General features: G+C 37.6%; 48 protein-coding genes and 4 tRNA genes (1 of these 52 only partly in view). 24 read left to right on the top strand and 28 right to left on the bottom strand.

Features of this window, described 5'->3' with window-relative positions; translation table 11 throughout:
• Positions 1-19: 19 nt before the first annotated feature.
• The 4 genes from C0W29_RS10630 to C0W29_RS10615 all read left to right on the top strand — a co-directional run bounded on the left by C0W29_RS10630 (position 20) and on the right by C0W29_RS10615 (position 825).
• Positions 20-96, top strand: a tRNA-Val gene (locus C0W29_RS10630).
• Positions 97-140: 44 nt separating this feature from the next.
• Positions 141-217 (top strand) — tRNA-Val (locus tag C0W29_RS10625).
• A 44-nt stretch (positions 218-261) separates the two neighbouring features.
• Positions 262-338 (top strand) — tRNA-Val (locus C0W29_RS10620).
• A 142-nt stretch (positions 339-480) separates the two neighbouring features.
• Complete coding sequence (locus C0W29_RS10615) at positions 481-825, top strand: hypothetical protein (RefSeq protein ID WP_036795116.1); 345 nt, start codon at positions 481-483, stop codon at positions 823-825.
• Between the two features lie 66 nt (positions 826-891).
• On the opposite strand, the gene C0W29_RS10610 is transcribed toward C0W29_RS10615, so the two are convergent.
• The 4 genes from C0W29_RS10610 to C0W29_RS10595 form a co-directional block, all read right to left on the bottom strand.
• Complete coding sequence (locus C0W29_RS10610) at positions 892-3,981, bottom strand: efflux RND transporter permease subunit (protein ID WP_045044410.1); 3,090 nt, start codon at positions 3,979-3,981, stop codon at positions 892-894.
• Positions 3,968-5,131: an efflux RND transporter periplasmic adaptor subunit gene (locus C0W29_RS10605; RefSeq protein ID WP_045041500.1), complete on the bottom strand. Its 1,164-nt coding sequence runs from the start codon at positions 5,129-5,131 to the stop codon at positions 3,968-3,970. Before C0W29_RS10605 ends, C0W29_RS10610 begins: the two co-directional genes overlap by 14 nt.
• 207 nt (positions 5,132-5,338) lie before the next feature.
• Positions 5,339-8,596: a M66 family metalloprotease gene (locus C0W29_RS10600; protein ID WP_045044409.1), complete on the bottom strand. Its 3,258-nt coding sequence runs from the start codon at positions 8,594-8,596 to the stop codon at positions 5,339-5,341.
• Positions 8,597-8,762: 166 nt separating this feature from the next.
• On the bottom strand, positions 8,763-9,824 hold the full coding sequence (locus C0W29_RS10595) for an FAD:protein FMN transferase (RefSeq protein WP_045044408.1): 1,062 nt from the start codon (positions 9,822-9,824) through the stop codon (positions 8,763-8,765).
• A gap of 252 nt (positions 9,825-10,076) precedes the next feature.
• Here C0W29_RS10595 and C0W29_RS10590 point away from each other — a divergent pair, with 252 nt between their 5' ends.
• The gene (locus C0W29_RS10590; protein WP_045044407.1) at positions 10,077-11,654 is read left to right on the top strand and encodes an alkaline phosphatase; all 1,578 of its coding nucleotides are present in this window, start codon (positions 10,077-10,079) and stop codon (positions 11,652-11,654) included.
• Between the two features lie 190 nt (positions 11,655-11,844).
• The gene (locus C0W29_RS10585; protein WP_045044406.1) at positions 11,845-12,429 is read left to right on the top strand and encodes a hypothetical protein; all 585 of its coding nucleotides are present in this window, start codon (positions 11,845-11,847) and stop codon (positions 12,427-12,429) included.
• A gap of 64 nt (positions 12,430-12,493) precedes the next feature.
• Here C0W29_RS10585 and C0W29_RS10580 read toward each other — a convergent pair whose 3' ends face one another.
• The 4 genes from C0W29_RS10580 to C0W29_RS10565 are packed head-to-tail and all read right to left on the bottom strand — an operon-like array spanning position 12,494 to position 16,172.
• Positions 12,494-13,624 carry an ABC transporter permease gene (locus C0W29_RS10580; RefSeq protein WP_235869015.1) on the bottom strand — a complete coding sequence of 377 codons (1,131 nt, stop codon included), beginning with the start codon at positions 13,622-13,624 and terminating at the stop codon, positions 12,494-12,496.
• Positions 13,600-14,526: an ABC transporter ATP-binding protein gene (locus C0W29_RS10575; RefSeq protein ID WP_045041504.1), complete on the bottom strand. Its 927-nt coding sequence runs from the start codon at positions 14,524-14,526 to the stop codon at positions 13,600-13,602. The genes C0W29_RS10580 and C0W29_RS10575 overlap by 25 nt, the downstream gene beginning before the upstream one ends.
• The gene (locus tag C0W29_RS10570) at positions 14,516-15,481 is read right to left on the bottom strand and encodes an HlyD family secretion protein (RefSeq protein WP_235869014.1); all 966 of its coding nucleotides are present in this window, start codon (positions 15,479-15,481) and stop codon (positions 14,516-14,518) included. The genes C0W29_RS10575 and C0W29_RS10570 overlap by 11 nt, the downstream gene beginning before the upstream one ends.
• A gap of 46 nt (positions 15,482-15,527) precedes the next feature.
• Complete coding sequence (locus tag C0W29_RS10565; protein ID WP_045041747.1) at positions 15,528-16,172, bottom strand: TetR/AcrR family transcriptional regulator; 645 nt, start codon at positions 16,170-16,172, stop codon at positions 15,528-15,530.
• Between the two features lie 431 nt (positions 16,173-16,603).
• Here C0W29_RS10565 and C0W29_RS10560 point away from each other — a divergent pair, with 431 nt between their 5' ends.
• Positions 16,604-18,004, top strand: a complete 1,401-nt coding sequence (locus C0W29_RS10560; protein WP_045041506.1) for an APC family permease — start codon at positions 16,604-16,606, stop codon at positions 18,002-18,004.
• Between the two features lie 81 nt (positions 18,005-18,085).
• Here the strand turns inward: C0W29_RS10560 and C0W29_RS10555 are convergent, their stop codons facing one another.
• The 3 genes from C0W29_RS10555 to C0W29_RS10545 all read right to left on the bottom strand — a co-directional run bounded on the left by C0W29_RS10555 (position 18,086) and on the right by C0W29_RS10545 (position 20,572).
• Positions 18,086-18,751, bottom strand: coding sequence for a helix-turn-helix transcriptional regulator (locus tag C0W29_RS10555; RefSeq protein ID WP_045041507.1), 666 nt, complete (start codon positions 18,749-18,751; stop codon positions 18,086-18,088).
• A gap of 98 nt (positions 18,752-18,849) precedes the next feature.
• Positions 18,850-20,139: an L-cysteine desulfidase family protein gene (locus C0W29_RS10550; protein WP_045041508.1), complete on the bottom strand. Its 1,290-nt coding sequence runs from the start codon at positions 20,137-20,139 to the stop codon at positions 18,850-18,852.
• Positions 20,140-20,191: 52 nt separating this feature from the next.
• The gene (locus tag C0W29_RS10545) at positions 20,192-20,572 is read right to left on the bottom strand and encodes a Rid family detoxifying hydrolase (protein WP_045044404.1); all 381 of its coding nucleotides are present in this window, start codon (positions 20,570-20,572) and stop codon (positions 20,192-20,194) included.
• A gap of 326 nt (positions 20,573-20,898) precedes the next feature.
• Between C0W29_RS10545 and C0W29_RS10540 the strand changes: the two genes are divergently transcribed.
• Positions 20,899-21,687 carry an AzlC family ABC transporter permease gene (locus tag C0W29_RS10540; RefSeq protein WP_045041510.1) on the top strand — a complete coding sequence of 263 codons (789 nt, stop codon included), beginning with the start codon at positions 20,899-20,901 and terminating at the stop codon, positions 21,685-21,687.
• A gap of 14 nt (positions 21,688-21,701) precedes the next feature.
• Positions 21,702-22,082 (top strand): AzlD domain-containing protein, encoded by a 381-nt coding sequence (locus C0W29_RS10535; protein WP_036795142.1) that lies wholly within the window; start codon positions 21,702-21,704, stop codon positions 22,080-22,082.
• A 139-nt stretch (positions 22,083-22,221) separates the two neighbouring features.
• On the opposite strand, the gene C0W29_RS10530 is transcribed toward C0W29_RS10535, so the two are convergent.
• The 3 genes from C0W29_RS10530 to C0W29_RS21905 all read right to left on the bottom strand — a co-directional run bounded on the left by C0W29_RS10530 (position 22,222) and on the right by C0W29_RS21905 (position 23,698).
• A complete protein-coding gene (locus tag C0W29_RS10530; protein WP_045041512.1) occupies positions 22,222-22,617 on the bottom strand; it encodes a YgiW/YdeI family stress tolerance OB fold protein in 396 nt (131 codons plus the stop codon).
• 87 nt (positions 22,618-22,704) lie between these two features.
• Positions 22,705-23,346 (bottom strand): AcfA family outer membrane beta-barrel protein, encoded by a 642-nt coding sequence (locus C0W29_RS10525; protein ID WP_045041513.1) that lies wholly within the window; start codon positions 23,344-23,346, stop codon positions 22,705-22,707.
• Positions 23,347-23,506: 160 nt separating this feature from the next.
• Positions 23,507-23,698 (bottom strand): 4Fe-4S binding protein, encoded by a 192-nt coding sequence (locus tag C0W29_RS21905; RefSeq protein WP_258179258.1) that lies wholly within the window; start codon positions 23,696-23,698, stop codon positions 23,507-23,509.
• Between C0W29_RS21905 and C0W29_RS21990 the strand changes: the two genes are divergently transcribed.
• Positions 23,607-23,879: a DmsC/YnfH family molybdoenzyme membrane anchor subunit gene (locus C0W29_RS21990; RefSeq protein ID WP_107174158.1), complete on the top strand. Its 273-nt coding sequence runs from the start codon at positions 23,607-23,609 to the stop codon at positions 23,877-23,879. The two genes, C0W29_RS21905 and C0W29_RS21990, sit on opposite strands and share 92 nt — an antisense overlap.
• 91 nt (positions 23,880-23,970) lie before the next feature.
• On the opposite strand, the gene C0W29_RS10510 is transcribed toward C0W29_RS21990, so the two are convergent.
• Entirely contained in the window at positions 23,971-24,399 is a 429-nt protein-coding gene (locus C0W29_RS10510; protein WP_045041514.1) for a lysozyme inhibitor LprI family protein, read from the bottom strand.
• Between the two features lie 258 nt (positions 24,400-24,657).
• On the opposite strand from C0W29_RS10510, the gene C0W29_RS10505 reads away from it, so the two are divergent.
• Positions 24,658-25,965 (top strand): hemolysin family protein, encoded by a 1,308-nt coding sequence (locus C0W29_RS10505; protein WP_045041515.1) that lies wholly within the window; start codon positions 24,658-24,660, stop codon positions 25,963-25,965.
• Between the two features lie 43 nt (positions 25,966-26,008).
• Here the strand turns inward: C0W29_RS10505 and C0W29_RS10500 are convergent, their stop codons facing one another.
• Together C0W29_RS10500 and C0W29_RS10495 are read right to left on the bottom strand one after the other, a co-directional pair.
• Positions 26,009-26,482 (bottom strand): carbohydrate-binding protein, encoded by a 474-nt coding sequence (locus tag C0W29_RS10500; RefSeq protein WP_045041516.1) that lies wholly within the window; start codon positions 26,480-26,482, stop codon positions 26,009-26,011.
• A 119-nt stretch (positions 26,483-26,601) separates the two neighbouring features.
• Positions 26,602-26,883: a lipoprotein gene (locus C0W29_RS10495; protein WP_045041517.1), complete on the bottom strand. Its 282-nt coding sequence runs from the start codon at positions 26,881-26,883 to the stop codon at positions 26,602-26,604.
• 307 nt (positions 26,884-27,190) lie between these two features.
• On the opposite strand from C0W29_RS10495, the gene C0W29_RS10490 reads away from it, so the two are divergent.
• A complete protein-coding gene (locus tag C0W29_RS10490) occupies positions 27,191-27,562 on the top strand; it encodes a hypothetical protein (RefSeq protein ID WP_045041518.1) in 372 nt (123 codons plus the stop codon).
• Positions 27,563-27,738: 176 nt separating this feature from the next.
• Entirely contained in the window at positions 27,739-29,268 is a 1,530-nt protein-coding gene (locus tag C0W29_RS10485; RefSeq protein ID WP_045044403.1) for a methyl-accepting chemotaxis protein, read from the top strand.
• Positions 29,269-29,434: 166 nt separating this feature from the next.
• Here the strand turns inward: C0W29_RS10485 and C0W29_RS10480 are convergent.
• From C0W29_RS10480 to htpX, 6 genes are all read right to left on the bottom strand, one after another.
• Positions 29,435-29,525: transfer RNA gene (locus C0W29_RS10480), tRNA-Ser, on the bottom strand.
• Between the two features lie 80 nt (positions 29,526-29,605).
• Positions 29,606-30,400, bottom strand: coding sequence for an ATP adenylyltransferase family protein (locus C0W29_RS10475; protein WP_045044402.1), 795 nt, complete (start codon positions 30,398-30,400; stop codon positions 29,606-29,608).
• A 19-nt stretch (positions 30,401-30,419) separates the two neighbouring features.
• Complete coding sequence (locus tag C0W29_RS10470) at positions 30,420-30,809, bottom strand: hypothetical protein (RefSeq protein ID WP_045041520.1); 390 nt, start codon at positions 30,807-30,809, stop codon at positions 30,420-30,422.
• Between the two features lie 110 nt (positions 30,810-30,919).
• The gene (locus C0W29_RS10465) at positions 30,920-31,786 is read right to left on the bottom strand and encodes a tetratricopeptide repeat protein (RefSeq protein ID WP_045041521.1); all 867 of its coding nucleotides are present in this window, start codon (positions 31,784-31,786) and stop codon (positions 30,920-30,922) included.
• A gap of 489 nt (positions 31,787-32,275) precedes the next feature.
• Positions 32,276-33,424: a polysaccharide export protein gene (locus C0W29_RS10460; RefSeq protein WP_045041522.1), complete on the bottom strand. Its 1,149-nt coding sequence runs from the start codon at positions 33,422-33,424 to the stop codon at positions 32,276-32,278.
• A gap of 1,526 nt (positions 33,425-34,950) precedes the next feature.
• A complete protein-coding gene (htpX, locus tag C0W29_RS10455) occupies positions 34,951-35,835 on the bottom strand; it encodes a protease HtpX (protein ID WP_036795165.1) in 885 nt (294 codons plus the stop codon).
• 376 nt (positions 35,836-36,211) lie between these two features.
• Here htpX and C0W29_RS21750 point away from each other — a divergent pair, with 376 nt between their 5' ends.
• Positions 36,212-36,376: a hypothetical protein gene (locus C0W29_RS21750; RefSeq protein ID WP_045041523.1), complete on the top strand. Its 165-nt coding sequence runs from the start codon at positions 36,212-36,214 to the stop codon at positions 36,374-36,376.
• 50 nt (positions 36,377-36,426) lie between these two features.
• On the opposite strand, the gene bioD is transcribed toward C0W29_RS21750, so the two are convergent.
• From bioD to bioB, 4 genes are read right to left on the bottom strand one after another with little or no spacing between them, the layout of a single operon-like run.
• Positions 36,427-37,134 (bottom strand): dethiobiotin synthase, encoded by a 708-nt coding sequence (gene bioD, locus C0W29_RS10450; RefSeq protein ID WP_045044401.1) that lies wholly within the window; start codon positions 37,132-37,134, stop codon positions 36,427-36,429.
• A complete protein-coding gene (bioC, locus tag C0W29_RS10445) occupies positions 37,127-37,951 on the bottom strand; it encodes a malonyl-ACP O-methyltransferase BioC (protein ID WP_045044400.1) in 825 nt (274 codons plus the stop codon). The genes bioD and bioC overlap by 8 nt, the downstream gene beginning before the upstream one ends.
• Positions 37,941-39,080 carry an 8-amino-7-oxononanoate synthase gene (gene bioF / locus C0W29_RS10440; RefSeq protein ID WP_045044582.1) on the bottom strand — a complete coding sequence of 380 codons (1,140 nt, stop codon included), beginning with the start codon at positions 39,078-39,080 and terminating at the stop codon, positions 37,941-37,943. Before bioF ends, bioC begins: the two co-directional genes overlap by 11 nt.
• Positions 39,067-40,119 (bottom strand): biotin synthase BioB, encoded by a 1,053-nt coding sequence (bioB, locus tag C0W29_RS10435; protein WP_045041526.1) that lies wholly within the window; start codon positions 40,117-40,119, stop codon positions 39,067-39,069. Before bioB ends, bioF begins: the two co-directional genes overlap by 14 nt.
• A 192-nt stretch (positions 40,120-40,311) precedes the next feature.
• Between bioB and bioA the strand changes: the two genes are divergently transcribed.
• The 7 genes from bioA (at position 40,312) to C0W29_RS10400 (ending at position 48,550) form a co-directional block, all read left to right on the top strand.
• Positions 40,312-41,592 (top strand): adenosylmethionine--8-amino-7-oxononanoate transaminase, encoded by a 1,281-nt coding sequence (gene bioA / locus C0W29_RS10430; RefSeq protein ID WP_235869012.1) that lies wholly within the window; start codon positions 40,312-40,314, stop codon positions 41,590-41,592.
• Between the two features lie 165 nt (positions 41,593-41,757).
• Positions 41,758-42,321: an LON peptidase substrate-binding domain-containing protein gene (locus tag C0W29_RS10425; RefSeq protein ID WP_045041527.1), complete on the top strand. Its 564-nt coding sequence runs from the start codon at positions 41,758-41,760 to the stop codon at positions 42,319-42,321.
• A 612-nt stretch (positions 42,322-42,933) separates the two neighbouring features.
• Positions 42,934-44,514 carry an L-lactate permease gene (locus tag C0W29_RS10420; protein ID WP_045044399.1) on the top strand — a complete coding sequence of 527 codons (1,581 nt, stop codon included), beginning with the start codon at positions 42,934-42,936 and terminating at the stop codon, positions 44,512-44,514.
• 86 nt (positions 44,515-44,600) lie between these two features.
• Positions 44,601-45,320, top strand: a complete 720-nt coding sequence (locus C0W29_RS10415) for a (Fe-S)-binding protein (protein WP_036795177.1) — start codon at positions 44,601-44,603, stop codon at positions 45,318-45,320.
• Positions 45,321-45,332: 12 nt separating this feature from the next.
• Positions 45,333-46,748 carry a LutB/LldF family L-lactate oxidation iron-sulfur protein gene (locus tag C0W29_RS10410; RefSeq protein WP_045044398.1) on the top strand — a complete coding sequence of 472 codons (1,416 nt, stop codon included), beginning with the start codon at positions 45,333-45,335 and terminating at the stop codon, positions 46,746-46,748.
• A gap of 11 nt (positions 46,749-46,759) precedes the next feature.
• Positions 46,760-47,503, top strand: coding sequence for a LutC/YkgG family protein (locus C0W29_RS10405; protein WP_045041530.1), 744 nt, complete (start codon positions 46,760-46,762; stop codon positions 47,501-47,503).
• A 144-nt stretch (positions 47,504-47,647) separates the two neighbouring features.
• Positions 47,648-48,550, top strand: a complete 903-nt coding sequence (locus tag C0W29_RS10400) for a LysR family transcriptional regulator (RefSeq protein ID WP_045044397.1) — start codon at positions 47,648-47,650, stop codon at positions 48,548-48,550.
• Here C0W29_RS10400 and mlc read toward each other — a convergent pair.
• A complete protein-coding gene (gene mlc, locus C0W29_RS10395) occupies positions 48,547-49,761 on the bottom strand; it encodes a sugar metabolism global transcriptional regulator Mlc (protein WP_045044396.1) in 1,215 nt (404 codons plus the stop codon). The two genes, C0W29_RS10400 and mlc, sit on opposite strands and share 4 nt — an antisense overlap.
• Positions 49,762-50,044: 283 nt before the next feature.
• Between mlc and queE the strand changes: the two genes are divergently transcribed.
• From queE to C0W29_RS10380, 3 genes are all read left to right on the top strand, one after another.
• A complete protein-coding gene (gene queE, locus C0W29_RS10390) occupies positions 50,045-50,713 on the top strand; it encodes a 7-carboxy-7-deazaguanine synthase QueE (protein WP_045044395.1) in 669 nt (222 codons plus the stop codon).
• 261 nt (positions 50,714-50,974) lie between these two features.
• Positions 50,975-52,375, top strand: coding sequence for an asparagine--tRNA ligase (gene asnS, locus C0W29_RS10385; protein ID WP_036795185.1), 1,401 nt, complete (start codon positions 50,975-50,977; stop codon positions 52,373-52,375).
• Positions 52,376-52,562: 187 nt separating this feature from the next.
• Positions 52,563-53,391: the 5' portion of a GGDEF domain-containing protein gene (locus C0W29_RS10380; RefSeq protein WP_045041534.1), read on the top strand. It continues 476 nt past the right edge of the window; only the first 829 of its 1,305 coding nucleotides appear in the window; its start codon is at positions 52,563-52,565; the stop codon falls past the right edge of the window.

The raw sequence follows: 53,391 nt of genomic DNA, 5'->3' as shown, positions 1-53,391 counted from the left end.
GTTTATAGTAGTACAATTTGCTCGCTTAGCTCAGTTGGTTAGAGTACTTGCATGACATGCAAGGTGTCACTGGTTCGAGTCCAGTAGCGAGCACCATTTTCAAATAAACGGCTTAACAGCAGTTTATAGTAGTACAATTTGCTCGCTTAGCTCAGTTGGTTAGAGTACTTGCATGACATGCAAGGTGTCACTGGTTCGAGTCCAGTAGCGAGCACCATTTTCAAATAAACGGCTTAACAGCAGTTTATAGTAGTACAATTTGCTCGCTTAGCTCAGTTGGTTAGAGTACTTGCATGACATGCAAGGTGTCACTGGTTCGAGTCCAGTAGCGAGCACCATCTTTTAGATACGAAAAAGCCTGCTTTTAGCAGGCTTTTTCGTATCTGGATCATAACAATAGCAATCTATAACCCCGTTTAGCGACAACCTATCCATAATTGGGTAATATTCGAGTCTATTAGAATAATTGACGATATGACTATGAAAATTACTGTTGATGGTGGCTCATTTAAAGTATCAATTGATACTGAATTTGAAGGCTTACTAACTGAAGCTAATGCTGTTTTTAAAGAAACATTAGTGCAAGCTAAATCAAACGACAAAGCTATCTTACGTTTTCTACAAATTATCCTAGAACACCGCGACAGCGATGATGCAATTGGCTATGCCGTATTAGGTTTACTCGGCTGGTATGACTCAGCAATTACTCCAGTAACAGATAACGATATTGAATTAATTTTACCCAAAATCGTACCACACTTACTTAATCCCGCTGGGGATATTAATGCTACTAGCGATAATGACGCTGCAACATTCCAGCATTGATTTACGCTATTCCAGCATTAAAAAAGCCACTCATAAAGAGTGGCTTATAACATTATCAATAATGTATTAATCACTTTTCTTGGCTGATGTTAACTGTTGCCAGTATTCTCTAATACTCCAGCGCCTTACTTTTGCCATCACCACATAAGCAATTGGCACAACAAACAACGAAAATACAGTCCCGAATATCAATCCCCCCACCAGCACAAGACCGATATTAATTCGTCCAATTGATCCAGGTCCTACCGCAAATGCTAATGGTAACGAACCAATAATCATCGTGAATGATGTCATCAGTATTGGTCTTAAACGAGACTTAGCACTCGCAATAGCAGCATCATAAGCATTTAAGCCGTATTCTCGTTGCTGTTTATTTGCAAAATCAACCAATAGAATACCATGCTTAGTCACAAGCCCAACCAGCGTCAATAATCCGATTTTAGAGTAAATATTGAGACTCTGACCAAAAGCACTTAAGGTTAATAATGCCCCCACTAAGCACAGTGGTACAGTCAACATTATAATCAACGGTTCAATGAAGCTTTCAAACTGCACAGCTAAAATTAAGAATACAAAAATCAATGCCATAGCGAAAATTAACACCATACCATTCGAAGAATCTTGCAGATCTTTTACTACGCCATTAAATTGATATTGCTGCCCTTTTTGCAACAACTTAGGCAGATGCTGATTCACAAATTGCTGCACATCACTAGCATTATAACCAGGCATCAAATCTGCCGTAATCTCAGCACTATCAAGCCCCATAAACGTTTTAATATGAGACTCAGCAGTCACTTGCTTAATCGTTACAAACTGCGATAACGGTAGTGCTTGTCCTGTTTTAGACAAGACATATAATTTATTTAATACCTTAAAATCACCTAATGATTTTTTATTTACTTGCACTTGAATCGGGTAAGTATAGCCATCTGCCATTTTTAGATCCGCGGCTTTTACCGATCCTAAAAAAGTAGATACCGCACTAGTAACATCAGCATAATCAACATCTGATAACACCACTGCATTTTGATCTATTTTTAAATCAAATCGTAATACATCACGATGCATTGAATTACTGACATTGGATACTCCCGCATAATTCTCTAGTACTTTCTCAACTTTCGTCGCGGTACTACCTAATGCCAATGTATTTTTATTGAGCGTGGTCAATTCAAGTACTAGGCCTGATGGTAAATTCAAATTATCTGCTGAACGAACTGACATCGAAACACCATATTCCGACACCGTCGCTTTAGCTTTTGCCATTAAGCGACTAATAATTTGCTCAATATTTTGTTTCCGTTCATCCCATGGTTTTAACACCAAATGATTTTCAGGCGTCGATTCAATATAAGACATATTAGCTTCAATTGCGGGATCACCATTAAAGACACTATTCAACTGGGCATTATTTTGCAAATGATAAGCTCGCCCTACTCCTGACGGGGATTTAGTCGATACTGAAATAAAACCTGTATCTTCAATTGGTAATAACGTTTTAGGCATCCACCATACTGCAACTGTTGACGCGCCTATCAGTAATATAGCAATAGCAACTAACCACTTTTTCTTGGTAAAAACGAATCTTAGCAGTTGTAGGTATTTAGTTGTTAGCTGATTAACTTTAGCCTCGACCCACACAAACCAAGCCGGTGAATGAATAACTGGTTTTAATATATAAGCACTCATCATTGGGGATAATGTTAAAGCTATAACACCTGAAATTAATACTGCCGCAGCAAGCGTAAAAGCAAACTGGTGAAATAAATCAGCGGTTAACCCTGACATAAAACCTATCGGACAGTAAACCGTCGCCAAGGTTAAGGTCATTGCAATAACAGGAGCCACAATTTCTTTACTGCTTGCTATTGCAGCATCTAACGGTTTTTTACCTTGCTCAATATGCCGAAAACAGTTTTCAACCACCACGATGGCATCATCAACAACCAAACCAATGGCAAGAATAATTGCTAGGATCGTTAATACATTAATACTAAAACCCAAAGCAGCCATAACAGCAAACACACCGATGACACACACAGGAATCGTAATCAATGGAATAAGCGCAAATCGGATTGAGCCTAAAAATAGTACGACCACAGCAGCGACTAATACAATCGCTTCAATTAATGTTTTAAACCCTTCATCAATCGAGGCTTTAATAAAATCAGCTTGGTTATAAACCATTTTCATTTTAATGGAGCTAGGAATATTCATTGATGCCATCGCAGCTTTAACTCGCTGAGCGACAACAACTGGGTTCTCACTTTTAAGCGGTAATGTCTGAATCGACATCCCTAATTGACCATTAATATGCAATATTGAAGGTGTTAAACTTGCATCGTCTTTAACAACATTCGCAACATCATCAACACGTACAATATTACCATTATCGTAACGCACCACTAAATTGCGCACATCATCAACACTACTTACCGAGTTCACCGGATTAATTGAGAAGTCACGGACCTGACCTTGGATTGTTCCTGCTGTAAAAGTGGCGTTATATTTACTTAACGTGCTGACCACATCAGTAGCGGTAATGCCAAGTGACATCATTTTTTCTGGATCAAGCCAAACATGAATAGCTTGGCTACTCCCGCCGTATGGCCCCCACACACCACCGACTCCAGGTATATGACTAAACTGAGGAATAAGTTGCTGACTAATAAGATTATACATTTGTTGCTTGGTTATTTTTCCCTTTGCAACAAAGGTAATAATATTACTTGGCAGCGCATTTTCTGAAGAATCATCCGTTACCACTGGTTTATCAATCATACTTGGAGGAAAGTTATTAATCGCCTCCACTTTACTGCGCAAGTTATTCATTAAACTCGCGTATTTCACATCAGATACATTATCTTTAAAAAAGACTTTTAAGGTACACGTCCCTTCTTGGCAGTCAGTATTCATATTTTTAACTGACTCTAAACCAGTCGCGGCAGAAATAAGTTTATCCGCTACATTATCAGACATAAACTCCGCACTTGCGCCTGAAATATTCGCTGTAACCGTCGCATTCGGAGCACGATGATCTGGAAAATATTGCACTGGCAAACTTTGTAAGGCCACCACGCCTAACAACACAATCGCAATGCAGAGCACACACGAATAGATCGGATGTTTAATACAAACCTCAGGCAGCTTCATGCTTAGCTCCTTGATTTGAGCTATCGGTGATTTTTTGTATTGGTTTATTTGAAGGAGAGGATTGTTGCGTGGTTTTTTCTGCCGAGGATGACGGTAAAGCTGATGCTGTGGATGCTTGGAGCTTAACCACAGAATCTGGTTTTAAGTTTTGCTGCCCTGCAACGACAACTTTGTCATTTACATCAAGACCTTTTTTAATCACCACATAACCATCATTGGTGTTATCACCGAGAACAACAGGCTGTTGTTTGACTCTCTTACCATCATAAAGCCATACATAGCGCTTATCACCATCAACAATCACTGCTGTTTGAGATACGATTGGGTAAGTGACATTTTTAGCGGAATGTTGCGTCACTTTGGCAAACATACCCGGTATCAGTAATTTATCGGTATTTTTGATATTTGCTTGAACATCAATACGACCCGATTGTGGATCCACTTCAGGCGCAATGTAATTAACAACGCCAGTGAAATGTTTATCTTTATAAGCATCAACAGAAATAGTGACCTGCTGATTAGATGCCGCTTCAGCTAGCTCTTGTTGGCTAATAGAATAGGTAACTTGCACAGGATCGTTTTTGATTAACGACACCACGACATCATCAGAACTAATACGGCTACCAATAGAGTATTTGAAATTAGTCAAACGACCATTAAATGGCGCTATTAATTGGTAATTCAATAAAGCATCTTTTTTTTGTTGTACATCTACTTGTACTAAATGTGTTTGTAGTTGTTGATTCTCAATGTCTTGCTTTGATATCGCATCAGGCTGTTTTTGTATCAACGCTAACATACGATGTAATTTAGAGCGCTCAATCGCATCTTGTATTTCAGACTTTTGAAGTTCTGCTTTTGGCTGCGTACTATCAAGTTTCGCAATGACATCCCCTTTATGAACATAAGCACCATCAGGAAAGCATTTTGTTATTAATTTTTCGGAGGCACTAAAGGTTAATGCTGTAGAATCAACGGCAGTAATTTTACCTACTTCCTGAAAGTCTTGGTTAAACGTTCGATTTTTTATATTCTGAATTTTAATCGGAATTGATGACGTTTTAGCTGGCTCACTCGCCAACGAAGATAATGTTGTAAACAGCATAGGGAAAACCAATACACCAATTAAAATTCTGCTCTTATACTCCATAATAGTGCTCTACTTCATGTAAACCATGCCTGTAGGGTATCAATATACGCTCATTGTTCGTTAAAATACTGTCAATATATAAAAGCTACTTATGCCTTGCATAACAAATAGTTGCCTTGTGAATACATTTGCTTATCTTAAAAATGTCATAAAAAAAGCGGTGATTACTCACCGCTTTCGCTCATTTATTAAAAAACATTTAATCGGTTATAGCTGAACCCAAGCTTCTGACCAATAGTAACTATCGCCAGGTGCATAAGCTGAGTTATTACACCATCCTGTTGCTGGCCATGGCTTACATTGATAAATATTGCCATCAATTGCAGTTACTTTATCCCCTGCTTTATAATTTCCATTAGCTTGATAAGCTGGATACTCTCCCTCAACTGGCGGTGTGATCTCTGGTTTTGGAATAGAACAACCACTATCTGCAATTTGTTTCCAAACCCCCCATTCGCCAGTAGTACTTGGTTCTTCTGCTTGGGTCCACCAGCCAGCTTGCCATAATGCACCTTTATGCGATACCTGATCACCAGCAACATAAGTTGCCGTTGCTAACCATAGATTGTCACATGCGGGTTCACCTTCAACGGTTACCGTACGTGTCGCAGTTACAATATGACTCGCACTATCCACTATCTGGTAAGTCAATACATAACTACCAGTAATATCTGTATTTACGCTACCTGAAATTTGAATATTTGCCGTTAAATCACCATCTTCAGCATCCATAGCCTGCACACCGATACGCGGATCAAACATTTCACCTAAAGTAATCGTACTATCATTAATACCCGAGAAAGTCGGTTTTTCACTAAACACTTCAACCTGTCTAACCGTAACCGTTTCTGATGCTGCACTATCATAAGCTTTATAAGTTAATGAGTAGTAGCCTGCAGTAGTATTATCAACAGTACCCTCAACGACAATTGAGGCACTTACATCACCATCGTAATCATCAATAGCCGACACACCAGCCATTACATCAAAATACTGACCTTGCTGAATCACTACATCAGTTACACCATAAATAGTCGGCGCTTCCCCTGCTTCCGTCGTTGTAATCTGAGCCTTTAAAGTGACGCTAGCAGGCTCGATCGTTAAACTATCAAGTTGTTCATTACCACAACGTACTTCCGCTTGATAAGGTTGTAAGGCCGTTTCAATATTAATATGGAAACGATTCATCATTCCTGCTTGTAAACGGCGATTATGTAGATTAAAAGTTTTGGTACCACCATTACGAGTAAACACATCTAATTGACACGAAGAGTCTGTAAAACCATCAGCATATACAGAACCATAAGCACCATGTAAGGCAGGATAAATATAGCTTGGAAGCGTCTTATCAGGATCGTAATAACCGACCAGTGTTGTTACAGGAATGCCTTGCTTATAAGGTGTTAACTCAATTGATTTATTTAAAATATCGCTATCAACACTTTGCCACTGGCCATTAATAAACTTAAACGCATATTTATTGCTATGATTTAACGCTATTGTCGTTTGATTATAATGAATATACGCAGTCCAACCTGCCCATGATTCAAAGCTAATTATTTTACCTTCTAGACTATCATCGGTTGGTAAATAAAAATCACGCGCCCAATAACCATTACCAAGACCAAGTTTAACTGCATCCGCTTGTGCGAGTAACGTCTGGAATTTATCACTCTGTTCACCAAATTGATTTAGGCTGTCGTTATCACTTATATACTTAATAACAAAGGCTAAATCATCAGCAGCACTATTTGTCCATGGCTGCATTTGCTGTAGCTCGTGGTTCCATTTACTGAAACCTGTTGGCGATAAAGCATCAAAATTGGCTTTATTTTCTAGGAAATCTTGGAAAATACTTAATTCATAAGGAGTATGAAGTGTGTAGGCATTATATTTTGCATGTTGTGGCCAACCACCAGACATAGTACCAAACCCGAAACTATGACCGGCAAATGGCTGAGCACATTCACCCTCATAACATGATGTTTGGTTATTAATCCCTTTACTAAAGTTAGGAATAAAGAGATTTTTATGAACATCCCATCCCCAAGTTGAGTTTTTATTTATTGAGCTATTATGGACAGCGCCTTTAAAGCCACCAGGGTAATGATTACCGACACCAAACTCATGACCGACTTCGTGACTAAATTCATTCCCTGTTGAACTAACAACAGAAGCAACACCGCGATAAGACCCCAATAAACCGTGGTTAATCACACCACTACTATAATTACCACGAGAGTTATTTACAGTAACTTGTGCTGCATGATAAACCGCATCAATATTCCACTGACTTTGTGGTCTAACACTAGAAGAGTTAACGCCATAGTTCGCACTATTAATACCAGAAGAAATTAATTCACGTGCAATACGATAATGCGAGTCACTGCCATAAGCATCAGCTGTACTTGGATCGACATCCACTAACAAACGACCATCAGGTAGCATGATTTCTGTTAGGTGAACAGCTTGATAAGGGTTAACTGTCAGCTTACTAATTTGAGTATTTTGAAAATATTGGCGCTGAAGTTCATGATCTTTAATAAAGACAAACTCATCTCTTGGTGGTGTTAATAGACCAATATCGACTGCGTTTAAAATTAAATGCGTATACGCACCAACGCTAATTTCATTGACTAGGCCTTCTTTACCACTTTCACTCACAAATGATAATTGTAATCCGGGTAACACGGCTTCTGCGGGTAAAATAGCTGAATAAGCTTTGTCACTATAAGCAATACGGTTAATATCCTGATCTGCTTTTGCATACCAAATACCATCTATATTTTTATAAGTTAGCTCATTACCATTACTAATAGTATCTGTACCTTGAGAGTACGTAATCGTAGAGTTATAACCCGCCCAAGAGGTAAAGGTTACCGTTTTATTATTAAAAGCAGGATCATCGGCTAGAATAAAGTGTTGCGCCCAACTACCATCACTCGTCGTTACATTAATGGCATCATGCTCAAGCAATAATGCTTTAAAGACTGCTTTACCTTGTTCACCTTGAATGGCGTGTAGTGGTCCATTACCAGAAACAGTATGCGAAAATACGTCCGGTTTAGTAATGTTTAATTGCTGATCTATTTGACCGACAATCTTTGGTAAGTTCTGTGGCGATTGCATCAATACCTGATGAACCACTTCTCCGCGTGTATTTTTCGCGATTAATGTAATAGATTCATCACTGATAATCTCGCCAACACTTGGTTCAAACAATACCAATGCTTTTCGTAATGAGACTAAATGTGGTTGGCGATCATCTGCAATTTTATTCACAGATTGCATAATCACACTTTGTGCGAGGCTAACATTACCGGGTAAAGTACCTTGGGTATCAGACGGTAACTCTTTCTGATTAAAATAGATTTTACCTGTCGTAACCTCATTTGCTATGGTGGTATTACCGTAAACTGACATCATCAGCACCGGGAAAATACTCGCTAAATATTTTACTTTCATTATTGCTACACTTAGTTATATATAATTTAAAATAATATAATCTATAAGCATTAATCATATGAAAGCATTAATTAACTTACATTGTAACCAAATGTAATTATGGGCAGGTGGCTATAAGCAGAATATACCTCGCCATAATTATAACGAGGTATTAATAACTACCTAACTAGCTTAGAGTGACGCGTTTATTACTTTTGAGAGCATTACTTTCAGAACTTTTAAATGTCTTACCTTCACTTTGAATAAAATAAACTGACAAATCTTGCTCGTTGGCAACAACTTTACCTTCTACTGGACCTAAACATAACATTGAGGTTGCCCAAGCATCGCTAACAATAGGGTTATGACCAAAGACAGAGGCTGAAACTAAATTATGGGTTACCGGTGCACCAGTTCTAGTATCTAAAATATGAGAATAGTCTTTTTTACCATCCTTAAAATTATGGTGATAAGTACCCGATGTATTTAATGAAACACCATCTTCTGCATTGATATTAACGATAGTATAAGGTCGAATCCCATCTTTTAACGCTATCGGTTGTTCGATAGCTACCCGCCACTTTTGACCTTCAAGTTTGCGGCCTTTAATTTTCATATCACCGCCAAACTCAACCAAATAATTATTAACGCCATCAGCTTCTAAAATTTTACTTAACTGACTGATCGCATAACCTTCTCCCATTGATGATAAATCAATCTGTAACTGAGGAATGGTTTTTCTAATTCGTAAGTTCACTGGATCAATTTCAATCTTATCAATACCAATATCTTTTTTAATCGCCGCAATTTGCTCTGCTGACGGTACATTTAGGGTCTCGCCTTGGAATCCCCACAATTTATACAATGGCTGAATCGTTGGATCGTAGCAACCGTGGCTATCTTTATTTAACTTTTTCGCTAACGACAACATATAAATAAAATCTTTAGAAGCTGGTTGCCATTGCGTCGACGTACTGTGATTAAACTTAGAAATATAAGAATCATTACGATAGGTTGAATATTCTTTATCAATCGCTGCTAGCTTTTTGTTAAATTGTTCAGTTACCTTCGCAACAGGTACATCCTGTTTTGACCAATATGTCACATGATAACTAGTGCCTTCAGCAAAACCGGTGATCTTTTGTAGTTTTGGCGCTTGACTACAACCAGACAACATAACAATGGCAGATAATGACAACGCGGCAACATAGCTTCGCTTTGACAACAACTTTGGCGAATGGGTGAACATAAAACGACCTTACCTATCTAAATAATGGCCGAAGTCTAACAATAGCGCTGACAGATCGCTAGACCATAAACAAATAACATCACCCCATTAGATTCCAATTAAGAATGAAGTTCATCTGCAATACCAACGCATCAATAATCGATAACTTAAATAGTTCTTCAAACTATCTTTTTTTCGCAGTAAAAATGCCATATTTTTGTCATCAACCACTGTTGTAATTGCTAAAAATTACTCGCACAACAAGGGTTAAATGTGACTACATTAATTAAATCTCTAGCAGCAATCGTTATTTCAGCAACCATTTCATCAACTGCGCACTCGACTGAAATTAAGAATATTATTTTAATGATTGGTGACGGTATGGGGCCTCAGCAAGTTGGATTATTAGAAAACTATGCCGATCTTGCTCCACATTCAATTTATAATGGTCAAAAAACTGCATTATACAAATTGGCACAACAAGGTGTCATCGGTGCATCACTCACCCACCCAAGTGATGCCATTGTGGTTGACTCAGCTTGTTCTGCAACGATGTTAGCGACAGGAGTAATTACTGCATCTGAAGTCATTGGTATTGATGCAAATGGTAATAGCCTGGAAACTGTTTTAGAAAAAGCCAAACGAATGGGGAAAGCAACAGGGCTCGTTTCTGATACCCGTATGACTCATGCAACACCCGCAGCTTTTGCATCTCATCAACCTCATCGTTCGCTAGAAAATGAAATTGCCTCAGATTTATTAGCCACAAACGTTGATGTAATGTTATCTGGTGGTCTGCGACATTGGATTCCACAATCTGCAAATACATCAACTGAAATATCTAAACAGCTTCCTTCATTATCAGCAACAAACATTTCTTTAAAATCGAAACGAAAAGATGAACGTAATTTATTATTAGAAGCTCAACAACAAGGCTATACATTAGCGTTTAATAAAGACATGTTACAACAATCACAAACGAATAAGTTATTAGGTTTATTTGCAAACTCAGGTATGAATGACGGCATTGAAAACAGTGCAACCCTCAATGATCCTCAACGCACCCAGCCAACATTGAAAGAAATGACCGACAAGGCTCTTAATATTCTATCAAAAGATAAAGATGGCTTTTTCTTAATGGTTGAAGGTGGACAAATTGATTGGGCTGGGCACAGTAATGATGCTGGCACTATGCTCCATGAAATGATTAAATTTGATCAGGCAGTTGAATCTGTCTATCAATGGGCACAAGGCCGTGATGATACGTTAATCATAGTTACAGCAGACCATGAAACAGGCTCATTCGGCTTCAGTTATTCTGGCTATCAATTACCACAGCCGCAAAAACGCAGTGGTGAAGCATTTAAAAACCAAGATTATGCGCCTAACTTTAATTTTGGAGCATTTACTATTTTAGATGACCTTTATAAGCAAAAAATGAGTTATGCCAATATGCTAGCAGCATTAAATAAGCTAAATAAAGATCAGCAAACACCTCAAAATTTAGCAAATATCATTAATAATAATAGCGAATTTCCAATTACAGAAGCACAAGCTAGCGCAATATTAACCGATAAAGTGAATCCTTATCATACAGATGATCACAGCTATCTATCTGCCACTGATATTCCTGCTGTTCACGATTTTGATGCCTTTTTTCCTTATAACGATCGCGCCAACCTGATTGCACGAGCACAAGCAACCCAACAAAATATTGTATGGGGAACAGGTACTCACACTCATACCCCGGTCAATGTATTTGCATGGGGGCCAGCTGCGACTATTTTACCGGTTTCTAAAATTATGCATCACTCACAACTTGGTGAATTCATTAAAAACCAAGTAAAGTGATTTTGATGATATATTAACCAGCCTCGGTGGATTAACTCTATGTTTCTACCGCCGAGGTAAATCGCATAAACTGCAAAAAACTATCACTATGCGCAATATCACATTAATGATTTAACTCAAACCTAATTTCATTGCTGCATTATCTCCAACTCCTTATGATTGCAGCACTTTCCTTTTAGTCTTTATATTAATGAAAACAATACTTTCTTTAACATCTGTTGCTGTCTCTCTTACTTTTTCTTCTCTTTCATTTGCAAATACACCCGTTGAATTTCAAAAAATACCAGAGATTATGAGCCAATTCGAACACGCTCAATTATTTGTTAAAAAAGGTATTACCTTTGGACGATTAGCACACAAGAAAGAACTACAGACACCTTTTCCAACCTATATCTCTGATGGCAAAGGAAGCTATATTTTAGAAACACAAAATATAATTACTGATGATATCGTTATTGCGAGTATGCCTAAACCAATTATTGATAACGTTTATAATCAATGGCTAGTACCTAAAAAAAGCTGGCTAAAAACCTATGGGGCATTGCCACAATCAACAGAATTCAAACCCTTTAATCGAATTAAAAGCATCAAAGCCATTAAAATTACCGAAGAAATGCTGACACTACTCGGCAGTAAGGATGGTAAATCTGCGACGATTAAAGTGAGTTGGAATACAAACGGTATGAAAGTCTACAAAGATGGTTACCTTGCTAATTATGAATATGGTATTGCTCCGCAAGAAATGGCCAAGAGTTACCAGTTATTCAATAATTAATTTTATATTGGACATCGTAAACCTATATTAACCTTGATTAAAGTTACTGTAGGTTTACTAAGTATTAATCCAACGTTTTCTTAAATCGTATCGAGGCGACAATTAGCCCTACGATTGTGAATATAATTAACCATAATGTATCACGCCACAAATCCACTAAATCTGCACCTCGCAGCACTATGCCACGAATAATACGTATAAAATGGGTTGTTGGTAATACTTCGGCAATCCATTGTGCGATAACAGGCATACCTTCATAGGGGAACATAAACCCTGACAGTAAAATTGACGGTAATAAAATAAAAATAGTCATCTGCATCGCTTGTAACTGTGTCGTCGCTTTAGTCGAAATAACTAAACCCAGCGTTAAACTAGCAAGAATAAACAGTAATGTTCCAAGAAATATTTGTCCTAAGGAGCCATTAATTGGCACATCAAAAATAATGTATCCCAATCCTAAAATAATGATTGATTGAATAATGCCAATAAAAATATACGGCGTAATTTTAGCTAGCATTAACTCTAAAGGCTGAATTGGCGTCGTGATCAGTAGTTCTAAATTTCCTTGCTCGCGTTCACGTACAATAGCAACCGAGGTAAATAAAATCATTGTCATCGTCAGTATCACCCCAAGTAGCCCAGGAATAATATTGATTGCTGAACGTCGTTCAGGGTTAAAATACAGCGTTACCTCAAAATTATCTGGTTGTACTTTTCGTTGTGGGAGCACCGCTGTTAATGGCATTTTTTGTAATTGCATGATAGTAGAACTGATCAGTGCATCTGATCCATCAACAAGCCATTGTCCTAATGGCTGTTGCTTTGCTATTCGTCGTTGAAAATCAGGCGGGAGCACTAATACCGCTTTCACTTTACCATCCATTATCGCTTGTTGGCCTTGCTGAGGGGTTGCATAACTCGCGATAACATCAACTACCTGAGTCGCTTTAATGGACTCCACTAACATACGTCCAGTCGCAGAATGACTCTGATCAACTATCGCAGTAGGAACATTTCGCACATTAGTATTGATAGCGTAACCAAATAATAACAATTGAATCAATGGGATCATTACGATCATACCGAAAGTAATACGATCCCGACTGAGCTGACGTAACTCTTTAATAACAATTGCATTGATCCGCAACAAGCTAAGCCATAAGCGAGTGATCATTGTCGCCTCTCTCCTGTGCATGTTACAAAAACATCCTCAAGGCTGGGACGACTTATGCTCATAACTGATTGGCTTAAGGACGGTATTTTTACTTGTAGCCAACCAATAGGATCATCAATTTCTTTTGACACTAATACCCGTAACCTCACTCCAAGTTGAGCAGCAGATCGTACTGGAGAAAGCTGTATAATTTTAGCTTTAAGTTGGCGTAATTGCTCAGCTTCTATTTCAACAACCGTGACAGCCATTGCAGCCATAAGGTCGTTTGGAGTACCGTTAGCACGTACGACACCCGCTTCCATAATGGCTAACCCATGGCAACGTTCCGCTTCATCCATATAATGGGTTGTTACTAAAATAGTGGTACCTTGATCGGAAAGATCAAATAGTTGCTCCCAAAAATCCCGTCTATTTTCAGGATCAACAGCAGATGTTGGTTCATCAAGTAACAATAAATCAGGGCGATGTATCGTTGCTGCAGCTAAAGCCAGCCGCTGTCGTTGACCACCACTTAATTCAGAAGCGCGTCGGTTAGCTCGCTGATCGAGTCCATAAGTAATTAATTGCTGCTGAACCCGTTGTTGACGTTGTACTTTTGTCATACCAAAGATCTGCCCCATAAATTCAAGGTTTTCTTGAATGGTTAGATCTTGATATAACGAAAATTTTTGAGTCATGTAACCAATACGTAACCGTAATTGCTCTGCCTGACGAGGAATATCGAGTCCAAGCACATTCACTGTTCCAAAGGTTGGAGTTAATAATCCCGTTAACATTCTCAGTGTGGTGGATTTGCCACAGCCATTCGGCCCTAAGAAACCATATATCGTTCCTTTGGGTACGACTAAATTAAGATTATCAACCGCCACAAAATCCCCAAACTTACGGGTTAAATTAGTCGCAATAATCGCATTATCGCTCATGTGGCATCTCCACTTGTACAGGAACACCAGCAGGCAACTCACGCCCACTGTCAGGGAAATCCACTTTTGCTAAATACACTAAACGTGCTTTATCACTACCATTGAGGGTGTAATAAGGCGTGAAAGAAGGCACTGTTGCTATCCAACGAACAGTGCCTTGATAAGGCTTTTGAATTCCATCTACATGTATCGTTAATATACTGCCAGCTTTTATATTTACACGATAAGGTTCAGGCACATAAATACGCGCATAAGGCGTTGTGTTAGTCGTAATAACAGCAACCGTTGTATTAGTCATAACGCGATCACCAACATGATAAGGCAGACTTTCAACAATACCGTTGCGAGTTGCAACTATTGTGTAATCTTGCAAAATTTGTTTTTGCAGGGTTACATCAGTAATTGCAGCCACTAAAACTGCTTGTGCTTGTTTAATATCTTCAATACGCTCACCACTGACTATTTTTTTCAACCCATTAATCGCGGTTTGCAGTTCAGATTGAGCAATATCTCGCTGTGTCTGTGCTCTATCTCGCTCAGCAGTTGAAACCATTTTCTTCGCAAACAGCTGCTTTATACGCTGATTATCAAGATTTTTATCGGTAAAATTAGCCTGATATTGTTCAACTTCCGCTTGTGCGGCTGCAATATCTTCTGGGCGAGCACCATTGGTTAAACGAAGTAAATAAGCTTGTGCTTGTTGCTGTACAGCCTGAGCTTTAGCCACTCGAGTTTGTTGCTGTTGTGATTGCAGCGTTACCACTACCTCGCCCTTTTTAATGGTGCTACCTTCAGTCATCGGCTGGCTAGTAATAATTTCATTCGCTGTCGCAGTGAGTGCAATTTGATCACGCTCAATCGTTCCTAATGCTAATGTTCCACGTTGATCATTACAGCCAGACAAAACGAGTAATAAAGAAATATAAATATAATAATGGGAAAATAAGCATTTCATAATCAACTCCATTGACCAAATAATGTTCGTTTAAATACCGCTATTATTACTCTTCTCTTGGCAATAATAGTCCACCAGCAATAACTTTAAGATTATGTTCAAGTAAGCGTATAAAAAAATCCTCATTTACATCAACACCTTGAATACTAAGCATGATTGGTGGTGCAATAAAAGGAAATACCATTAAACTAATAAAAGAAACCTTACATAAACAAGGATCTAAATCAGGACGCATGACCCCTTGCAAGGCGAGTCGCTCAAAAATTCTGCGCTGTAAAGGCTGAGTTATTTCAGTAAATATCTTTTCCATTAATTGACGCTGCTTATTTGTACTAGGCAAATACATTAATTGAAAAATAAGTCGTGGAAAGGCAGGATTTACAGTCATAACACGATAATACATCCGCATTAAGTCAAATAAGCTATCGGAATTTTTGTCTACCATTGATTGTTGTATTAAATCTTGGATGGGTGCCAATGTTTCCCTAACCATCGTTTCAAATAAACCATCTTTAGAGTTAAAGTAATAACGAATCATCGCCACATTTATCCCTGATTTTTGAGCGATCATACGCGTTGAAACTTTATCGTAAGCCATCGCTAAAAATAACTCTCGAGCATGATAGATTAATAATTGTCGAGCATTAATATCAATATTGGGGCGTCCGCTACTACGTTTATCTACTGCTATGCTCATCCATAACCTCTATAATTAATCATTTGTTTAATTATACAATCCAAGTTGTTTGTTTTATAAACAAATAATTAATCAAATAATCTTAAAATGATTAATTAATCATTTTAAAAGTGGCTATCCATCAATATGAATCATCAATCACAGTGATTTATATATTATTTAAAGCCACAAAACCCACAACTAAATATATCTATAATTCATTAAGTTATAACACTAACATAGCCATATTGGATAAAATGTATAATAAATATACTTATCATTTACTATACTGAATCCTTATTACCATTTTTGATAATCAATATGTCATTTTTGCCTATATACCCATATAGGCTACAAACTCTAAAATGCTGCTCTTTTTTATTTTTAAACACCGCATTGCTTGCTGTTTTACAACACATTTTGCGGACTTAACCTGAGGGCCTTTAATGGGCGATATCGCAAAATCTGCTGCAAAGCTAAGCGTTTTCTCGATAATTATGATCACGATAACCTCGGTAGATAGTATCCGTAATTTACCGGGAGCAGCACTCTTTGGCAGCCATGCTATTTCTTTTTTTATGCTTGCGGGATTATGCTTTTTTGTACCAACAGCATTAGTTTGTGCCGAAATGAGCACTACTTATCCTAAACAAGGCGGGGTCTACCTTTGGGGTAAAGAAACATTAGGTCATAACTTTGGTTTTGTGACAGTGTGGTATCAGTACGCTGAAAATATTGTCTATTATCCACCATTAATATCATTTATTGTTGCCACTGGTACCTATCCATTTTTCCCCCATTTAGCAGAAAATAATATTTTCATGTTAGTGATGATTAATGTCATCTTTTGGGCACTGACCTTAGTTAATATTTTTGGTTTACGCCTATCATCACTGATCACAAATGTCTTTGGGATGATTGGTCTTATTTTCCCTATTTTGCTAATCATTGCATTAGGCGGCTATTGGACGTATACCAACCCAGAAGCATCACATATCTCATTACGTCATGTTTCAGATTGGCTGCCTGACTTTTCACAAAGCGGTATCGGTGCTAGTTTTACCGCCGTTGTTTTATCGTTAACCGGTATTGAAATCACAACAGCTTATGCCAATGAAGTTAAGAACCCGCAGAAAGCCTACCCTAAGGCATTATTAGTTTCTACAATAATGATTTTAGTGTCGCTAACGGCTTGTTCATTATCTATCGCAGCTGTCGTTTCGCATAATAATTCAAGTTTAAGTGAAGGTATTATTCTGGCATTTAAGACCTTCTTTGAAGATATGAATTTGCCATTCTTACTCCCTGTGATTGCACTTGCGATTGTGTTTGGTAGCCTTGCTAGTTTGAACAATTGGATTATTGCTCCAACTAAAAGTTTACACGTCGCTGCTAAAGATAAGTTTATGCCTATGCGCTTATCTAAAGAAAATCATAATAAAGCGCCAGTACCACTATTGTTACTACAAGGGGCTATCGTTAGTTTACTATCACTAGTCTTTGTATTAGTACCTAACGTCAACCAAGGTATGTGGCTACTAAATATTCTGATGACTCAACTCTACATGGTTATGTACATTTGTATTTTCATCAGTTTCTTAGCATCACGTCGTAAGCATAAGCATATACATCGCCCTTTCCGTGTCCCAGGTGGAAAATACGGAATGTTAGTGGCCTCGACACTAGGACTAATCAGCTGTTTTGTCACTATTTTTGTTTCTTTTGATGTACCTTCAAGCATTAATAAAAGTACGGCCGCAATTGCATTAATTTCAGGGTTTATTATTTTTAGCCTACCCGCTATTGCCGCTATTATTTATCGAAATAAACAACTTAAATATGCCTAATCGCTATTCTATAATGTGATGATATTAAAAAAGCCGTAGCATTATTTTTTAATGCTACGGCTTTTTATGATAACCACCATATTAATGTAGTGCTTCATGATGGCGTAATTCACGTAAGTATCGATAAACAGTATGTATCGAAATATGTAAACCTTGAGCTGTGATCTGAGCACTGTCTTTTAAATCAAAAATACTGAGCTCATTTAAACGCGTAACAATCTCACGACTTTTCTTTGACGGTGGAATATCATCGTCATTCATCACTTGGTCACGAATAGACTCAATAGCACTATGCATCATTTCATCATTATTGCGGGCAAACGTTTCTGGTGTGAATCCATGATCATTATTAGGGGCAATATTAGGCAAGAGTGACTGAATCATTGATTGAAAAGGCGCGTCTAAATTAGTATTTACACATAGCATGCCAATAGGATGTTGTTGATGGTTACGAATAATAGTAGTAATAGAATGTAATGTTTTACCATCAGGGCATTTAGTAACATAAGCATCTGAAATATCTTTACCTTCATTAAGCTTAATCAAAGCAAGATTAGTAATGGGCGCACCTACTTCACGCCCTGTAATATGGCCATTAGCAATTTTCATTATTGATGGATTACGAATATCTAAGCTGTGAAGTAGAACTTCAGTATGTTCACCTCGCATTGCGGCAATACCATCAACAATATTTTCAATGGCCTGTAAAATATGATAATCGCTTGAAGTTAATTTCCTTAATAACATTCATAAGCCTCTTAGTTAAATTATAGATACAAAAAAACCGCCCCTGACATTATCCACTTTCATGAATTGATATCAGTTAGGCGGTTAAGTCGCTGTAATTAAGCTGACATAATATTAATGATCGTTCTATCCGTATCTACCATGCCTTCAGTTACCATTCGACCTACGTTACGAATCGTTGTTTCAACGTCATTTGCAATAATACCTTGAGCATGGGCTTCATGGTTATCAATCGCCATCAGTGAACTCATAACAGCAGAACTTGTTGAACTTTTTACTTTCATCGCACACGTTGACTTAGCACCATCACAGAACATACCAGTGGTATCACTAAGTGTATTTTGGATAGCAAAACAAATTTGCTCAAATGAGCCACCTTGTAGGTAAGTCATCGCCATTGATGCAGCCGAACTAGTAACTGCACAGCCGCAGAATGGTGATAGCGGTGGGTAGAAAGATTTCATGTAAATCGCACCTAAGTGACTCATAACCAGCGCTCGGGCTAACTGCTCATCACTTGCTTTGCAATGTTCAGCAAATACAATTACAGGCATAGAAGCACAAATACCTTGGTTACCACTACCATAATTACTCATTGCTGGTAATTTAGCGCCTCCCATACGTGCATCAGATGCAGAAGCTGAGCGCATCACTGCACGATTAGCTAGACCATCACCTAATAGACCATTTTCGATATTTTTTAGATAGGTACGGCCAACTTGCAGACCGTATTCATTATCTAAACCTTCATTAGAAAGCGCGACAGTTAACTCACGAGCTTTTAGAATAAATTCAATATCTGAAAAATCGGCTTGCGTCGCAAACTCATAAATACCAGCAATAGAAATATCAATATCATCACACACAGAAGCCGTTGATTTTTGCTGCTGTTCACACCCATTTAATGTCGTTGTATCATACACAACTTCACCATTGAGGGTCTTTTTGATGATTTGCGTATGACCACCACTAATTTCAACAGTTGCAATGTTGCCGCCTGCTTTTGCTTCCGCATAACAGTAAATAAACTCTTCAACATCTTTACGGCCAGCATGAACCTTACCTGCATCAATAAGTTGCTGTGCTTTTTCTACATCTTCAGGAGTAATATCAACTAGAACTTCCAAACCACCGTCAGGATTACCACCAATTGCACCCACAGCAGAAGCAATTAACAAACCAATCTTACCTGTACCTGGAACAAACACACCCATTGAGTTCTTATACAAGTTGTCTGAAACCTGAACCGTTAATTCTTCAACTTCCTGACCAAGTAGTTGAGCAACGACTGCTGACGCATATGCTGCTGAAATAGGCTCAGTACAACCAAATGCTGGCTTAACTACAGTATTAATGATTTTTTTGTATTGCTTCCATTGTGTATTCATATTGATGACCCTTCTTGATGCTAATTATTTTAATTATTATTTTATGAGTGAGTTACTTACGGTATGCAATTGCTTCAACTTCAACCAATGCACCCATTGGTAAATCTTTAACAGCAAAACAACTACGTGCCGGACATTCTGTTTTAAAGAACTCAGCATAAACCGCATTAAAAGCAGCAAAGTCCTCAATGTTTGCTAAGTAGCATGTAGTTTTAAGAACGGTGTCCATATCACCACCGCCAGCCTCAATAACTGAACGTAAGTTTTCTAGAGATTGACGAGATTGATTAGCAACACCACCATCAACAATGCCACCTTTCTCTTTACATACAGGTAGTTGGCCTGATGTAAAAATCAAGTCACCAAATGTATTACCATGAGAATAAGGACCGATTGCGTCAGGTGCTTTTTTTGATGTGATTACTTTTGACATGTTTTTTATCTCTTCTTATCTAAAATTCAAATTTAGTTTAACCTTCAAACATAAATTTGTGCAACTTTATTTGCAACCATTATTGAGATCATAAATTCCAACTTTAAAATAATAGCATTAAGTTGTTAGTAATCAGGGGTTAAGCGATATGTTTTCAATAAAATAACTAAAAACAGCCAATTCGTATCGTGTAACCACCATAGCTTTAATTGCAAAAGCCATTTAAATCAAATATATTTGCACAAAACAAAATAGCAAAAAAATAGCGCAGACTTATTTTCTGCAATTATTTTTGAATTAGACACAATAATTAAAGTAGGCCGCTCATGAAGAAACAATTAATACAAGCAGGACTAAAAGCTATCTTTCCTCTCTGCGTGGGGGCGTTTCCTTTCTCCTTCATTGTTGGTGCGATAAGTATTAATGCCGGTATGTCTGTTCTACAAAGTACATTATGGTCATTAACTGTTTTTGCAGGATCTGCACAAATGGTAGCGCTTGGCTTAGTACAATCATCAACAGAAATTATTGTTATTTTCGTCACCACCTTTGTGATTAATTTACGCCACATTCTTTATAGCGCCTCATTATCTGAATATGTAAAAGAATACAACATGCCAACACGGATGTTGATGTCATATGGTTTAACCGATGAAGTGTATGCAGCAACCATTGGCGAGATGAAATTAGAAAAGCCAGGCCGTAAATGGTTTTATTTAGCAGCAATGTTTGGTTTTTGGGTTAACTGGGTAGTCGCTGATTTCTGTGGCGCAATGATTGGTTCTTCATTCCCACACATTGCCGATTATGGTCTAGATTTTGCGATGGTCGCTGCCTTTATTGCGATTGTTATCCCACAAGTGAAAAAGCGCGAATGTATTGTCGCTGCTGTTATTGCAACTGTAACTGGTATTTTATTATCAGGATTACCTTATTCTTTAGGTCTTGTTATTGCAGCAATCGTTGGTGTTTTCGCTGGCTACAAAATGGATATTTCAACAGAAAAAATGGAAGCTGAACTTAAAGCAGAAGCAAAAAAAGTAATCTTGCAAGAATTAGCTGACGAGCAGCAATACCAACAGACTCTTTCATCAACAACTACTATAAATAAATAATAAGGATCATAACCATGCATACTCACGCACATATTGCTTTAGACAATGATTATGTTCTTTATTTATCATTAGCGATGATTGCCGCGACTTTTATTATTCGTTTTGCTGTCATTGGTATGGCTGGTCGCTTTAATATGTCAGAGCGATTTAAGAAAACATTACGCTTTGTTCCTGTTACCGTCTTACCCGCGATTATTGCAGTTGAAATTTTAGGAAAAGGTTCTAACTTTGCTTTTAATCTTGAAAACCCTAAATTATTAGCAGCAATTGTTTGTACAATGATTAGTTTACGCTTTGGTCTTATTTGGGTTGTAATTGGTGGTTTGATTTCATTAATTTTATTCCAAACTTACCTTGATCCTATGATGCACTTTTTTCATCACCTTATGTGCTAATTAATATTACAGACCCTCTATAATAATAAATGTTACACTCTCTCTTTCCCGAGCTTTACCGCTCGGGTTTTTTATTTTTATAAATACTAAAAAGCCTAGTCTGATAACAGACTAGGCTTAATTGATATATCAATGTGTATTATTTTTGTGCTAAACGTACATGATCAACATCAATTTTAGTATGGTTAAATTCTTTATCGATTTCACCTTGAATAGTGATTTTAGTTTGTGGTGTTACTTGAAGGCCAAACCACTTGTCATGATCAATTTCAACCGTCATAGTGCCGCTACCATCAGTAAAGGTGTAATGCTCGCCACCAAGTGATGAAGTTAAGTAACCTGTTAATGTTACAGGTGTATCATCACTAAACATACCAGCTTCTACTGCACCTTTAACAGTATCAATACCATGCGTTGGACCAGAGAAACCTTGTTGCTGTGGTTGAGCAACTTGATTAATAACTTGGTTATTAGCAAATGCTGCCGTAGATGTCATTGCAGCTAGTAACGTAACAAGTAAAATTGACTTTTTCATTATTTAATCACTTCTTAATCTAATATATGGGTAATATTAAATGTCTATTCAATAATGACATTTAATAGAAAATTTATTTATGACGTATTAAAAGAAATACGTTGTATTAACAGTTACGTTACCGCCATTTGCAGTACTATCAACATAGTACTCCATTGCTGCACCAATATTGATATTACGGTAAACGTTATAATCAATACCAATACTTGCAATTACACCAAATTCGCTATTATTTTTGCTCTCGCCACCAATACGCGGCACATTATATTCAAGATCATCATTTAACACGTGCTCATATTCATCTTGTACTGATGATGAATAATCATATTGGGTATAAGTAATACCAGCACCTGCTTTTAATTGTACTTTTTCTGTTAGCGTATAAAAATAAACTGGCTTAACACTAAATTGTTTTACATTAATATCAGCTTCCCACTCTCTTTCATGGGTATAGCTATTATTATTTACTAGTGGAAAATGCTGACTGGTTGAGCCTTCTAATTCAAATTGCTTATAGCCCAGCTCAATACCAATATTATTACTACGATAACCAACAAAACCACCAAATGTCGTTGATGAATTGCTTGGCGTAACTGTTTTAACATCAGTACTAAAATGAGTACTAAAATCATGGTTAATTGATGCGGCACCGACTTCAAGACCAACATATGGCCCAGCAAATACTGGTGAACATAGTAAAGCTAACGGTAATAATAATTTGTTGTTCATGGGGTTATAAGCATCCAAAGCTCTTTCGTTGGAGTAACTTTATAACCATAAGCGTGAAGAATTCGTGAAGAAAGAGATGAGATGCAAAAATATATGTAATCAATAGAGGGTAAACACCACCATAAAGAGATACTCATCACAAATAATGATGGCAATTTACTCAATCGAGACTCAATGTCACCGCACCAATATAACAACTGCCACGACATAAACCACAACCATCACAGCGACGATGGTCTAATTGTGGTTGTTGATTATCTTTGATCACCAGTGCTTGTTGTGGACACTGCCGTTCACACGCTTTACAGCTACTGCACAGTTCAACAAATAAAGCCTCATCTAATGCTGTCAGTGAGCGTGCTACGGTACGAATAACCTTCGTGTTTGCAGCAATTATTTATTGGTTTATTCCACGACGGATTAAAGCACGGCCAATACTATTTACCATGCTGTTGAGTATAATTTTTATACTATTAGCCGATCTCACTAGTCGTGGTATTTTTTACAGGCTCCATATGACCGTTGGTGTGTAATATAGCCTTTATCATATAAACTTATACAGCTTAACTTTAGGCCTCCAGTATACTAGGAGGCCTTTTTTATTGGCATTGATAAAATAATAAATTAGTCTGCATCGACAATTGGTTTAGGCAATATAGCCGTACTGCTGTCCATTGGCCGTAGATAATTTTCCCATAACGTCAATGTCCGTTGTTGGGTTAATGCTAATTTACAAGATAATGCCATGACACCACGAATAGTCCCTTGTTGCCACTGTGTGTATACCGCACTACATTCAGCATCTCGATACTGAAGCCACTGCTTTTGCGCCATTTTTATTGCTTCAACAAGTGGTTTATCGGTATTATTTTGTTGGATACTTTGGATTAAGTATCGTTGTAGCTGTTGATTAGCCGCATCAAATTTATCTTCTGCACATTGGTTTATTTCAAGTGTGGTATAAGCATTGTCGCAGTCTATCTTTGTTGTTTGTGTCGTCGCCATGACTGAACTTGATACCAATAACCCACTTATTATCCATAACTTTTTCATTTGTGCCCTCGCCCTATTTGGTTTTCATTATTATTTGTCTATTTTTATATTAACTATTTAATCTTGATTTGGCTTATCACGCTAAATTATGACGCTGTTTCAAATATAATAAATTATTTAACTGAAATGTGGATTTCGTATTTTCACATGCGAGTTATAATGAAAATTGAAGTGGCCTAATAGGCGATTCACCCTATTTGGCGGACTTATTTATCGATTCTCATCGTAAATTCGCCTATTGTATTGTTAGGAGTTTTAATGAGTATCGCAATTCTTGTATTTTTAGTTATTCTGAATGGCTGGTTTGCTATGTCAGAAATAGCGTTAGTCACATCACGAAAAAATCGTCTCCAAGTTCTTGCTGATGATGGCGATCCATCTGCGATAACAGCCCTAAAATTAGCCAATAAGCCAACCACTTTTTTATCCACTATCCAAATTGGTATAACTATCATCGGGATATTAAATGGTGTTATCGGTGAAGCCGCTCTAGCCGGACCTATTTCTTCATGGTTAACTGCACTCGGTGTGCAAGCACATACAGCATCGGTTTCAGCAACTATTATTGCAGTGGTTATTATCACTTATTTCTCTATTGTTATTGGTGAGTTAATCCCTAAACGCTATGCACAAGTTAATGCTGAGCCATTAGCATTACGTGTTGCTCGTCCTATTGCATTTTTGTCCCTATTATCACGTCCTTTTATTATCTTATTAGCTGGCTCAACAGAGTTATTCCTAAAAGTGTTTAGCAAAAGTACCACTAATAGTAACCATTTAACGGAAGAAGACATTAAAGCAATTATAACTGAAGGATCTCAAACTGGTATTATTCACCAGCAGGAACATACCATGGTTCGGAATGTTTTCCATTTTGATGATCGTAAAGTTTCATCAATGATGACGCCAAGAAATGATATTAGTTATCTTGATCTCGACCATGCTGTTGAAAGCTATCAGCAAAAATTACTTGCGAGTCCTTTTTCATGTTTACCGGTTTGTCGCCATACTGTTGACGATGTTAAAGGTACAATAACTGCTAAGCAATTATTGCGATTTGAACTTGATAATCGCAGCGATGATGCCAAAAATATAGTTGATTATATTACTCAACCGCTATTTATCCCCGAAACATGGACCGGTACTGACTTACTTGAAATGTTTCAAGACTCAGGAACTGAAATAGCTTTTGTGGTTGATGAATATGGTGATATTCAAGGTATCGTCACACCACAAGATATTCTAGAAGCTTTAACTGGTAAATTCACAACACAAGATCCGACTGATGTATGGTCCCAAAAAATAAATGATAACCATTGGCATCTTGATGGTCTGATCCCCATTACTGTCGTTAAAGATTTATTAGATTTAAAAAAATTGCCTGATGAAGATCAAAATGGTTATCAAACATTAAATGGAATGTTGATGTGGATCAAAGGTGGACTTCCACAAAGTGGCGATGTTATCGATTGGCAACATTGGCGATTTGAAATTCTTACTATTGAGCACAACCGTATTGAGAAAGTGAATGTCTACCCATTAGTCTCATCTCAACCAGAGCAATAACACTCACTCATGAGTATCTGCTTTACTCAGCAGATACTCGGTATTAATTTACTCGTGACCATGCATCACGCCAGTGTTGTGTTTTACCTGGTGCATAACCTTCTAGCTCACACCACGGTGTTGCCGGCCAATCACGACAACGATAAACATTACCATTAGGCATCCGTACTCTATCGCCAGCACTGTATTTCACCCCTGCACGATAACGGGTTACCTTAAAATTATTGGGTTTAATAGGGTTATTATCGTTATCAATCAGGCGAACTAACGTCCACGGACCAGATTCATTATCACGCTGAGGACGATCACCTTGTGTCCACCACTTCGCTACCCATAATCGTCCTAAATAACGCGCACTATCACCTTTGGTGTACACGGTTTCTTTATTCCATATTTGTAACCCTGAGCGCTCACTCGGCAATGTTGTTGGGCGATCATTCGCTTGTGCAACTAACGATACCGAACTAAATGACAATGCACTCAGCACACATATAACAAGCAATGTGCTTTTTTTCATAATGGCAGCTATCCCTATTTACAAATACAATGCGGTACCCACTGCTGATATTTTATAAATTAAAAGCAAAAATAACAGATAATTAGCGCATTATATTGTAAGTAAGGGTGTCGATATATTTAATAACCGCCTGTTTTTCGATATTCCTCTTCCGCAAACTTCTTACCTTCTTCTGCTGCTGCTTGGCATGCTTGAGGATCAACATCACCACGTTGCAATACATAGTGAGTCAATTGTTGCGCTTTTTGTGTGCGATTGAAGAACTCATGATAACCAATATTACGACATAACTCCCAAGATGAGACACCAGCTGCATTATCAACGGTATAGCTATTTGACGGTGTTCCCGCACAACCTGTTACCGCAACCACTATAGCCGCCGCTACTATTATCTTTTTCATATTTATCCCTGTTGATGAGCAATTAATAATAACACTCTCTTTATTGTACTAAAGGTAATGCTTATTTAGCTGTGATTGTAGTCTACAGCTCCACACTATAACAACTGAATCTGTTTTATCTATCCCACCAATAATATAGATAGTTACTACACTTCTTTAGCTTATGATTAAGTCAGACGCTGATATCGTATTTTCAAATGATATGCACCGTTCTACGACAATAAAAATTCACCTTTACGCTGGCAATTAAAGCCAATTTAGCATAAGTTGCGGGGCAATATTAATACCGTGATCAGGATGCTTTCCCATGAACCATTTTCAGAGCTATTCTCAGCTCCTTCCTTGCTTTGATTGTCGTAAGAATACTGCTGAAGCAGATCTAGGTTGGTTAACACCAGCAATGTACGATAGTGTCCAGCAACAAATTACTGCAATCATTACAGGTGACACTGCTTTTGGCGATGACCTTACAGCGATCATTACTTGTAACTCAGAAGATGCACGTGATTACTTATTATTAAATGCATTTGGTTACACCGAAGATGAAGTAACCTCAAGTGGTATTGATGCTGATGATCTTCAAGAAATTGAACAAGAAATCGCGGCAAGTACGACAGCACTAGGTCAAGTGACTTTTGAGCACGAAATCGCACTACAAGCTTGTGATAAATGCGCATAAGCTAGCTAACGGGGGATTTAACTCCCCCTTTTATTAATGTTACTTTTATACTTATTTTTTTGTTAACGACATCAAATAACAAGCAAATATAAATAGCATTTAAACCCCACCTGTTTACGTTTTGTTTTTATCTTCTAATATCACCATATACAATTAATTTCACATGGTGATCTATAATGTTATCACTCAATACAGAAAAAGAAATCCCACTTAATTTATCGAGTCAAATTGTCTCAACGACAGATATAGATGGTAACATTACTTATATTAATGATTACTTTTGCGATATCTCAGGTTATTCCCAAGAAGAATTAATAGGTAAAAATCATAATATTTTACGTCATCCTGATATGCCAGACTGTATATTTGGTGACTTATGGAAAAGCATTAAACAAAAACGTTATTGGCGAGGTGCAGTTAAAAATAGATGCAAAAATGGTGACTATTATTGGGTAGATGCGTTTGTCACACCTCTCTTTGAAAACAACCACGTTATAGGATATCAATCAGTACGCCTCTACCTTGATCCTAAAGCACGACATAAAGCTGAAGTTTTATACCGTCAATTGCATCAAACCCCAACGCTAAAACGTACCATGTCCCTCAAAATAAAATGGTGCTTATATACTTTATTAACTGCCATAACGTTAATACTAAGTTTTAGTGTATCTAATTATTTTAATATATTATTTCCAATTCTTAGTCTTGCCTTATTTTATCGAGAACTAATCACATACCCTCGCTGGCTACAAAAATTTGAACGTAAACATAATAGTTTGTCACAAGGCATTTTTAACGATAATATTAATAATATTGCTGAATATATAATCGCAATGAAAGATGCACAAATACGCACAATATTAGCTCGGACTCAAGAAGCAACGCTAGAAGTAGATAGTGAAATAACAACTATTAGTACACTTTCGGTTAATTGCACTGATAAAATTAAACAGCAAAGTTCCCATTTAGATGGTATTGCTACTGCCATTGAAGAAATGTCATCAAGCATCAATAATGTTTCTGAAAACTGCCAACACACCTTAGTCTCAGTCTCAACGGCAGAATCTTCCTGCCAAGATACTGAAGCTTTAGTTATGGTTACAACTGAACATATTGTAGAGCTAACAACTGAAATTAATGAAACGAGTGAGTTAACAACTAAACTTGCCACTGAAGCAAAGTTAATAACTTCAATTCTTCAAGAGATACAAAGTATTTCAGATCAAACGAATTTACTTGCACTTAATGCAGCTATTGAAGCGGCACGCGCTGGTGAACATGGCCGAGGGTTCTCTGTTGTTGCAGAAGAAGTAAGAGCGTTAAGTGTACGTACGCATACAGCCACCTCTCAAATTCAGCAATCAGTAAATTATATTGTCCATTCTCTTAATAAAATTGCCTCACGAATGGAAAAAGGTCTGAATAAATCTAATATATGCGTCAGTGATATTAATAATATGGAATCTAAACTTAAAGAAATATTTACCTTAATGACAGAAATATCAAATTTATCAATTCAAATATCAACAGCAACAGAACAACAAGCTACAGTATCTAAAGATATTAATAAAAATAGTCATCAAATTTATGATAGCTCTAAAAATAACCTCAAGGAAATGGAAGCGATTAATCTTAGCATGATTCAGATGAAACAATGTTCATTCAAACTCGTGACATTATCTAAAGCATTTAATGAAGGTAATTAATTACAATCCATATAATCAACCAATGATACAAACAACAAGCCACTGGATAAAATAAATCAGCCCCCCCTCTTCCATATATCAGGGTAGCCTAGGAAATGAGAGGATTTGAACCCGCTTTTATACAGACATAAAAAAACCGCCAATAAATTAGCGGTTTTCTTGAATGTGGCGGAGAGATAGGGATTTGAACCCTAGATACGCTATAAACGTATGCCGGTTTTCAAGACCGGTGCTTTCAACCACTCAGCCATCTCTCCATAACAGCTATACTAATCACAACTTTATCAGTTGTAAAGTCTGTACTGCACAACTGCTTAAATATCAAAAGATTATAACGCTATTTTTCCTGAAAACCACAATCGGTTAAAAATCGCATGAAACCATAATTTTCTAGCCATGCTAATTGCAGTTCAGAGCTCACCAAAAAACGACCGCTAAAATTTACACCGTGACCCGATAAGGTTTCTACTTGGTTTTTAACCCTTGGGATAATCAACATCCAGCGTTCGGTTAATAAAATGTTATAAGGCAAACACTCGTTTAAACCATTCACTAACTTAGTAGTATTTAACTGTAATGATTCCATTGCATTTAAATAATCTGCATATAACTGTTTTGAGTTCAACGCTGAATAAATAAATACCGCATGTTTAAACGGAAGCAGCCCACTAACAATATGAGACTCTAACGGAATAGATGTTCTCACTAACTGCATGTGACGATGCATTTGGCTAGAGCCTGCATCGTGACCTGAATTGAAGAAACCAAGTACATCACTACGCGTAATACCTTTAACCCATGCTGTAAAATCCGCTAAGGTTAACACTGATGTTTGTGGTATATAATCTTTGGCACAAACCAATAAATGGGGAACAACGATCGGAAAACGATTTAATAAACATACATAATCCGTATCCATATCCGTTATATAATCGCAATTAGTATATGGCGCAACGAAAGGATCTTGTGCTGAAACAGCAGGAGAATGTTTTATTTTCATATTATCAGTAAGTAAATTAACAATGTAGTTAACCCCTTGTTGCTGATAAATAATATCGTCACTGGTTAGAGGTAATAAATCACCGTTACCCAATGCTAGTTTAGTTTTTTCCTCACAAGCATTCCACAGCATTACTTTGTCCCTACTTTAATTATGCATCGTTATCTTGAGAGCAATCATCACAGTTTTGAAGTGCTATTTCATGGCTAAATACAGCAACACCTTCTGCAGTCATATGTTCAGAAATTTGATCATCAATATCAGCAATTACTGTTGGCTTAATATTTCCATGGTTAATTTCTGACTCAGAATGATCATAATAATTCAGCAATAAATAATCTTTTGCTTCATCTTCTGAGCAAATAATCTGTACGGTAAAATACGGTTCATAATCACTACCACGCTTTTTTAACATTACTTCAATTTGTTCGATAACATCTGTTTTCATGCTCGGTGTTAACCAACCAAGATCGGTTTTAGCATTACGAGTATGGCAATTAAAACAAGGTAATTCATAAGTATAAAACTGAAAGTTAGTCATGTTAATTTCTCTTAATTTTTATTCTAATTATAAAATTAGGCTTATTCAGTTTTTTTTACTAGCATTAAAAATGCAATGTTGAGTTGTAATTACAGAGATGACTAAAACAATTAATCTTCTACTGTAATCAGTAATAATTCAAAACGCTCATTACCACGTAAGTTTTCGAAATCATCTTCATCGGCTGCAAGTTCACGTAAAGATGTACTATCTTTAATTGCACGTTCTAAATCAGAGATCGCTTGTTCTTCTACTCCTAAGCACGCATAAGCACAAGCTCGCTGATATAAAGCATGTGCATTAGTATCATCCACTTCTAATACTCGATTACATAGACTTAATGCCCAATGGAATTCCCGCATTTCCATTGTTGCGTCGGCTTTATACGTCAATGCCTCTAAATCACCAGGACGAACTTTTAAAATTTCATCATAAATTTCTACCTTTTGCTCTGGTGTTTGTGAGCTTTGAGCGCGAAGCCATAAATTATGTACTTCGTTAATTTTTTCTATTTCTCGATTATTTTCACTAATAATGCGTGTTTTTCGCTTTAAGTCGCGTTCTAAAGCTTTAAACTTTTGTTCGTAACTATCGGCTATATCTTTTAACTGTAGTTCAGCCATACGTTTAGTATTTTCTTTTATTTCACGCATTGACTGCCAACCGATTAACGCAATTAATGATGCGACGCCAGCTATAATATAGAAGAAATACGTTACTGTAACATTGGCGTAATTCATTGATTTATCTGCAACAGCCAATTCTCTATCAGTAATATCAAGGGTAATTCGACGTTCTAAATCTTGCTGATCCATCCGTAATGATTTCAATTCATCAAGTACATAACGTTCAATCATAGGTTTGTCATAAATACTTTGCTCTGAATAGGGTTTGGTATTATTGCCATCAGCGGCATGAGCAATAGTTACTGGTAGTACAAAACAAAGCATCACCATACCCAATAATCTTTTAAACATAACCTACAACCTTTCACCAACAAATTGATTTTATATAAAACAGTTCATAAACATAACATCTTTATTTTTTGCATTGTCAGTTTAGATTTAAAATCAATAAAATACGAAAAAACATCATCCTTGTTTTAAAAAGTAGCATCTAAGCCTCATTTTCACCAAAAAGTCTCTTTCTAATGGAAATTAATTCTTACAAAGCAACAAATACAATCTAGGGTTATAGTTGAAAGCTATAGGCATTCAACCTCTCAGACACGGATATGCAGGAGGGTATATGAAAAATAACAAGGATAAATCATTATGGCTAATTCCAGCAGGCGTTAGCTTATTAATGGCATTTTTAGGTGCAGTCATACTGATACCTATGATGTAACTTCATTCGGGAGATGTTGTTTATCTCCCTACCCGCTTTATCTACGTATATGAAAAAGGGAGGCTATTTAAGCCTCCCTTTTGAACGTTATTAATTATATAACTTCAATCTAAACTCAATTACTTAAGATTAGTATAATAATTCAGACCTTCAGATAAATTATTAAAGCCGCTAATAGTCGGAACAATCTGACGAATAACACGGTTCCAACGTGCAATCGGTGCAGCAGTCACATAAACAATATCATATGGCTGTAATTCAAACTCTGTACCAATAACCAACGCTGTCGCATCTTTAATGTTTAATTGATAAACATTAGCAATCGTTTTATCGTTTGGATTTTTCTTAACGTCATCGCGTGTTGAACGAATAACAAAAATACCCGTCGCGTCAGCTTCTAGCTCATTAATACCGCCAACATTGCTTAATGCTTCAGTTAAGCTCATACCAGCACGGTCAATTTTAAGTAGCTTAGGCTCATTAACTTCACCCATAACAAAGACCTTTTGATCATCGTTACGTGGTACATGAATAATATCACCGTCTTGTAGCAATCGATTTTGAAGTAAATCACCACGTTGCATTAAGGCGTATAATGAAATTTTCTGATCTTTACCATTACGCGTTAATGTTACATTACGCCAATCAGCATCGGCAGCTAAACCACCTGACTTATCGACCGCATCAAGTAATGTAAGAGGTACATTGCTAATAGGTTGTTGACCTGGCGTTTTAACTTCGCCAGTAACATATGCTTTTTGCGATCGGAAAGATGCAACATTAACATCTACTTGGGGGCTTTCGATATAAGCAGATAATCGACGTGAAATGGTCTTACGTACCTCGGAAACAGTTTTTCCTTCTACATATACCTTGCCAATATATGGATAGAAAATAGTTCCGTCAGCATGAACCCAGTTACCAGCTTCACTTGCGCTACGGTATGCACCAGCTGGAATTGTTAATTCTGGATGATCCCAGATTGTAACGTTTAAAATATCACCAGGGCCAATATGATATTCATAATTTGCTAACTCAGCTTCCAAACGTGGATTTTGCTCAGCTTTCACTTTCTGAATACGATACTGATTAACAGTATTCGCAGTAAGAGGATAAACATTAACGCGATCTGATAAGTTAGTACTGTCGCCATCGGCAACTTTGACAACATGCTTACCATCAAGAGTTAAGTTTGAACCAGGTACAGTACACCCAGCTAAAGTTGATGAGATTAATGCCGCTATTAGAATTTTCTTTGTCAAATCCATTATAAATTCACATATGTTGTTAAAATAAACTACCGTAATGTACTTCTATCTAAAATAACCCAACAATAGTAGTACTACACAATAATTAACAAACCAATTATTGATTACGATGATTAATATCTAGAGTTTTATTCTTACCATAATTATCATTCAATTTTAATATGGTTTCAATTTCGAAAAAACCTGAGGATTCAGCTACATTACCGAATAGATATCCTCATTTAGCTTATGCTAGGTAATCTGTATCTGTTATAAATCACATAAAAAAATGAGGCGATTACTAGACTCTCATTCTTTCGTTTTTATAGCAATACTCGTACCTATAAGGGATCAACTTTTAGATATCAAAATAGCAATCCGTAATAACTTTCTACCATTAGAATCGCAAGCTACATATTATAAACATTCACTATATAAACATGACACCTCATAAAAAAAGCCGTTCTAACACTGCTATAATTAAAAAAGCAATAAGCTCTTATATAGATATATTGTTAGCGCTTTAAGATGCTCTGTAAATCAGGTCTAAGAATATGATATTAGTTAAAAAACAGCCATTAAATTAAAATATTAAATTAAAATAAAATAAAAAGCCCATTTATCACAAAGTAAAAATACAATATAAACAATAAGATAAAAATATTATCAATATAAAAACGTAAAAAAACACCACGATTAAGGCTAATCAGCCTTGGCTCAAGTTTTCTGATTTTCAGATTAAATCAGGCTTAAATGATTTTAATTATAAATATGACACAAAGTACTGATAATCAAGGGTGATATAAAAGTTATTATTATATAAGTTATAAACACTTAAAGTGTTAACTCATATCCTACGCTACAAAGAGTATTGTTTAAATATATCCTTCTTTTTTAAGAAGGCACATTTAAATAAAAACCATTGCGTAAAAAATTACCAATAATAACGTATTTAAATAAAAACATTCATACCAGCTATTTTTTATAAATTGAATATCCCATTTTATTTCTTTAACCTTTGTAATGATTCTATAATCACACCGAGGATTATAGAGTATATTCCTCTCTATAAATGTTTATCGATCGTATTTTATACTGCCTAATTGATGACGCACAATATCTCTACAACAAAGATAAGAATCATAATCTAAACTAATTATAATATACAAATCCATAACTTAAATGAAATTCAATAATATAATTAAGACTGTAAAATTCTTTCCTTTCTATTTACTTTTTGGTTTTATGGCGTTTTCTTTGGTAGCTATCCTGGTAATAGTTGGGCTAACTGAAAAGAATACATCGCTGGTAACTGGGCTAAAAGCAGGTAGTCTTGCATCTTTATTTGTAACGTCAGCAATGTGCTTTAGTCAAACGCTCGCTGGAACTTCTAACGTTCAGTACTTATTCTAATTCTGGGGTGTTTCACTTCTTGGTTTCTGGTATGTAGAAAACCAAGAAAAAGCACTATTAAAATAATAACTCAAAAAAAAGCCCTCAGAGCGACTGCTGGGGGCTTATGTTATTATTTATGCGTTAGTAAATAATTACTTTATATACTCACCGCGACGCAATGCATCAATACGTTTTTCTAATGGTGGGTGGGTCATAAATAGTTCTGATAGTGATTTCTTACCATTAATACCAAACGCCATCATAGAACCTTCTAAATGAGGCTCATGACTCACTTTTAAACGTTCAAGCGCAGCAATCATTTTGTCTCGGCCAACCAACTTTGCAGAGCCAGCATCAGCATAGAACTCACGATGACGGCTGTACCACATCGTTAAAATGCTTGCTAAGAAACCAAATAATACTTCCATGATTGAAGAAACAATAAAGTAAGTCATGTAGCTACCGCCACTCTCGCCTTCTTCACTGTTATTATTAACACCACTAATCGCACCAGCAACAAGACGAGAAACAAAGATCACGAATGTATTTACTACACCTTGCATTAACGTCATGGTTACCATATCACCATTAGCAACATGGCTAATTTCATGAGCTAATACCGCTTCAGCCTCATCACGAGTCATGCTATGCAGCAATCCCGTTGATACTGCCACCAATGCATCATCACGCTTAGCACCTGTTGCAAACGCATTAATATCAGGTGCATCATAAATAGCAACGGTCGGCATACCAATGCCAGCTTGCTCTGCTTGACGAGCAACAGTATTAATTAGCCAATGTTCAGTTTCATTACGTGGGCTATCAATAACAACACCGCCAACTGAACGTAACGCCATTGACTTTGACATCATTAACGACACTAATGATCCACCAAAACCGAACAAAGCAGCCATCACTAACAATCCAGACAGGCTGCCAGGTTTCATTCCTGTTACCGCATAAACAATGTTAAGCACAATACTAAACACTATCATTACGGCAAGGTTCGTTGCTAAAAACAACGCAATACGTTTCATATCTATTATTTTCTCCAATTGAAAGGACGTTACCAATCTGGTTTTTGCTTTATAGATCGTATTCTAGCGCCTTATTGGTACATTAAGACGATTATTACTCACTATATTCAAATAATATGACGATAAGTTAAAGTGCTAAATTGTTACCAATTCTTATCCGCTCTTTATTTATGGCTATTTCATCATAAGATAGCGTCAAAAAATCATTATTGTTTAATCAAAAATTGGCACCTTTACCTTGAAAATAGCTTCTAATTGCTAAAATAAGTGATGATTAGACTTTGGTAGTATTGATTTCGTCACATAACTCGATTATTGTTTACACATTGTTATGAAACAATGCACACAAAAAGACATGATTACACAGGGAGGGTTCATGGCTAATAATGAAAATTATCAAGTTGCTATAGATATTTTACGTTGCCATCTTGGAATGTCCATTGATGAAGCACATAAAGAGCTTGGCCTTGAGCAAGTTGGTAATACAGCGCCAATGACAGAAGTACAGGAAAGACTAATGGGGCTTAATTCAGCTAGTTAGTTATACAACTCAATTAAAACAAAAGGCACATTGCGTGCCTTTTGTTGCTTTTACTGACCCAAATTTAATACAGTTAGATCGATATATTTAGCAAAGTGATCGTGCTTATTGTCAATCATTCCCTGTCTATTCATTGATATATATGGGATCTCAGCTATTTTCTTCCCCGGTAATTGCTGCTCTAGCCATGTTATCATTTCAGCATAATTATCCGTTACTGGATGCACTTGATTAGCTATCCAGCCTACAATTGTTAATCCATCAGCTTGAATAGCTTCAGCGGTTAATAAAGCATGATTTAAGCATCCAAGTTTAATACCCACTACTAAAATAACCGGTAATTGTTCTTGCTTTACCCATGATGAAAGATAATCACCATTATTTATAGGGACTCGCCAACCACCAGCACCTTCAATAAGCACGCATTCAGATTTCGTCTTAAGAGCTGCTAACCCTTCCGACAATACACTAAATTTAATTGCTTTATTTTCTTCAGTTGCAGCAATATGAGGTGAAACAGGACGATAAAAAGTATATGGATTAACTTCATCATATGTCACCACAATTGATGATGCTTGTTGGAGTAACAACGCATCACTATTACGTAATCCTTGCGCTGTTTTATCACTACCAGATGCAATCGGTTTATAACCCACCATCGCAATACCTGCTTGTTTAGCAGCATTTAAAAGAGCACAACTACAGACAGTTTTCCCTACATCGGTATCAGTACCAGCGACAAAATAGGCTTTATTCATTGATCAATACTCCAAAACATACTTGGTATGTCGCTGGTAATAGTCCATTGTCTAAACGAAAACGTTCATACGCATCTTCTAAATCAATGAATGTCTGTCGGCCAACAAGTCCTGATTGTCGTTGTTGGTGTAAATGTGTAGCACCAATACCTTTTAAATCTTTCATTAATTTCATCGCGGTTGGGTAATATACCGTTATAGGTTTATATTCTAACGCTTCAATAACTAAACCTGACCGAGCAATTTCTGCAGCAATAACATGTTGTGATTTAAATGTATTAACATGTTGCTGAGTATCAATTTGTGACCATGCTTGTTTTAGCTCACCTAATGAGCCATCAATAAGAGTGGTAAAAAAAATCCGCCCCTCAGGCCGAACAACCCGTCGTAACTCTCGCAATGGCACACTTAAATCATCGCACCACTGCAAAGCTAGGTTACTAAAAGCAAGATCATAACTATGATCCGCCATCACAATCTTTTCAGCATCCGTTTGCAAATATTGGCAATCTTTTCCGCATCGTTGTTGAGCTTGTAACAACATTGCAGTAGAAAGATCTGCAGCAGTAACAGCAAACCCTTGTTGATGCAGCATTGCACTGAAATAACCTGTTCCGCAACCAATATCAATCACTCTCGGCGTTGATATAGCAGAAGATCTTGTCGGCATTAAAGATAACAATTGATGCCCAACCTGTCGTTGAAATGCAGCAGATTTATCGTAATGTTGGGCTGCACGTCCAAATGCATTTGCAATAGCTTGTTTCTTTGATAGATCAATTGAGAATGCAGATTTATCTATTAAGCTATCCAACATCAACCACCTCATTAATAGCAACCGCCAACTGGCGAATATCAGTTTCATTATGATTAGCTGTTAGTGTAATTCGCAAACGCGCACTGTGCGGCGGCACTGTTGGTGGACGAATTGCACCGACCTTAATACCGCGTTGCTGTAATTGAGTAGCAATCGCCATTGTTTGAGTACTATCACCAATAATAATCGGTTTAATCGGTGTGATCGTTGGCATGAGGTCAATGCTATTATCAAGGTAATGATCCAAGTGTCCCGACAGCGCCTGCAATTTTTCTCGACGCCAAGGCTGAGTTTGAATCAAAGAACACGCCTGTCTTAATGCGACCGCTTGTGCTGGTGGCATCGCTGTCGAATAGATATAATGTCGAGCAAATTGAATTAAATATTCTGCGGTCTCTTGACTGCATAATACGGCTGCACCTTGTATTCCAAATGCTTTGCCAAAGGTAACAACTAAGATATCAGCTTTTATTCCTGCCAGATGACAGCTACCTTGCCCTGCTTCGCCTAATACCCCACAGCCATGAGCATCATCAACCATCAGCCAACTTTGATGCTGCTCTGTTATTTGTCGCAATAATGCCAGCGGTGCACAGTCGCCATCCATGCTGAAAACACCCTCAGTCACAACCAATGACGCAGTATCAACGTCAGTATTCATTGTCGCAAATTGACGAACCAGAGCAGTAACATCATTATGTGCAAACCGCTTCATTTTTGCAGGTGATAACATGCCAGCTTCAATTAAAGAGGCATGATTAAGCTTATCTTGAAAGAGATGATCTTGTGCCTGTAACAAGGTAAATAACACCGCTTGATTAGCACTAAAACCACTGTTGAATAACAGTGCCCGTTGATACCCTAACCACTCAGTTAATTGTTGTTCTAAATCAGCATGAGGAGGTTGAAAGCCAGTAACTAAGGGTGATGCACCACTTCCAGCGCCATATTTATCCAATCCAAGTTGCCATGCCGCTATGATTTCAGGATCTTGTGCTAGACCAAGATAATCATTGCTAGCAAAATTCAGCCATTGTGGATTTTCCTCAACATATTTTAATTGTCGGTAAAGCCCTTGTTGTTGCCGTTGTACAAGCGCTTGGTGATGACGCTGATTAAAGAGAGGCATCATAGAAAATGTCATCTTTGGTTGGGCGTGCAGCAACACGTTCTGCAACTTGAACAAAAAGTGCTTCTGCTTGAATGTCATCAGGCTTAGCTGCTTGCTGCTGGCTATTAATACCTAGCTTAGCGAATAATTGCATGTCCTTATCCTCACCAGGATTTGGTGTGGTTAATAATTTACAACCGTAGAACACAGAATTAGCACCAGCCATAAAGCACAACGCTTGCATTTGCTCATTCATATCCTCACGACCAGCAGAAAGCCTTACTGCTGATTGTGGCATAATGATACGAGCGACCGCAATAATACGAATGAAATCAAACGGATCGACATCTTCTGCATTTTCAAGTGGTGTGCCTTTTACTTTCACCAGCATGTTAATCGGTACGCTTTCAGGATGAACAGGTAAATTGGCTAACTCCACCAGCAATCCAGCGCGATCTCGTGCACTTTCTCCCATGCCAATAATGCCGCCAGAACAAATTTTCATCCCTGCATCACGCACATGCGCTAAGGTATCTAATCGATCTTGATAAGTACGCGTGGTAATCACATTACCGTAGTATTCAGGTGAGGTATCAAGGTTATGGTTATAGTAATCCAACCCAGCAGCAGCTAGTGTATTCGCTTGATCAGTGGTGATCATACCTAATGTCATACATGTTTCTAAGCCTAACTTCTTAACGCCTTGCACCATATCAAGCAAGTAAGGCATATCTCTGTCTTTAGGGTTTTTCCATGCCGCCCCCATACAAAATCGAGTCGCACCTGATTGCTTAGCTTTTATCGCGGCATCAAGTACTCGATCAACTTCCAATAAGCGTTCTTTCTCTATATCAGTGCGATAATGTGCACTTTGAGGACAATACTTACAATCCTCAGGACAAGCGCCAGTTTTAATAGAAAGCAAGGTACTAACTTGTACTTGATTAGGCTGGTGAAATTGACGATGAATTTGTTGAGCTTCAAACACTAAATCCATAAACGGCTTATTAAATAAAGCCTGCACTTCCTCAACGGTCCAATTACAACGAACTTCCACAATGCGTCCCTCTTTTTATACTTTATTGTTAATATATTGAAATAAATACAATAACGATGTAGAGCCATTACCGATTTACGACAGGTTGCGTGATAAATAACCAACCAGACATTTCATTACCTTTTAGATGTTGGCTAGTCTACTAACAGCACGTAAACTGTCAACCACAAAACATAAATTTGGTTTACAACAGTGCACAAAGAAAACAATATTGACCTCGATTTTGACCAACAGCATATTTGGCACCCTTATACATCAACCATTACACCGCTCCCTTGTTACCCTGTCACTGAGGCTCATGGCGTATACCTTACTCTTGAAAATGGTACTCAATTAATCGATGGCATGTCTTCATGGTGGTCTGCTATTCACGGTTATAACCACCCACAACTAACTGCTGCGGCAAAAACACAACTCGATAAAATGTCGCATGTGATGTTCGGCGGCATTACCCATCAACCTGCGGTTGATCTATGTAAGAAGTTAGTTGCAATGACACCTCAGGGGTTAGATACCGTTTTTCTTGCTGATTCAGGTTCGGTAGCCGTTGAAGTTGCACTTAAAATGGCGTTGCAATACTGGCATGCTAAAGGTGAGTCTAAATCCAAGTTTTTAACCCTCAGTCACGGTTATCATGGCGATACTTTTGCCGCGATGTCAGTGACCGATCCCGATAACTCCATGCACAGTATTTATAAAGGTTTTTTACCAGAACATATTTTTGCTGACTCCCCACAGTGCAATTTCTGGGACGAGTGGAATGAAAATGATATTAGTGATTTTTCCAATAAATTAGCGCAACACCACCAGCAAATTGCCGCCGTTATTTTAGAACCTATCGTACAAGGTGCTGGAGGAATGCGGCTGTATCATCCAACCTATCTACGTCGAGTACGCAAATTATGCGATGATTATGGGGTACTATTAATTGCAGATGAAATTGCTGTCGGTTTTGGACGTACAGGAAAACTGTTTGCCTGTGAGCATGCCAATATTAGCCCTGATATTATGTGTGTTGGTAAAGCTCTCACTGGCGGGTATATGACATTATCGGCAACCATCACTCATAAAAAAATCGCAGATACAGTATGCAGTGGCGATGCTGGGTGTTTTATGCATGGACCAACATTTATGGGCAATCCCCTCGCCTGTGCCGTTGCTAATGCTAGCCTTGAGATACTGGAACAAAACCAATGGCAACAACAAGTTGCAGAAATTGAAGCACAACTTGCTAATGAGTTACCTAAAATTGAAACACTTGAAAAAGTAAAGCAGGTACGCTGGTTAGGTGCTATAGGAGTGGTAGAATTACATCAAGCCGTAAATATGGCTGAAATTCAACAGGCTTTTGTTAATGCTGGCGTATGGATTCGACCTTTTGGTTGCTTAGTTTATATTATGCCACCCTATATTATAACCTCAGCCCAATTATCACGTTTAACTCAAGCGATATATCAAATATTAAACACATAATGCTACTTTACTAAGCAGCCTTTTATTTTACCGCAGTATCATAAAGCAGACATTATTCTATTTTAGTCTGCTTATACTGATTAAAGGTGCCCGACCAACATAATAATAATGATATATCGAGCGACCATTTACTTATGTTAAAACACATTAGCTAGGGTTATCATTATGCAATTACCTCTCTTCCCTCTGGATATTTACTTATTGCCCAATGGTATTTGCAAATTACGTATTTACGAGCAACGTTATATTCGATTAGTAAAACTAGCGACAACCAATCATCATGGCTTCGGGTTATGCATGAAAATTGATGATACTTTGTGCCATTTTGGGACTCGCGCCATTATTACCGATTTTGATCCCCTCCCCGATGGCTTTATGAGTATTACCATTCAGGGGGTTGAGATGTTTTTAATTAATAATCATTGGCAAGATAGTGACTACCTTTATGTCGGTGATACTTCGCCAGTTCCAAACTGGCATAGCAAAGATATTAATTTTATCGATCAAAACATCTCAGATAACTTAAAACAACTCTTCCAACAGCACCCAGATCATGCTCGTTATTATCCCGAGCCAAAATTTGATGATATTACGTGGGTATGTCAGCGATGGCTCGAAATTCTGCCATTAGAAGTGAATCAAAAGCAATGGTTTATGAGTCGCAACGACTGTAGTGCTGCGTTATCTTTTCTACATACGGTGATCAATAATAATGCTAGCTTAAAATAAGCCTATTTCTCTACAACCACGCATAATCCACCCAGCCAGTTATGAGTGATTATTTCTTATTTTTAACAGGAAATGATATAACGCTCAAAAAGAATATAAATATATTATTATTTACTTCATTAAATATATTTCAAGCTTACCAAATAACGTTTATTATATTCCAATTAACCATATTAAATGCATTCTTAATCGTATTAACACTAATTTTCACGCTTAAATAATCACTGTATTGATAATCATTATCCTTAATAAAAAATAACTAATATTTTCATTAAAATAAGTACCTAAAATATTAGCTTATGTATGCAAATATATTGTTTCCAATAGTGATACAATCATGATCTTTACCTACTGAGCATAACTTCATAACACATTGATTTTTTGAACTTAATTAAAAACTCATTACCTACTACATTTATATTCACATCACATTTAATTGATAAGTATGATAAATACAGAAAAAAAATAGATAGAAAGTTTCTTTTTCCTGCCTACAATAATCTCCCCACTGAGGTTATCAGTAAAAAAAATACTATTCATATAGTAATAATAAATAAAAACAAAAATCGTCTATTGAAATACGGAATAAGACGACTCAGTCAGGGAAAAAATATGCTTAATCTAGCTATATCGATCATTCCAATTTTATTATTGATTTGGATGATGACAAAAAAAAATGCACTACCATCACATATCGCATTACCTTTAACCGCAATAATTATTGGTATTTTACAATTAATTTATTTTGGCACTAGTGGACGGCTATTAACTGCAAATATTATTTCTGGCACTTTATCAGCAATTACTCCTATTTCGATTATTGCTGGTGCGATTTTATTAAATCGTACCCTCTCAGTTTCCGGCTGTGAAGATGTCATAAAACAATGGTTAGAAGGTATTAGTAAAAACCAGATTGGTCAGCTAATGATCATTGGCTGGGCATTTGCTTTTATGATTGAAGGAGCATCTGGATTTGGCACACCAGCAGCAATTGCAGCGCCGATTCTAGTTGGATTAGGTTTTAATCCACTACGCGTTGCAATGTTAGCGTTAGTGATGAACTCAGTACCAGTCTCTTTCGGTGCTGTAGGTACACCAACATGGTTTGGATTCGGTAACTTAGGGCTTTCTGATACAGAATTACTGCATGTGGGAAGTTTATCCGCAATCATGCATACCGTTGCAGCAATAGTGATACCCGTTATTGCTCTGAAATTTATTGTTAGCTGGCAACAAATTCGTCGCAACATTATTTTTATTCAGCTAAGTATTTGGTCATGCACACTACCTTATGTCTGGTTAGCACAATGGAACTATGAGTTCCCAGCTCTGATTGGTGGTGCTATTGGCTTAACCTTATCAATACTTTTTGCGCGCTATAACGTTGGCTTAGAAAAAAAGGATATCACAGAAGAAAATACAACGGATTCTTTACCGTTTGGATGTGTATTTAAAGCGATGGCACCAACCCTATTGTTAATTGTTATTTTAATTGTTACTCGAATTAAACAATTAGGACTAAAGGGAATGTTAAATGATGCAACGCCAATGTGGAATATTCACTTAGGATTTGCCGACTTGCATATTAGCCAAGCTCTAATTATTCACATAAACCAAATTTTAGGCACTGATACAGCATGGGCATACAAAACACTTTATGTACCAGCATTAATCCCGTTTTTCTTGGTCGTGTTCGTCTCAATTCCTTTTCTAAAAATGAGTTCACATCAAGTAAAAGCTGTATTTAGTGATACTGCATCACGAATAAAAACCCCTTTTATCGCCCTTATTGGTGCGTTAATTATGGTGAAATTCATGATGATTGGCGGTGATCATTCACCAATTATGACTACGGGTAATGCCTTTGCAGATCTCTTAGGTAAAAATTGGCAATACTGTGCCGCGTATCTTGGTGCTTTAGGTGCCTTTTTCTCTGGTTCAGCAACAGTTTCCAATCTTACTTTTGGTGCGATTCAACAAAGTATTGCCCACACTGTCGGTCTACCAGAAACCATCATTCTTGCCTTGCAATCTGTCGGCGGTGCGATGGGTAATATGGTGTGTATAAATAATATTATCGCAGTATCAGCCATACTTGGTATTGCGAATAAAGAAGGCTACATCATCAAACGAACAGTTATTCCTATGGTTTTATATGGCGTAATTGTCGCTATCGTGAGTACTTTTCTTTAATCGGTTAACGAAAATAGGTTTACGCGCTGTACAACAGCCGTAAACCAATAATATCTCAGGCGCCTTTACGCCACTGGAGCAATAAAATGAAGGTAAACTTTTTTGTCACTTGTCTTGGCGATACCGTAAAAGCAGAGGTTGCTAAAAAGACCGTACAACTGCTTGAACAACTAGAGTGTGAAGTGATCTTTCCTGAACGCCAAGGTTGTTGTGGTCAACCCGCACTAAATAGTGGCTATATAGAAAAAAGCAAACCCGCAATGAAAAGTATGATCGAAGCTTTCGAAATCAACGATTATCCGATTGTGACACCTGCAGGTTCATGTGCCGCTTCTGTAAAAAAGTATCCACATTATTTAGAAGATGAGCCAGAGTGGGCAGCACGAGCGAAAAAAGTTGCTGACCGTTTATTTGAGCTAACCCAATTTGTTGTACGTCAATTAGGCGTAGAAAATGTTGGTGCTCGTCTTGAAGGTAAAGGTGTTTATCACCCCTCTTGTAGCCTTATCCGTAAATTAGGCGTACGTGAAGAGCCGCTTATTTTACTGAATAACGTTGAAGGGCTTGAACTACTACCCATTGATAACCAAGAAACGTGTTGCGGTTTTGGCGGTACATTCTCAGTCAAGATGTCTGAAATTTCAGGTGAAATGGTAACAGAAAAAGTACAACACATTAGTGCTGTAAAACCTGACTTCTTGATTGGTGCTGATATTAGCTGCTTACTAAATATTGGTGGTCGTATTAGCCGTGAAGGTCAACCTATTAAAGTAATGCACATTGTTGATGTGCTGATGAGTCGTTAAGAGGTCATTATTATGTCAATGAAAACTAGCAACGTTAAATTTAAAGATCGTATTCATCTAAAAATGAAAGACGAATCGATGCGTGCCGCCGTTGCCAACGCACAAGAACGGATGTTCAAAAGTCGTGCTGTTGCCGCTGAAAAATTAGGTAATTGGGAAGAGTGGCGTGAAATGGGCATGGATATTCGTAACCATGTGCTTGAAAATCTAGACTACTACTTACAACAACTTAGCGAAAATGTAGAAAAAAATGGTGGTCATGTATTCTTTGCCGCCACAGCAGAAGATGCAACCAATTACATCGAAACCATTGTTAAGAAAAAGAACGCAAAGAAAATTGTAAAATCAAAATCAATGGTGACCGAAGAAATCGGCATGAACCAAATGATTCAACGCAATAATTGTGAAATCATCGAGACCGATTTAGGCGAATATATTCTACAAGTTGACGATTGCGATGCGCCATCGCACATTGTTGTACCAGCATTACACAAAAATCGTACTCAAATTCGCGAAGTGTTCAAAGAAAAGCTCGGTTATGAAGGATCATCTGATCCTGAAGCAATGACCCGCTTTGTCCGTGAGCATATTCGTCATGACTTCCTTGAAGCGGAAATCGGTATTACTGGCTGTAACTTTGCCATTGCCGAATCAGGTACTGTCACCTTAGTTACTAACGAAGGTAACGCTCGTCTTGCAACTAGCCTGCCTAAAACACATATTGCTGTCATGGGTATGGAGCGTATTGTTCCTACGTTTGAAGAGTTTGATATTGTTGCAAGCCTACTTTGTCGTAGCGCAGTTGGTTTACCGTTAACAGGTTACGTTACCGCGCTAACCGGTCCTCGTGAAGATGATAACTGTGACGGCCCTGAAGAGTTCCATTTAGTTATTGTTGATAACGGTCGCTCAAAGATTTTAGGCTCAGAGTTCCGTTCAATACTTCGTTGTATCCGCTGTGCAGCATGTGTTAACACTTGTCCAGCTTACCGTCATATTGGTGGCCAATCTTACGGTTCAATCTACTCAGGCCCAATTGGTGCTGTATTATCACCACTACTTGGCGGCTATAAAGACTTTAAAGACTTACCTAACGCTTGTAGATTATGCCGCGCTTGCCATGACGTTTGTCCAGTGAAAATCCCACTGTCTGATTTATTGCTAAAACATCGTCAAATTATGGGTGAAGAAAAAATCACGGCTCCAGCTGAGCGTGCAGCTATCACTGGCTTTAACTTTGTCAACTCCCACCCTTTCATCTGGGATAAAACAGTTAAAATGGGCGCAATTATCGCTGGAAAACTGATTAAAAATGGCAAATTACCGTTCAAAGTTGGCTTGCTCAATGCTTGGACACAAACTCGTGATTTACCCGAACCTGCTGGTCAATCATTCCGTAGCTGGTTCAAAAATAGAGACGACAAATAAGGGGCTTCCGCATGTCAGAGCAACGCATTTTTAACCGCGATAGTTTCCTTGATAATATCGCTAAACAACTTGGTCGTGAGCGTATTACTACACCTGTAGCTCGCCCAAACTTAAAATATAACTGCCACAAAGACGTTTTTGCTGATAAAAGTTCAGATGAGCTAAAAACCATTTTAGTTGACTACACTGAAACGACATTAGCATCACAAGCAGTTGTTACAACTAAAGATAAGCTCACAGAAACACTACGTAATGTATGTTTCCAATATTGCACAGATAATGGTGAAGAGCTAAATCCTATCGGTGAAACTATCTTTACAGCAGATAATCGTCTGCTAAATATTATAAACCCGAAAGATTTGACTGAAAAACAGCACAGTGTTTATATTTGGGATCATAGTGCAGGCTACGAGGCAAATATTGCAGTTGCAGAACGAGCTAAAGTCGGCGTAGTATTTGCCGAACAGGCACTAGCAGAATCAGGCACAATGGTACTTTATAGCCAAGCTGCGCAAGGTCGAGCTGTAAGTTTGCTCCCTGAAGCGTCTGTTTTTATTGTACCTAAAAGTAATATTGTTCCTCGCTTAACCCAAGCGACAGAAGTATTACATCAAAAAGCACTCAATGGTGAACGTATACCATCATGTGTTAATTTTATTTCAGGTCCTAGTTCGACAGCAGATATCGAGCTGATCAAGGTTGTTGGTGTGCATGGGCCCGTCTTTGCCACCTACATCATTATTGATGATATGTAATTTTACCTATCACCAATAGTGATAATCAAACTAGCAGGATGCTAGTGGTTAAGCACTTAAACGGGAATATGAAAAAACGCAGTTATCGGACTGCGTTTTTTTTCGCGTATAATTCGGCAATAAGCCGACTATTGGAATAATGCCATGCCAGCCATTGATGATCTCGTTCTTTTTACTCAAGTTATTGAACATGGATCGTTCAGTAAAGTTGCTGAACTCAATAACATCACTAAATCTGTCGTCAGCAAACGCATTAGCAAGCTTGAGACGAGTTTAGGACTACAACTTATTTATCGAACCACTCGTAAACTGACGCTTACTGAACCGGGTGAAGTACTCTATCATCGAGCGAAAAGTATCAGCAATATTGCACAAACCGCTTTTGATTCAGTAACGGGTTACAGTGAAGCACTCTCAGGCAAAATACGCATGTCAGTCCCGACGATCTCAGGTGAATTAGTACTGGCCAACGCGGTCTCTACTTTTTGCCAAAAACATCCAGGACTAACAGTTGATATGTCGCTTAATAATCATTTTGTTGATCTGGTTGCTGATAATTATGATCTGGTTATTCGTACAGGCTATCTTGAAGACTCAAGCCTGATTGCGCGACATATTTTTAATTCTCGGTGGGTTATCTGCGCTTCTCCCAGCTACTTTGAGCAACATGGTATACCTGAGACACCCAAAGCATTAAATAGTCATAATTGCTTAGGCTACAACCCTCAAAGTTCAGGGCCATTTGATTGGCAATTTATTCGCCAAAATAAAATTTATACCCATAAAGTAAGTGGTAACTTCTCATCTGATAATGCCGCAGCATTAAAAAAAGTCACGCTAGCGGGCAATGGCATTGCATATTTACCGACGTGTTTAGTGTATGACGAATTACAACAAGGGCAACTGATCGAAGTCTTAGCAGCGCATGCTGGTAAAGTTGTCGGTATCTATGCTGTTTACCCTTATACCCGTAAACCAGCCAAACGTATTCAAGCTCTTATTGAACATATACGAGAGAGCTACATGGAAATTAAAGAGCAATTTTAGCCATCAACAAGTTTCATTAGTAAATGGCCGTCATACAGCGCTTGTTTTACTAGAGCCGCACCAGGCATGGTTGCTTGAGTATAAAAACAACTTTCTTGAAGTTCTAAATCGCGATTATAAATAGGCAGTGTTTGAGCGATAATACATTCCATAATCGCCGGATATAATACCGATTTAGCGCGATTTAATTCGCCCCCAATTAAGATCCGTTGCGGATTAAACAAATTCACCATAATCGCTATCGCTTGGCCTAGGTGATGCCCAAGATCAATAATAATTTGACGAGCAAGAGTATCGCCAGCAACGGCAGCATCGCAAATGGCTTCAATGGTCAATTTGGATGCTGTCAATGTCGACGTATGCCCTTCTTGTAAACGGACTAATGTTTGCTCCAATACCGCAGATAAACTCGCAACCGTCTCTAAACATCCATGATTACCGCAAAAACAGCGTTTACCATAAGGTTTAATCTGAATATGTCCAAGCTCACCAATATTACCAGTACGACCTTGAAGCACAGTATCATCTAAAATAATCCCTGCCCCAACACCGTGATGCACTGATACTAAAATAGAATTTGATATACCTCGTGAATTACCAAACAACTTTTCGGCTAAAGCCCATGAACGAGTATCATTGCCAACAAATACTGGTAACCCTGTCGCCTGATGAATGACATCACTCAATGGTAAGTTTTTGATGCTGTAATGCGGCATCTGTAACACAATACCTTCAGCTGCATTCACTAACCCTGGTAATGAAACGGCAATTGCTGAAATACGATCAAGAGCACTGACGTGATTGGCAAAGAAAACATTAATTTCAGTCAATAATTTAGCAACGACATCATCTTGCTCTAATTGCTTAATATTTTGACGTTCTTCAACTAATATATCACCACTCAATGAATGCAAGGCGATGGTTAAATAGCCTCGGCCCAATCGGATTGATAAAAACTGCCAACCCTCATTGGCAGGAACTAGCCCTATTGCAGGTCGTCCTCGACTAGTAGATTCTTGATATTGTGTCTCTTTTATCAAATGCGCTTCGATTAATTCTCGGGTGATCTTTGTAATACTTGCGGGTGCTAATTGACTACGCTTAGATAATTCAATCCGCGAAATAGGCCCGTAGAGATCAATAAGTTTATATACGCTCCCGGCATTATTTCTTTTAATATGATCAATATGACCTGGCTGAGCGACGTACATGTCGATACTCCTAGGGGAAAACAGTGATAAATATCATTTAGTTTCTAATTTTTTTACTTTGCGAACTAATTGTGAAGTGTCTTGTACTCAGGACGTGACAGGCGTCACGAGGAATCCCTAAAGACTTCCGCTTTCGCTTCTGACATAATAATAAATCGACATTTCGTCGAGTATAAATTCGACTAGCAAATTTAATCTCTGCACGTACTTTTACTAAACGGCATTTATTATGATGTCTAAATTGTAATGACAAGAGTAGCGGTAAGAGAATACGAGGTTCCACGTGTACAAAATAAATGAAGTCTTCGAAACCATTCAAGGTGAAGGTGTATTCACCGGCGTCCCAGCTATTTTTGTTCGTTTACAAGTCTGCCCTGTTGGTTGTTCATGGTGTGATACTAAACAAACATGGACAGCTGAACCTGAAGATTTAGTCAGCGTTGAACGCATCATGGTAAAAACAGAAGACTCTCCACTTTGGACACAACTTGATGCTGATGGCGTTGTCGATCTATTAATAAAGCAAGGCTATACAGCCAAACACGTGGTAATCACTGGTGGTGAGCCTTGCATCTATGATCTACGTCCGCTCACTGCTGCATTAGAGACAGCAGGCTTTAATTGTCAAATTGAGACCAGTGGTACGTCAGATATCTTAACCAGTGATAATACTTGGGTTACGGTATCACCAAAAATCAATATGAAAGCAAAATTGCCAGTATTAACATCTGCTTTAGCTCGTGCTAACGAAGTTAAACACCCAGTTGGTACTCATAAAGATATTGATCAATTAGACGCTCTGCTAGCAACGGCAACATTACGTAACGATGTTACTATCGCCTTGCAGCCTATCAGTCAAAAGCCACGCGCAACTGAATTATGCATTTCAACTTGCATTACCCGTAACTGGCGTTTATCAATCCAAACTCATAAATATTTAGCGATTGCTTAATACCAACTCATTACTCACCATAATGTAGTTCAACAAATAATAGTGCAATGATAAGACTTAGTTTGCTTATCATTGCCAAAATGATCATTTCTTAACCAACCCCATGTATAAATTACCTCTTTCCCACATCAATTTATCAATCTAATGAGATCAATGCTTGATGCTTGACGTAAGAAAGGTAATATTACTTATACAACGATATCTTTAAGCACGTAATACTTTAATTCCAAAGTGAGTGCCTAAACGGAGAATGACTTAAACATGACTTACGCGCCTGTAACAGACGTATTAAGCGGTAAGCTAGCGGTTGACAGTGAAATTACTGTCCGTGGCTGGATCCGTTCACGTCGTGATTCCAAAGCTGGAATTTCTTTCCTTGCCATTTATGACGGCTCTTGTTTCGACCCGATTCAGGCCGTGGTCTCTAATGAGTTAAATAATTACCAGGAAGAAGTACTTAAATTAACAACTGGTTGCTCTGTTGAAGTCACTGGTACTATTGTTGCCTCTCCTGCTAAAGGTCAAGATTTTGAGCTAGCAGCAACAGCCGTTAAAGTTGTTGGTTGGGTAGAAGATGCTAACACTTACCCAATGGCAAAAACACGCCACTCAATTGAGTATTTACGTGAAGTTGCACACCTACGCCCACGTACTAACGTAATTGGTGCTGTAGCACGTGTTCGTAACTGCCTATCACAAGCAATTCACCGTTTTTACCACGAGCAAGGCTTCTTCTGGACGTCATCACCACTAATCACATCATCTGATTGTGAAGGTGCTGGTGAAATGTTCCGTGTATCAACACTTGATCTAAACAACCTTCCTTTAGATGACAAAGGCAGCGTTGATTACGATAAAGATTTCTTTGGTAAAGAAACGTTCCTAACAGTTTCTGGCCAATTAAATGCAGAAGCTTATGCGTGTGCATTAAGCAAGGTTTACACCTTCGGTCCAACATTCCGCGCTGAAAACTCAAATACGAGTCGTCACCTAGCAGAATTCTGGATGGTTGAACCTGAAGTTGCTTTTGCTGATCTAAACGATGTCGCAAAACTAGCTGAAGATATGCTTAAGTACGTTTTCGCCGCTGTTCTTGAAGAGCGTCGTGATGATCTTGAGTTCTTTGCTTCTCGCATTGATAAAGAAGCTATCACTCGTCTTGAGCAATTTGTTAACGCTGATTTCGCACAAGTTGATTACACTGACGCAATCCAAATTCTTATTGATTCTGGTAAGAAATTTGAATTCGACGTTGAGTGGGGTATTGATATGTCTTCTGAGCATGAGCGTTACCTTGCAGAAGAACACTTCAAAGCACCTGTTATCGTTAAGAACTACCCGAAAGACATTAAAGCTTTCTACATGCGCTTAAATGATGACGGTAAAACTGTTGCTGCTATGGATGTTCTTGCACCAGGTATTGGTGAAATCATTGGTGGTGCACAACGTGAAGAGCGTTTAGACATTCTTGATGCACGTATGATTGCGATGGGTATCGACCCTGAACATATGGGCTGGTACCGTGATTTACGCCGTTATGGCACTGTTCCTCATGCAGGATTCGGTCTTGGCTTTGAGCGTCTAGTTTCTTACGTAACAGGTATGAGTAACGTTCGTGACGTGATTCCATTCCCACGTACACCACGCTCAGCAAACTTCTAATTTTTATATTGAATTAGACGTCTAAAAAGCCACTTTCGAGTGGCTTTTTTATTGCAATCATATGCTACAAGTGAATATAAAATACCCATAAAACTTATAATTATTGCTTTAATTTCAAAAATGGATTAAATTTCGAAAAACAATTCATGCGCAGAATATATAAGCTGCTGATGCAACGAAGTATCCTATGAGAACAAGTAATAAAAATACTAATCAGCACCCTCTTACCCTATTGAAAATTTTTGCTTTATTTTTTTGTATGTTCTCTAGTCTTTATTTAATTTATAATATCTATCATATTGAAAAATTTCATCAAAAATATATTACTAAAATTCAAGCTGTATATTCCTACACCCGTCGTTTTGGATCATATTACGACAATTCCCCAGAAGAATATAAACACAAAAGTATCTATACAACAGGTAATGTTTCATTAATTGTTAATACAAAAAGTAAAGTAAAAATACTTTCCGACGGCATAAGTAAATTACGTTCAGAATTAAACCAACTCACTAATAATAATATTTGGACGATTGCCGTATTTGAAAACCCTGCTGACTATGCTCATTTTGATCCTATCAGACCAGAATACTTGGATCAATTTGATAAATATGGTGAAAATTCTGTTATGCATCGCATAGTTGAACGAGAGGGTTTAACAAATACTTATCAATCTTTTTATGGCTGTAATCTCAAACTAACTGAAAGTTATATTGAAGATGGCTCACAAACGAGAATTAGAACCCTTTACTACCCTATTTATAATAAAATGCATCTTGATGCATTATTAGCTATCGATATAAAGACTAAAGTTTTTTCTGAAGCTCTAAAAAAATATAATAAGAGTTATTTAACAATGATCAATATGAATGACAATAGTAATATTTATAAAATAAAAGGGTTACTCCCTTGTTCACAATTAAATCCTATCAGTATTGGGATTAATATCTTATCTGTATTTAAAGTCGTCTTTTTTCCTGCTTTATTATTAACTATTTTATATAGCTACTTTAATA

This window comes from Photobacterium kishitanii, assembly GCF_003026355.1.
Classification (GTDB): Bacteria; Pseudomonadota; Gammaproteobacteria; order Enterobacterales; family Vibrionaceae; genus Photobacterium; species Photobacterium kishitanii.
Note: the sequence above shows the minus strand (reverse complement) of the source record. Positions and strands in the feature narration are given on the sequence as shown.

Bases quoted from the DNA above. Each gene is read 5' to 3' on its own strand.
- C0W29_RS10510 (WP_045041514.1), bottom strand. From the start codon at position 24,399: ATGAAAAAGTTATGGATAATAAGTGGGTTATTGGTATCAAGTTCAGTC.
- htpX (WP_036795165.1), bottom strand. From the start codon at position 35,835: ATGAAACGTATTGCGTTGTTTTTAGCAACGAACCTTGCCGTAATGATA.
- C0W29_RS10615 (WP_036795116.1), top strand. From the start codon at position 481: ATGAAAATTACTGTTGATGGTGGCTCATTTAAAGTATCAATTGATACT.
- C0W29_RS10555 (WP_045041507.1), bottom strand. From the start codon at position 18,751: ATGTTATTAAGGAAATTAACTTCAAGCGATTATCATATTTTACAGGCC.
- C0W29_RS10460 (WP_045041522.1), bottom strand. From the start codon at position 33,424: ATGGATTTGACAAAGAAAATTCTAATAGCGGCATTAATCTCATCAACT.
- C0W29_RS10420 (WP_045044399.1), top strand. From the start codon at position 42,934: ATGCTTAATCTAGCTATATCGATCATTCCAATTTTATTATTGATTTGG.
- C0W29_RS10540 (WP_045041510.1), top strand. From the start codon at position 20,899: ATGAAGAAACAATTAATACAAGCAGGACTAAAAGCTATCTTTCCTCTC.
- C0W29_RS10415 (WP_036795177.1), top strand. From the start codon at position 44,601: ATGAAGGTAAACTTTTTTGTCACTTGTCTTGGCGATACCGTAAAAGCA.
- C0W29_RS10485 (WP_045044403.1), top strand. From the start codon at position 27,739: ATGTTATCACTCAATACAGAAAAAGAAATCCCACTTAATTTATCGAGT.
- C0W29_RS10530 (WP_045041512.1), bottom strand. From the start codon at position 22,617: ATGAAAAAGTCAATTTTACTTGTTACGTTACTAGCTGCAATGACATCT.
- bioD (WP_045044401.1), bottom strand. From the start codon at position 37,134: ATGAATAAAGCCTATTTTGTCGCTGGTACTGATACCGATGTAGGGAAA.
- C0W29_RS10560 (WP_045041506.1), top strand. From the start codon at position 16,604: ATGGGCGATATCGCAAAATCTGCTGCAAAGCTAAGCGTTTTCTCGATA.
- C0W29_RS10600 (WP_045044409.1), bottom strand. From the start codon at position 8,596: ATGAAAGTAAAATATTTAGCGAGTATTTTCCCGGTGCTGATGATGTCA.
- mlc (WP_045044396.1), bottom strand. From the start codon at position 49,761: ATGTACGTCGCTCAGCCAGGTCATATTGATCATATTAAAAGAAATAAT.
- C0W29_RS21750 (WP_045041523.1), top strand. From the start codon at position 36,212: ATGGCTAATAATGAAAATTATCAAGTTGCTATAGATATTTTACGTTGC.
- C0W29_RS10605 (WP_045041500.1), bottom strand. From the start codon at position 5,131: ATGGAGTATAAGAGCAGAATTTTAATTGGTGTATTGGTTTTCCCTATG.
- C0W29_RS10570 (WP_235869014.1), bottom strand. From the start codon at position 15,481: ATGAAATGCTTATTTTCCCATTATTATATTTATATTTCTTTATTACTC.
- C0W29_RS10580 (WP_235869015.1), bottom strand. From the start codon at position 13,624: ATGCACAGGAGAGAGGCGACAATGATCACTCGCTTATGGCTTAGCTTG.
- C0W29_RS10550 (WP_045041508.1), bottom strand. From the start codon at position 20,139: ATGAATACACAATGGAAGCAATACAAAAAAATCATTAATACTGTAGTT.
- C0W29_RS10465 (WP_045041521.1), bottom strand. From the start codon at position 31,786: ATGTTTAAAAGATTATTGGGTATGGTGATGCTTTGTTTTGTACTACCA.
- asnS (WP_036795185.1), top strand. From the start codon at position 50,975: ATGACTTACGCGCCTGTAACAGACGTATTAAGCGGTAAGCTAGCGGTT.
- C0W29_RS10505 (WP_045041515.1), top strand. From the start codon at position 24,658: ATGAGTATCGCAATTCTTGTATTTTTAGTTATTCTGAATGGCTGGTTT.
- C0W29_RS10535 (WP_036795142.1), top strand. From the start codon at position 21,702: ATGCATACTCACGCACATATTGCTTTAGACAATGATTATGTTCTTTAT.
- C0W29_RS10610 (WP_045044410.1), bottom strand. From the start codon at position 3,981: ATGAAGCTGCCTGAGGTTTGTATTAAACATCCGATCTATTCGTGTGTG.
- C0W29_RS10475 (WP_045044402.1), bottom strand. From the start codon at position 30,400: ATGCTGTGGAATGCTTGTGAGGAAAAAACTAAACTAGCATTGGGTAAC.
- C0W29_RS10595 (WP_045044408.1), bottom strand. From the start codon at position 9,824: ATGTTCACCCATTCGCCAAAGTTGTTGTCAAAGCGAAGCTATGTTGCC.
- bioF (WP_045044582.1), bottom strand. From the start codon at position 39,080: ATGCCTCTCTTTAATCAGCGTCATCACCAAGCGCTTGTACAACGGCAA.
- C0W29_RS10575 (WP_045041504.1), bottom strand. From the start codon at position 14,526: ATGAGCGATAATGCGATTATTGCGACTAATTTAACCCGTAAGTTTGGG.
- C0W29_RS10405 (WP_045041530.1), top strand. From the start codon at position 46,760: ATGTCAGAGCAACGCATTTTTAACCGCGATAGTTTCCTTGATAATATC.
- C0W29_RS10490 (WP_045041518.1), top strand. From the start codon at position 27,191: ATGAACCATTTTCAGAGCTATTCTCAGCTCCTTCCTTGCTTTGATTGT.
- C0W29_RS10545 (WP_045044404.1), bottom strand. From the start codon at position 20,572: ATGTCAAAAGTAATCACATCAAAAAAAGCACCTGACGCAATCGGTCCT.
- C0W29_RS10525 (WP_045041513.1), bottom strand. From the start codon at position 23,346: ATGAACAACAAATTATTATTACCGTTAGCTTTACTATGTTCACCAGTA.
- C0W29_RS10500 (WP_045041516.1), bottom strand. From the start codon at position 26,482: ATGAAAAAAAGCACATTGCTTGTTATATGTGTGCTGAGTGCATTGTCA.
- C0W29_RS10470 (WP_045041520.1), bottom strand. From the start codon at position 30,809: ATGACTAACTTTCAGTTTTATACTTATGAATTACCTTGTTTTAATTGC.
- C0W29_RS10410 (WP_045044398.1), top strand. From the start codon at position 45,333: ATGTCAATGAAAACTAGCAACGTTAAATTTAAAGATCGTATTCATCTA.
- C0W29_RS10585 (WP_045044406.1), top strand. From the start codon at position 11,845: ATGAAAACAATACTTTCTTTAACATCTGTTGCTGTCTCTCTTACTTTT.
- bioC (WP_045044400.1), bottom strand. From the start codon at position 37,951: ATGTTGGATAGCTTAATAGATAAATCTGCATTCTCAATTGATCTATCA.
- C0W29_RS10400 (WP_045044397.1), top strand. From the start codon at position 47,648: ATGCCAGCCATTGATGATCTCGTTCTTTTTACTCAAGTTATTGAACAT.
- C0W29_RS10495 (WP_045041517.1), bottom strand. From the start codon at position 26,883: ATGAAAAAGATAATAGTAGCGGCGGCTATAGTGGTTGCGGTAACAGGT.
- C0W29_RS10425 (WP_045041527.1), top strand. From the start codon at position 41,758: ATGCAATTACCTCTCTTCCCTCTGGATATTTACTTATTGCCCAATGGT.